This is a genomic window from Nostoc foliaceum FACHB-393 (genome assembly GCF_014698505.1).
Classification (GTDB): Bacteria; Cyanobacteriota; Cyanobacteriia; order Cyanobacteriales; family Nostocaceae; genus Nostoc; species Nostoc foliaceum_A.
Genome location: NZ_JACJTD010000045.1, coordinates 1 through 56,041, shown reverse-complemented (window position 1 = coordinate 56,041; position 56,041 = coordinate 1). Strand labels below are relative to the sequence as shown.

59 protein-coding genes, 2 pseudogenes and 2 CRISPR repeat arrays are annotated in these 56,041 nt (G+C 40.2%); of the genes and pseudogenes, 33 read left to right on the top strand and 28 right to left on the bottom strand.

What is annotated here, in order from left to right:
* From H6G92_RS27585 to H6G92_RS27555, 7 genes are all read left to right on the top strand, one after another.
* Positions 1-212 (top strand): hypothetical protein (locus tag H6G92_RS27585; RefSeq protein WP_242059334.1); only part of this gene is annotated, 212 nt, incomplete at its 5' end.
* An 11-nt stretch (positions 213-223) separates the two neighbouring features.
* Positions 224-424 carry a hypothetical protein gene (locus H6G92_RS27580; protein WP_190898459.1) on the top strand — a complete coding sequence of 67 codons (201 nt, stop codon included), beginning with the start codon at positions 224-226 and terminating at the stop codon, positions 422-424.
* Positions 421-744 (top strand): hypothetical protein, encoded by a 324-nt coding sequence (locus tag H6G92_RS27575; RefSeq protein ID WP_190898453.1) that lies wholly within the window; start codon positions 421-423, stop codon positions 742-744. Before H6G92_RS27580 ends, H6G92_RS27575 begins: the two co-directional genes overlap by 4 nt.
* 11 nt (positions 745-755) lie before the next feature.
* Positions 756-995: a hypothetical protein gene (locus tag H6G92_RS27570; protein WP_190898446.1), complete on the top strand. Its 240-nt coding sequence runs from the start codon at positions 756-758 to the stop codon at positions 993-995.
* Entirely contained in the window at positions 979-1,134 is a 156-nt protein-coding gene (locus H6G92_RS27565; RefSeq protein WP_190898444.1) for a hypothetical protein, read from the top strand. The genes H6G92_RS27570 and H6G92_RS27565 overlap by 17 nt, the downstream gene beginning before the upstream one ends.
* Positions 1,131-1,505 carry a hypothetical protein gene (locus tag H6G92_RS27560; protein WP_190898442.1) on the top strand — a complete coding sequence of 125 codons (375 nt, stop codon included), beginning with the start codon at positions 1,131-1,133 and terminating at the stop codon, positions 1,503-1,505. Before H6G92_RS27565 ends, H6G92_RS27560 begins: the two co-directional genes overlap by 4 nt.
* A 14-nt stretch (positions 1,506-1,519) precedes the next feature.
* Positions 1,520-1,795 (top strand): hypothetical protein, encoded by a 276-nt coding sequence (locus H6G92_RS27555; protein ID WP_190898439.1) that lies wholly within the window; start codon positions 1,520-1,522, stop codon positions 1,793-1,795.
* 74 nt (positions 1,796-1,869) lie between these two features.
* On the opposite strand, the gene H6G92_RS27550 is transcribed toward H6G92_RS27555, so the two are convergent.
* Positions 1,870-2,061: a hypothetical protein gene (locus tag H6G92_RS27550; protein WP_242059333.1), complete on the bottom strand. Its 192-nt coding sequence runs from the start codon at positions 2,059-2,061 to the stop codon at positions 1,870-1,872.
* Positions 2,062-2,237: 176 nt separating this feature from the next.
* On the opposite strand from H6G92_RS27550, the gene H6G92_RS27545 reads away from it, so the two are divergent.
* The 13 genes from H6G92_RS27545 to H6G92_RS27485 all read left to right on the top strand — a co-directional run bounded on the left by H6G92_RS27545 (position 2,238) and on the right by H6G92_RS27485 (position 11,695).
* On the top strand, positions 2,238-2,495 hold the full coding sequence (locus H6G92_RS27545) for a hypothetical protein (protein WP_190898436.1): 258 nt from the start codon (positions 2,238-2,240) through the stop codon (positions 2,493-2,495).
* A 289-nt stretch (positions 2,496-2,784) separates the two neighbouring features.
* Positions 2,785-2,982 carry a hypothetical protein gene (locus H6G92_RS27540; RefSeq protein ID WP_094346014.1) on the top strand — a complete coding sequence of 66 codons (198 nt, stop codon included), beginning with the start codon at positions 2,785-2,787 and terminating at the stop codon, positions 2,980-2,982.
* Entirely contained in the window at positions 2,979-3,287 is a 309-nt protein-coding gene (locus H6G92_RS27535) for a hypothetical protein (RefSeq protein WP_190898431.1), read from the top strand. The genes H6G92_RS27540 and H6G92_RS27535 overlap by 4 nt, the downstream gene beginning before the upstream one ends.
* A 281-nt stretch (positions 3,288-3,568) precedes the next feature.
* Positions 3,569-3,991, top strand: a complete 423-nt coding sequence (locus H6G92_RS27530) for a hypothetical protein (protein WP_190898426.1) — start codon at positions 3,569-3,571, stop codon at positions 3,989-3,991.
* Between the two features lie 2 nt (positions 3,992-3,993).
* Positions 3,994-4,635: a hypothetical protein gene (locus tag H6G92_RS27525; protein WP_190898421.1), complete on the top strand. Its 642-nt coding sequence runs from the start codon at positions 3,994-3,996 to the stop codon at positions 4,633-4,635.
* On the top strand, positions 4,632-5,120 hold the full coding sequence (locus tag H6G92_RS27520) for a hypothetical protein (protein WP_190898415.1): 489 nt from the start codon (positions 4,632-4,634) through the stop codon (positions 5,118-5,120). The genes H6G92_RS27525 and H6G92_RS27520 overlap by 4 nt, the downstream gene beginning before the upstream one ends.
* Positions 5,117-5,791, top strand: a complete 675-nt coding sequence (locus H6G92_RS27515; RefSeq protein ID WP_190898411.1) for a hypothetical protein — start codon at positions 5,117-5,119, stop codon at positions 5,789-5,791. The genes H6G92_RS27520 and H6G92_RS27515 overlap by 4 nt, the downstream gene beginning before the upstream one ends.
* A gap of 90 nt (positions 5,792-5,881) precedes the next feature.
* Positions 5,882-7,384: a hypothetical protein gene (locus tag H6G92_RS27510; RefSeq protein ID WP_206758407.1), complete on the top strand. Its 1,503-nt coding sequence runs from the start codon at positions 5,882-5,884 to the stop codon at positions 7,382-7,384.
* A gap of 94 nt (positions 7,385-7,478) precedes the next feature.
* Positions 7,479-7,880 (top strand): hypothetical protein, encoded by a 402-nt coding sequence (locus tag H6G92_RS27505; RefSeq protein ID WP_190898403.1) that lies wholly within the window; start codon positions 7,479-7,481, stop codon positions 7,878-7,880.
* A 66-nt stretch (positions 7,881-7,946) separates the two neighbouring features.
* Positions 7,947-8,282, top strand: a complete 336-nt coding sequence (locus tag H6G92_RS27500; RefSeq protein ID WP_190898399.1) for a hypothetical protein — start codon at positions 7,947-7,949, stop codon at positions 8,280-8,282.
* Positions 8,283-8,345: 63 nt separating this feature from the next.
* Positions 8,346-8,537: a hypothetical protein gene (locus tag H6G92_RS27495; RefSeq protein WP_190898394.1), complete on the top strand. Its 192-nt coding sequence runs from the start codon at positions 8,346-8,348 to the stop codon at positions 8,535-8,537.
* A gap of 4 nt (positions 8,538-8,541) precedes the next feature.
* Entirely contained in the window at positions 8,542-9,387 is an 846-nt protein-coding gene (locus H6G92_RS27490; protein WP_190898391.1) for a BRO-N domain-containing protein, read from the top strand.
* Between the two features lie 301 nt (positions 9,388-9,688).
* Complete coding sequence (locus H6G92_RS27485; RefSeq protein WP_190898385.1) at positions 9,689-11,695, top strand: DEAD/DEAH box helicase; 2,007 nt, start codon at positions 9,689-9,691, stop codon at positions 11,693-11,695.
* A gap of 142 nt (positions 11,696-11,837) precedes the next feature.
* Here the strand turns inward: H6G92_RS27485 and H6G92_RS27480 are convergent, their stop codons facing one another.
* A complete protein-coding gene (locus tag H6G92_RS27480) occupies positions 11,838-12,476 on the bottom strand; it encodes a thiaminase II/PqqC family protein (protein ID WP_190898379.1) in 639 nt (212 codons plus the stop codon).
* Positions 12,477-13,112: 636 nt separating this feature from the next.
* Between H6G92_RS27480 and patX the strand changes: the two genes are divergently transcribed.
* Positions 13,113-13,343: a heterocyst-inhibiting protein PatX gene (gene patX / locus H6G92_RS41240; RefSeq protein ID WP_390625544.1), complete on the top strand. Its 231-nt coding sequence runs from the start codon at positions 13,113-13,115 to the stop codon at positions 13,341-13,343.
* Between the two features lie 142 nt (positions 13,344-13,485).
* Here the strand turns inward: patX and H6G92_RS27475 are convergent, their stop codons facing one another.
* Positions 13,486-13,737: a sigma-70 family RNA polymerase sigma factor gene (locus H6G92_RS27475; RefSeq protein WP_313890000.1), complete on the bottom strand. Its 252-nt coding sequence runs from the start codon at positions 13,735-13,737 to the stop codon at positions 13,486-13,488.
* 499 nt (positions 13,738-14,236) lie between these two features.
* Positions 14,237-15,502: an AIPR family protein gene (locus tag H6G92_RS27470; RefSeq protein ID WP_190898374.1), complete on the bottom strand. Its 1,266-nt coding sequence runs from the start codon at positions 15,500-15,502 to the stop codon at positions 14,237-14,239.
* Positions 15,503-16,012: 510 nt separating this feature from the next.
* On the opposite strand from H6G92_RS27470, the gene H6G92_RS27465 reads away from it, so the two are divergent.
* The 3 genes from H6G92_RS27465 (at position 16,013) to H6G92_RS27460 (ending at position 17,733) form a co-directional block, all read left to right on the top strand.
* Complete coding sequence (locus tag H6G92_RS27465) at positions 16,013-17,218, top strand: DUF4336 domain-containing protein (RefSeq protein ID WP_190898474.1); 1,206 nt, start codon at positions 16,013-16,015, stop codon at positions 17,216-17,218.
* Between the two features lie 117 nt (positions 17,219-17,335).
* A complete protein-coding gene (locus H6G92_RS40485; RefSeq protein ID WP_277926783.1) occupies positions 17,336-17,458 on the top strand; it encodes a hypothetical protein in 123 nt (40 codons plus the stop codon).
* 125 nt (positions 17,459-17,583) lie between these two features.
* Entirely contained in the window at positions 17,584-17,733 is a 150-nt protein-coding gene (locus tag H6G92_RS27460) for a hypothetical protein (RefSeq protein ID WP_190898368.1), read from the top strand.
* A gap of 245 nt (positions 17,734-17,978) precedes the next feature.
* On the opposite strand, the gene H6G92_RS38900 is transcribed toward H6G92_RS27460, so the two are convergent.
* The gene (locus tag H6G92_RS38900; RefSeq protein WP_199344996.1) at positions 17,979-18,206 is read right to left on the bottom strand and encodes a hypothetical protein; all 228 of its coding nucleotides are present in this window, start codon (positions 18,204-18,206) and stop codon (positions 17,979-17,981) included.
* 87 nt (positions 18,207-18,293) lie between these two features.
* On the opposite strand from H6G92_RS38900, the gene H6G92_RS27450 reads away from it, so the two are divergent.
* Positions 18,294-18,800 (top strand): DUF1993 domain-containing protein, encoded by a 507-nt coding sequence (locus tag H6G92_RS27450; RefSeq protein ID WP_190898364.1) that lies wholly within the window; start codon positions 18,294-18,296, stop codon positions 18,798-18,800.
* 180 nt (positions 18,801-18,980) lie between these two features.
* Positions 18,981-19,855 (top strand): IS630 family transposase gene (locus tag H6G92_RS27445; RefSeq protein WP_190898362.1). Its coding sequence is split into 2 segments (ribosomal slippage): positions 18,981-19,310 and positions 19,313-19,855, totalling 873 coding nucleotides; the frame shifts between segments, so codons are not numbered across the junction.
* 149 nt (positions 19,856-20,004) lie between these two features.
* On the opposite strand, the gene H6G92_RS38895 is transcribed toward H6G92_RS27445, so the two are convergent.
* Positions 20,005-20,265, bottom strand: coding sequence for a hypothetical protein (locus H6G92_RS38895; RefSeq protein ID WP_199344995.1), 261 nt, complete (start codon positions 20,263-20,265; stop codon positions 20,005-20,007).
* A 19-nt stretch (positions 20,266-20,284) separates the two neighbouring features.
* Positions 20,285-20,716 (bottom strand): hypothetical protein, encoded by a 432-nt coding sequence (locus H6G92_RS38890; protein ID WP_199344994.1) that lies wholly within the window; start codon positions 20,714-20,716, stop codon positions 20,285-20,287.
* A 47-nt stretch (positions 20,717-20,763) separates the two neighbouring features.
* Between H6G92_RS38890 and H6G92_RS27435 the strand changes: the two genes are divergently transcribed.
* Positions 20,764-21,009, top strand: coding sequence for a hypothetical protein (locus H6G92_RS27435; protein ID WP_242059332.1), 246 nt, complete (start codon positions 20,764-20,766; stop codon positions 21,007-21,009).
* Between the two features lie 48 nt (positions 21,010-21,057).
* On the opposite strand, the gene H6G92_RS27430 is transcribed toward H6G92_RS27435, so the two are convergent.
* The gene (locus H6G92_RS27430) at positions 21,058-21,573 is read right to left on the bottom strand and encodes a DUF1579 domain-containing protein (RefSeq protein ID WP_190898359.1); all 516 of its coding nucleotides are present in this window, start codon (positions 21,571-21,573) and stop codon (positions 21,058-21,060) included.
* A gap of 474 nt (positions 21,574-22,047) precedes the next feature.
* Between H6G92_RS27430 and H6G92_RS27425 the strand changes: the two genes are divergently transcribed.
* Together H6G92_RS27425 and H6G92_RS27420 are read left to right on the top strand one after the other, a co-directional pair.
* Complete coding sequence (locus H6G92_RS27425) at positions 22,048-22,896, top strand: CmcJ/NvfI family oxidoreductase (protein ID WP_190898354.1); 849 nt, start codon at positions 22,048-22,050, stop codon at positions 22,894-22,896.
* 318 nt (positions 22,897-23,214) lie between these two features.
* A complete protein-coding gene (locus tag H6G92_RS27420) occupies positions 23,215-24,264 on the top strand; it encodes a J domain-containing protein (RefSeq protein ID WP_190898351.1) in 1,050 nt (349 codons plus the stop codon).
* Positions 24,265-24,618: 354 nt separating this feature from the next.
* Here H6G92_RS27420 and H6G92_RS27415 read toward each other — a convergent pair whose 3' ends face one another.
* Positions 24,619-24,867 (bottom strand): hypothetical protein, encoded by a 249-nt coding sequence (locus tag H6G92_RS27415; RefSeq protein WP_114080948.1) that lies wholly within the window; start codon positions 24,865-24,867, stop codon positions 24,619-24,621.
* Positions 24,868-25,137: 270 nt separating this feature from the next.
* On the opposite strand from H6G92_RS27415, the gene H6G92_RS27410 reads away from it, so the two are divergent.
* Positions 25,138-25,353 (top strand): hypothetical protein, encoded by a 216-nt coding sequence (locus H6G92_RS27410; RefSeq protein ID WP_190898348.1) that lies wholly within the window; start codon positions 25,138-25,140, stop codon positions 25,351-25,353.
* On the opposite strand, the pseudogene H6G92_RS27405 reads toward H6G92_RS27410, so the two are convergent.
* A pseudogene (locus H6G92_RS27405) lies at positions 25,346-26,296 on the bottom strand (RNA polymerase sigma factor, RpoD/SigA family). The gene H6G92_RS27410 and the pseudogene H6G92_RS27405 overlap by 8 nt on opposite strands.
* 368 nt (positions 26,297-26,664) lie before the next feature.
* Between H6G92_RS27405 and H6G92_RS27400 the strand changes: the two are divergent.
* Positions 26,665-27,183, top strand: coding sequence for a hypothetical protein (locus tag H6G92_RS27400; RefSeq protein ID WP_190898346.1), 519 nt, complete (start codon positions 26,665-26,667; stop codon positions 27,181-27,183).
* A 292-nt stretch (positions 27,184-27,475) separates the two neighbouring features.
* Positions 27,476-29,453: pseudogene (locus tag H6G92_RS41235) on the top strand (strawberry notch-like NTP hydrolase domain-containing protein).
* Positions 29,454-29,644: 191 nt separating this feature from the next.
* On the opposite strand, the gene cas1 reads toward H6G92_RS41235, so the two are convergent.
* The 9 genes from cas1 to H6G92_RS27350 form a co-directional block, all read right to left on the bottom strand.
* The gene (gene cas1, locus H6G92_RS27390; RefSeq protein ID WP_190898344.1) at positions 29,645-30,697 is read right to left on the bottom strand and encodes a CRISPR-associated endonuclease Cas1; all 1,053 of its coding nucleotides are present in this window, start codon (positions 30,695-30,697) and stop codon (positions 29,645-29,647) included.
* 423 nt (positions 30,698-31,120) lie between these two features.
* Positions 31,121-31,408: a CRISPR-associated endonuclease Cas2 gene (gene cas2 / locus H6G92_RS27385; RefSeq protein ID WP_190898341.1), complete on the bottom strand. Its 288-nt coding sequence runs from the start codon at positions 31,406-31,408 to the stop codon at positions 31,121-31,123.
* 22 nt (positions 31,409-31,430) lie between these two features.
* Positions 31,431-32,435 (bottom strand): type I-D CRISPR-associated endonuclease Cas1d, encoded by a 1,005-nt coding sequence (cas1d, locus tag H6G92_RS27380; protein ID WP_190898337.1) that lies wholly within the window; start codon positions 32,433-32,435, stop codon positions 31,431-31,433.
* Between the two features lie 42 nt (positions 32,436-32,477).
* Positions 32,478-33,071 (bottom strand): CRISPR-associated protein Cas4, encoded by a 594-nt coding sequence (gene cas4, locus H6G92_RS27375; protein ID WP_190898336.1) that lies wholly within the window; start codon positions 33,069-33,071, stop codon positions 32,478-32,480.
* A gap of 43 nt (positions 33,072-33,114) precedes the next feature.
* Positions 33,115-33,933 (bottom strand): CRISPR-associated endoribonuclease Cas6, encoded by an 819-nt coding sequence (gene cas6 / locus H6G92_RS27370; RefSeq protein WP_190898335.1) that lies wholly within the window; start codon positions 33,931-33,933, stop codon positions 33,115-33,117.
* A 74-nt stretch (positions 33,934-34,007) separates the two neighbouring features.
* A complete protein-coding gene (gene cas3, locus H6G92_RS27365) occupies positions 34,008-36,284 on the bottom strand; it encodes a type I-D CRISPR-associated helicase Cas3' (RefSeq protein WP_190898334.1) in 2,277 nt (758 codons plus the stop codon).
* The gene (gene cas5d / locus H6G92_RS27360) at positions 36,277-37,035 is read right to left on the bottom strand and encodes a type I-D CRISPR-associated protein Cas5/Csc1 (RefSeq protein WP_190898333.1); all 759 of its coding nucleotides are present in this window, start codon (positions 37,033-37,035) and stop codon (positions 36,277-36,279) included. The genes cas3 and cas5d overlap by 8 nt, the downstream gene beginning before the upstream one ends.
* A gap of 3 nt (positions 37,036-37,038) precedes the next feature.
* Positions 37,039-38,076, bottom strand: a complete 1,038-nt coding sequence (cas7d, locus tag H6G92_RS27355; protein ID WP_190898332.1) for a type I-D CRISPR-associated protein Cas7/Csc2 — start codon at positions 38,074-38,076, stop codon at positions 37,039-37,041.
* A gap of 20 nt (positions 38,077-38,096) precedes the next feature.
* Complete coding sequence (locus tag H6G92_RS27350) at positions 38,097-40,790, bottom strand: CRISPR-associated protein Csc3 (RefSeq protein ID WP_190898331.1); 2,694 nt, start codon at positions 40,788-40,790, stop codon at positions 38,097-38,099.
* Between the two features lie 551 nt (positions 40,791-41,341).
* On the opposite strand from H6G92_RS27350, the gene H6G92_RS27345 reads away from it, so the two are divergent.
* Complete coding sequence (locus H6G92_RS27345) at positions 41,342-42,205, top strand: transcriptional regulator (protein ID WP_190898325.1); 864 nt, start codon at positions 41,342-41,344, stop codon at positions 42,203-42,205.
* Positions 42,206-42,218: 13 nt separating this feature from the next.
* Positions 42,219-44,940: a CRISPR direct-repeat array (repeat unit 37 nt; unit sequence GTTTCAATCCCTAATAGGGAGTAACTGAAATTGTAAC).
* A gap of 55 nt (positions 44,941-44,995) precedes the next feature.
* Here H6G92_RS27345 and H6G92_RS41390 read toward each other — a convergent pair.
* The 9 genes from H6G92_RS41390 to H6G92_RS27310 all read right to left on the bottom strand — a co-directional run.
* Complete coding sequence (locus tag H6G92_RS41390) at positions 44,996-45,835, bottom strand: hypothetical protein (RefSeq protein ID WP_449289985.1); 840 nt, start codon at positions 45,833-45,835, stop codon at positions 44,996-44,998.
* Between the two features lie 5 nt (positions 45,836-45,840).
* A complete protein-coding gene (locus H6G92_RS27340; RefSeq protein WP_190898320.1) occupies positions 45,841-46,635 on the bottom strand; it encodes a hypothetical protein in 795 nt (264 codons plus the stop codon).
* A 261-nt stretch (positions 46,636-46,896) separates the two neighbouring features.
* A CRISPR array of direct repeats spans positions 46,897-48,945; the repeat unit is 37 nt; unit sequence GTTTCAATCCCTAATAGGGAGTAACTGAAATTGTAAC.
* Between the two features lie 407 nt (positions 48,946-49,352).
* A complete protein-coding gene (locus H6G92_RS39735) occupies positions 49,353-49,772 on the bottom strand; it encodes a hypothetical protein (RefSeq protein WP_242059329.1) in 420 nt (139 codons plus the stop codon).
* A 193-nt stretch (positions 49,773-49,965) separates the two neighbouring features.
* Positions 49,966-50,973, bottom strand: a complete 1,008-nt coding sequence (locus tag H6G92_RS27330) for a patatin-like phospholipase family protein (RefSeq protein ID WP_190898316.1) — start codon at positions 50,971-50,973, stop codon at positions 49,966-49,968.
* Entirely contained in the window at positions 50,970-51,884 is a 915-nt protein-coding gene (locus tag H6G92_RS27325; RefSeq protein WP_199344993.1) for a diguanylate cyclase regulator RdcB family protein, read from the bottom strand. Before H6G92_RS27325 ends, H6G92_RS27330 begins: the two co-directional genes overlap by 4 nt.
* A 164-nt stretch (positions 51,885-52,048) precedes the next feature.
* Positions 52,049-52,552 carry a hypothetical protein gene (locus H6G92_RS38885; protein ID WP_199344992.1) on the bottom strand — a complete coding sequence of 168 codons (504 nt, stop codon included), beginning with the start codon at positions 52,550-52,552 and terminating at the stop codon, positions 52,049-52,051.
* A gap of 107 nt (positions 52,553-52,659) precedes the next feature.
* Positions 52,660-54,423, bottom strand: a complete 1,764-nt coding sequence (locus tag H6G92_RS27320; protein ID WP_199344991.1) for a dynamin family protein — start codon at positions 54,421-54,423, stop codon at positions 52,660-52,662.
* A 157-nt stretch (positions 54,424-54,580) separates the two neighbouring features.
* On the bottom strand, positions 54,581-55,018 hold the full coding sequence (locus tag H6G92_RS27315) for a hypothetical protein (RefSeq protein WP_190898480.1): 438 nt from the start codon (positions 55,016-55,018) through the stop codon (positions 54,581-54,583).
* Between the two features lie 298 nt (positions 55,019-55,316).
* Positions 55,317-56,041, bottom strand: a 725-nt coding sequence (locus tag H6G92_RS27310; RefSeq protein ID WP_206758848.1) for a hypothetical protein, incomplete at its 5' end; no start/stop codon positions are given.

Sequence of the window (56,041 nt, the reverse complement as noted above, 5' to 3'; positions counted from 1 at the left end):
TAATCAGCAAAGGATTAAAAATGGCTAATCTTCCACCAATTAATTCAGTTGTAAAAGTCATTAAAGCCCTGACAGAAAAAGATCCAAGGTTAGGGCAAACAGGTACAGTAATCCAGTATTCAGTACATGGCATGGTTTGCGTTCATTTTCCAGACATGCCGCCTGGTCAAGGAATTTTTTTCAATGCACATCATTTACAAATCATAGAGTAATAGCCAAGATTATGCCGAGAAAATCCACTCATCCCACCCCTACTGATAAGTCCTCACTGTGCCTACAATATCTCAATCGTTGTGGTGGTAGCGCTCGATTGTGTCATATCAACTTCAGTCTGTCAGTTATTCAAACCTTAGTCAATCAAAGAAAGGTAAAGATTAGCAATACTGGTGCAGGGTTTTTTATTGAATTGGAAGATGCAAAATGAAAACACAGAAAGTAACTCATCAATCATATTTGCCTTCAAATAATAAGAGTAAGTTAGTTCTTCGTCGGACTCGAAAAAGATTTAACCCCAGGATTTTCGTTGATCGCATCATAGAAACAACTGCAATTCTATCCTTACTTTTTACCGGATTTGCGGGAGTAGGAGCAACAGGCTGCTGGGGAATGGAGATTGCTACGAGTTCTCATTACTGGCAACAGCAGAAAAATATTTGCCTGGGTGCAATTCTGGTAAGTTTTTCCGCTTTCTTGGGCAGTTCTCTAGTTGGAGCAAGTTTCAGTATTCACCGGGACAAATTTTAGGAGGAACAACGATGGAAATCAAATTAACCACATCAGAAATTCGGACTATTTTACAAGGATGTCAATATACATTGCAGCTTGTGGTAAGTAGTAAGGATTATCGCAGACTTCAGTCGTCCGAGTATTTTTCTACATCAAACAATGTAGTGCTAAATGATGCGTTTAATGTTTTGGGAGAAGTTGTAGACGCAATTGTTCAGGTGGAGCAATTTAATCAACAAGGAGAATCAAGTCATGGAGCAGGAAATTAAAAATGCAGTTGGCTTGGGCAGTCCTGAACTCGTGATAAAGTCGAAACTAAAACCAGAACCTGAACCAAAACCAACAGTAACGATTTACGACTTCTCTTCTTTGTTATCTAAAAACGAACCACCTAAAAGACAAAGATGAACACAAGGCAATTGATTCTTAAATCTGCCATTGTAGTTTTCGCATTTTCCACTATTCTGAGTGGCTGTGTTATGGTTTTCGGGCAAAAGAAAACCAATCACTTCAACATCACAATACCTGCAAGCGCAGCGAGGCTGGCTTTGTGTTTCAGCTTGATGGGAACTGGATTAACCATGTTTATCGGCAGTCGGATTGAGACAGCGCAATTTGAAGAATCATTAAAACCCAGACCTGTGCCTCTTCCGTGCCGAGGTTGCAAGCATTTCCACGGGGTTGTCTACAACGGTGTGTTTCTCAATTGCGCTGTTCATCCCAAAGGCTGCTTCGGTGATAAATGTCCTGATTGGCAAAGCTTTCGACTATCTAAATAAGTAGGAGCAAGAAAATGACATTCACTTTGGATAATCGCTCTCGAAACAAAGAATCGTCCTTAACTCAAGCATTACGGCAGATACAGCAGTTAAACTCCAAGATTGTTGTGTTAGAGCAGCAGCATCAAGATTATGTGCGATCGCAACAAAATCTGATTAGTGCCATTGCCGAAATCTGTGTTTCTCCAATGCAGGAAATACAGGCGCTGCGGATTCTGATCTGTCGGGGAGAAGCAGCTTGTCGGCAGTACTTGCGTTCAGTGCTAGTCAAACAGAGGAAGGATTCTTGAAGAGGCAAGGGAGAAGAAGAATTAGTCAAACATAATTCTGTTTTCTCCCTTCCTTTTCCTCCCTTGTTCCCTCATCACTCGACCAGATTTTCTTCAGAAGGAATCAAACCCAATTGATGACGGGCAAGAGTTCCCTGAACGTGAAGCGCAAATCCTTTTTCCCAAAACAGTCGATGCATTTCTGACTCATTCCATCCTTCCATTGCTTGAATCCGTTTTGCTGCTTCATACAACGGCTCTGGAATAGAAACTGCGATTTGAATCATTTTTGGTGTAGTTTTCTTAGGCATTTTTTGATTAACAAGGAGACTTTTATATAACTATACCCCTATAGTTAGATGTTTTTATCAAAAAGTCTTACTAAAAGGATATCTTATCTATAGGGGTATAGATAGTATATTTGTACTACTCTAGAATCGCTTTGACGTTAAAGGTCGTCTATATGCCAGAAATCGAATCACTTCATGACTTTCTAGGGAAACATCCCATGTACCATCGGCAGTTAGCCGAGTTAATGGGAGTGAAAACCTGCACAGTAGATAGATGGAGTAATCAAACTAGACGAGTAACTGAACGCACTTTAAAAGAACTCAATCGGTTACACCATTTGCTTAGTCAAAACCCACAACTTAGAGAAAAATACGTTAAATCAGTGAACAGTAAACAGTTATCAGTTATCAGTTATCAGTTATCACAGTAACAGTTAAGGGATTTGACCCACTAACTGTTACCTACCACTTTTTAGAAGTAGGGGACTTTAACCCAAGGATAAAAAAAGCATTCTTTACTGATAACTCATAACTGTTAAAACTTTGTCTAAAATATCTTAGCCATGAAGCTTGCACTCAGTCAAATATCAAAAATATTCATTAAAAACTGTACTTTGTCCAGTTCTTTTGTGCGATCTTAAAAAGAACTGGACAAAGTACAGTTCAAACTATTGCCCGTTATAGTACGGGTTTTTTATTATGTGAATATCAAATGTATCAATGCTGTATTTGGCAACAAACACCGTTTTAGAAGGGCGAACAATAAAAAGCGATCCTTCTAAAACAAAGATCGCACAAACTAAAATTACTTACTCAGATTATATGGCAAACAACGGGTTTGACGCACTCAAAGAAGCGTTACAAGGAAGCGATCAGTTTAACTTGCATCAGTTAGATAACGGAGGACTGGTTTCATGATTGACCTTGTAATTGCAGGACTAGTGGGAGCAGCACTTGCTCACTCCAAAAAACAGACTTTTGAAGGGAAAATGGAGAGTTTACATCAGGATTTACAAGTAGGGAAAATCTCTATGCCCAAAGCACAATCACGCTATAAGTCACTGATTGACCAAGAAATTGACAAGGTAAAAGCTAGTGGTATTCCAATATCCCCAGAACTAAAATCAGCATTCCAAAATGGACTTGATTACAAGAAGTTAGCGGGCAAAGTTGACCCTGATACCTACAATGCTCTCCATCAAGCTTATTGGTATGGTGAATAGTAAATAGAGTGATGAATCTTATTTCTTACCAGGAAAGACTGCTTTTTTACTAACATTAATTATTTAGATACCTGCAACGTTGCAACATTGCTCATTTATGTTGCAGGTATCAAAACCTCAATTTTTGGCAAAATGTTGCACTAACTCTTGCAACATTTTGCAGCAACTCTTGCAACATTTTGCTCTGGTTATTCTGATGAACAACAAAAATCAAGTCTCAAATAGACCAAAAACAGTAGTTTTTTTAGTTTTTGATGATGGAGTAAAAAGTAGGTGCAACCGTGTTGCAGTCACCGACAAAAATGTTGCAGAAGGCAGGTGCAACAATGTCGCGGACTGATTTACCTGAGATTTTGCAATACATCAAACAAGATTCTAAAATCCGCGATGCTTTTTTGGATAATTTACTATCAAGAGAACAATGGGCGAATTTTTTAGGATTTCATCGCACAACTCTTTGGAGGTGGGAGGAAAAAATTATCAACGAAATTCCACCACTCCGATTCAGTTATTATGAAAACTGCCGAGGAGTCCGAAGTAATTATTTAGATGCTTACCAAAGGTTTTTATTAGCAATTATTTATTTATTGAAAGGGGAAGAAGTCGAAAAAGGTATTAAGAACAATACTCAAGTTAAAGAATTTCTCAAAATGAATTTCATGCATTTACGTCGCAAAGATTTTGAACAATGGAAGGAGAATTAGTAATGTTTACCAGAAAACAAGTAATCGAATATTTCAGCGATCGCTACAGCGATGTGCAAGTGATAGAAGCATTGCGAATCATGCGTGACCACGGGGCAGACGTTGACCCTGAAGGCGATGAGTTTAGCCCAGATATCACAGAAGAGTTGGAGAAAGTGTTTGAACTGGCTGGTGCAGCAATTAATAGTCAAAAGCACTTGCCAGCATCAGAACAAGAAGCATCAGCGATTCAACAAGCAACCAACATGGCGGCTAATATTATTCCGAACGTCAATCATCAGATGATGGCAGGGATGATTCGGGTGGTAATGAGTAGTGCGGTAGCCCAAGCCAATGCAATAGCAACATTAGAGGCGAAGGTGTTTCAAAGGGCGTTAGATCATAGCAGGGGTGCTGTAGCTAATTCTTTCCTTGAGCAAACACAGTACAGCACTGAATACTTGCGTTCGCTTTCTGATAACGATAAGCAAATCAATAAGCTGCTTGCTGGTTATGGTGTGGAAACAGTAGACGTTGATGCCTTTTTGAGCGAAGTAAAATCTCTTGCCCCTCAAGTCAAATCTGATGTACAGAATTTCAAGTCTTTAGCTCCTGCGGATACCAGTTTTAGTATTGATGCTTTTTTAGAGGAGATGGGCGAGTGAACAACACCAGGATTTGGAGAAAACACAAAACATCGATTGTGTTTGGCGCGTTAATTGGGGTATCTCTGCTTTATTCCTCTGGTGATATTCAAAGGAATATGGGAGCAGTATCAGACATTAAGCAATCCATTGCTGAAAACTCTAAGCAACAAACAATCCTGGAGCAACAACTTGAGTTTGAGAAGGAACAAGCGACTATTGCTGATTCCAGGTATGAATCTGGATGTCTGCCAATTGTGGCCACAGTCTACCCTCATAAATACGTGACGATTGTCCAAGGAAAGGTTATCAAAGACCGGATCACACTGAACCCTTTGCCGAAAGGAACTGTAGTCTGTGATGCCAACGGTAATACTGGTGTGATTGCTGATAGGGGAGAAGTGGAGGCGATCGCTTTTACCGGAAACAGAGATTTAGTTGCCACTAGGCTTAAACGCTTTCGTGGTGGTACATACAGCCAGCCAATAGATGAAGGAGCAAAATGAATTTCACGATGCCCAAAAATCAGAATGGACAAGCAAAAACTAACTCCTGGCTACGGCTTTTATATTGGGGGTTAGTAGTAGCTGGCATCTGGTTCGCCTATTTGAACATTCAGCCTTATGAAAGAGCAGTATCTTTTTTAGGAGCTAAAGCCACCAGTAGCGCATTTATCTCTCTGGTCGCTTCAATCCCTCTGCTCAACGGAATTGCAGCAATATTTTCAAAGAGTCTTTCTTGGATACTCGGAGCAATACTTTGGAGCGTAATTCAAATTATTGAAATACTGCCCCTGATTCTCTATAACAATGAAAAGTTTATAGAGAAGATTGTTACCGAGGCTGATGGGCGTTCCCGCTATCAAGAGAAAGATACTGATGATCCCACTCTCATAATGCTCAAACGCACATACAATCATCTTCCAATCTCTGTTGTCAGCAACTTAGAGGTGTTGAAAATCTTTACTTACACCGTTGATTTCATGATTTGCCTTACTGTTTATTCACCTGTGGCTAGCGGTAAAATCTCAGACTTAATATTTATTTTGGCGACAGGGCAGTGGGGGAAATTAGACTACGGTAATTTGGCATTGGCGCTAGTTACGTTGTTTGCAATTGAAGTAATAGTTTCTTTAATCATTTGGGTTGGTAAATTGTCTTACGCCATTATTCCCTAGCGAGCAATAAGTTAAGTCCGGGAGCGTAGTCTTCACCCGGATTTCTCCCTTTCTCGCTTAAATACCAGATTTTTATAAAAAAATATGAATATGACACGTTTTGATATTAATAAGACCCAAAGAACCCCGGAGCAATGGAGCGCGATCGCTTTTAAGTCCACTACCGAAAACAACGTTCAATGGAATATTGCTCTTGGGTTGATTGTGGCAGCAGTTGCAGCTTCGGCCACCTCGCCACTGACTGGAGCGCTGATTGCCGGATGGACACTATATAGTAGTTTTAAAAAAGCTAAAGAAATTCAACGCAATCAAGCAGCGATTAGAGAATATGGCTGCATTGCTCATATTTTGTCCGGTGATGACTTTAGGGCATATATACAGCAAGTAGGTAAGGATGATATAGAGCGAGAGTTGCATTTTGCTAGCAGTCAAGAATACGCTTTTTCAAACGCAGCAATCGATTATATTGAGGATGCATCACAATCTAGTCAATCATTAAATCAACCATTCTTCTCACTAACTTCTTCTAATTCCCTGCAACAATCCACATTTCTCTCACAACAATCTAATTCGCATTCTACTGAACTTGCAGCTACTAATACATCATCTTCAATTCACAATCCCACACACGTTATAGATATAGTTCGAGAAATTGCTTCACCTATTCGGAATTGCATTATTTTTGGGATTGGTGGAAGCGGAAAAGGAATGCTGGTTGCTAATGCTTTACGTCGAATCAAAGCCGAAAAGCCAAACCGCAAAATCTTTTATATTGACCCCAAAAATGAACCATCTGAATATGGTTACACAGAGGGCGTGGTTGACGTTGTTCGGCGTAAAAAATGCAAAAATGAATCCCCAGAAAATATTTGTAAATGGATGGATGAAGTACTTGATGGAACCAAGGAAGAAATAGGTTACATCGAATGGGCTAATAATCAAGAGGAATCTTTATTAGTTATTGACGAAGGTTCCACCCTTGGAGATGCGGCTAAAAAATGTCGAAACGAGCGCATTGGCACATTGATTTTACATATTTCTTCACTTGGTGGTTCTAGCAAGGAGAATGTTTGGCTACTTGCTCAATCTCCTTATGTTGGGCCACTAGGATTAAATTTATCAGCTACTAGCCAAATTACGGCAGTTGCCATCATTTCAGACAAGAATACTAATGTTTTAAAACAGTGGAAAAAGTCACCGATTCTCGAAATGATTGATTTAGAGAGAATAAACACTTTAATTAAAGCCTCTCCATGTAACCGCGCTGTGTTCTTTGGGGGGAATTCTACATGGAGCGCAATGCCAGAATTGCCTAATTACTCTGCTCTTGATCGGGACAACGATAAACCAACAGGAGATTCATTGTCAACTCAACAACGGCAGCAGTTGAGAACAGCTACAGCTACACAAAGAAGTCCTTCTCAACAGATGATTGATAAATTGGAGCGGACACGGCATTCTACTTTAGAAGATTTTATCGTCAAAGAATTGGGGCAAAATGACCGTGCTGATGAATTAAAAACAGCAATTGTTACACTTATCCGCCAAACTGACCATCAAGGATTAATTTACAAATTTAAAATTGATGTTTGATTGATGTTAGTTGCAACCTGACTCTTAAGAAAGGGAGATTTTGTTCACCTCTGTCTCGAATCTGACTAATTATTGAACTAATTCGACTCACATAATGCGTAAATCTTTAAGTAAATTTGAATACGCTAGTAACTGGTCAATAACTTGCCGTCGTGTAAGAAAGCTGCAACCACTCTGCACTAATAATCCCTGGCACGGACGCGCCACTGTTGTACATCACATCAAATACAAACGCTCTTTATTGCGCCGCTTTTTGGGAATGTTTTTACTGCATTTCCCTAGTGCAAGCGTATCTGGTTACGAAATTTCTGGCTGGGATTGTGTAGGGGTATGCTCCCGTTGCCATGAAAATTACTATGGCAGAAGTAGCAGCCGCATCTCAGTTCACTACCATCAAGTCTGGTTACAAAAAGGTGGACTCAACAACCACCAGACTTGGATTAAGGCTACATCTTTACGAATTAAGTTTTGCTTTCTTGCGTTAAGCCGTATTTGACATTTCCTCTTTCATCATTATTCACAATTTTTTTTAACGGATGATTCTCTTAATTTTTTTGGTGTCATGAGCGAAAAATTAACCACAGCATTGCAAAAACTAGCTATCAGTCCAGTTAAGCAAGACAGATTGGCTATCGAACGCCTAGAAAAACAGTACGGCGCTTCTTTACTAGAAATTATTAATCAGATGGAAAACTATGCCATCGTTCACCAATCTATTGAAGACGAAAGAGCTAAACCCAGAAATCAGTTGATTATCGTTTGCTGCTATGGCTGTCTTTGGGGTGCAGTTATCGGAATTGCGACGTTGTTTATTAAGCCCGGTGTGACTGTGGCGGCGATTGGGTTAGGTTTTACGGCTGGGGTGTCTGGAAAATTACTGGTTCAAAAAGGGGAATAAGTTGAAGTAGCTGAAGATTGGTTTTAATTGTTTAGCTGGTATTTTCGATTTATAGGAGTAAATATGTCTTGGTCGAAATCTATCTCTCTTGATGTTGCTAATAAAGTTTTTGACGTAATTGGAGTTTCTTTTGAACAAAACAAATTAGAGGGCGGTTACATCGCTAAACATGAGAGTAAGACTTTGAGAAGGCCAACATTGACCGCTTGCTGTATAGCTGTTTTGAGTGATTGGGTAACAATTAAGGAGAATTGAATTTATGTCGGATTTATCAGTTTTTGTGTTTGAGTCTCAACAAGTCCGATTCGTTGGTACACCAGAGAAACCAGAATGGGTCGCTGCCGATGTCTGTGCAATTCTTGAAATTAAGAATCCAAGTGATGCGTTAGGTTCTTTCGATGAAGACGAGAGGGGTCTAGCTAATGTCTATACCCCTGGTGATGACAACCCTCAAGGACAAGAAATGCTTACAGTGACTGAAGCTGGACTTTACCGATTGATTTTCAAATCCCGTAAACCAGTCGCTAAACGTTTCCAGCGCTGGGTTTTTCACGAAGTGCTTCCCTCACTGCGGCGTACTGGGAAGTACGAAATGCCCAAGCCAAACCAACAACAAAATATTAAACCCACGCTTGATGAACTCGTTAGCTTTGGGCAAAAGATTCTGTCTGGCACAAGGCTTAGTGCAGAACTTCAAACCATCACCATCCTTCGAGGTGTACAAGTGCTGCGTCCCGAAATAGCTCCGATGGCACAGGAGTTGGTCGGAGCAATCCAGGAAATCGTTGCGACTCCCGACCGACATTTGTCTCCAACTGCAATCGGTGAATTATATGCCGAACGCAACGGACTGCCCAAACCCGTAAAGCCACAAATAGTTAACCGTGTTTTGGAATCTGCTGGCTTGCAAACCAAGGAGGTCCAAATTAACACTGACACCAATGGTAAACAAAGTCACAAAAATATCTGGCATCTAACCGAAAAAGGTAAGCTGTGGGGAACGGTGACACGAGATAAAGCTCGGACTCACGACAAGATTGTGGAACACGTTCGCTGGTTGCCAGATGTTCTTGAGGTGATTGATTTGAGTGTAGAGGAGAATTGAAAGTATTTGATGAGAACGATTGATAATCGCCTTTGCTTAATAAAGGCGATCGCACAATTTGTATTTTGGATGGACAGGGAAAACAAAAAATACACGAGTTACCGCATTAGTTTTTATGAAAAGTTCAACTTATAGCTTCAGTTCGTTATAATTTACTCTTTATGAAGTAAAATCGCATCAACTCAACCCAAAACATCTTTACTACTTTTAGAATTGAGATTGTCGGTATCTTAACTTGAAGAGCTTGTGGCATAATGAGCAATATTCCCATGGGAGAAAAATCATTGTTGAGGTAGATTAAATGCCTGTTACCTACGAACTTAGAGATTATCAACATCAGTGGATAAAAGATATTTGGAATTCTTGGGAGAATGGTAATAGGCGAGTGCTTGCACAACTCCCGACAGCCGCCGGGAAAACGGTGTGTTTTGCACATATTTCACATAAATTCTTTGACCAAGGAAAGCAAGTTTTAGTCATTGCTCATCGGATTGAGTTGATATCTCAAGCTGCCGAAAAGCTAGAGCAAATTATCGGTGAACCCGTTGGAATTATCAAAGCAGGTGTTCTGGCTAATCCGGAACGAAGAATCCAAGTTGCTAGCGTTCAAACGTTGAGCAGACGAGAGGTATTACAGTTGCCAATGAACATTGGACTTTTGATATTAGATGAAGCGCATCATGCAACTGCTTTATCTTATCGACGACTAATTGAACATTATGAAAGCGCCCAGATATTAGGTGTAACTGCCACTCCTCAGAGAATTGACGGTCAAGGTTTTGTTGATTTATTTGATGATTTGGTTATTGGCATTGACACGGCTTACTTAATTCAGTCCGGGTATTTAAGTAACTTTCGATTATTTGCAACGAATCAAACTATTTCTACTCTTGGAGTTGCAAAATCTCGTGGGGATTTCAGAGCCAAAGAGCTAGCGGTTGCCGTCACTAGTCAGATTGGGGTTAGTGAAATCCTTGAGAATTACTTTAAATATGCACGAAATCTTCGTACAGTTATTTTCGCCTGTAGCTTAGAACATTCTCGTGCCCTGGCTGCGGAATTTTCTCGTAATTATATTAGTGCCGAACATTTGGATGGGAAAACTCCCCCACAAGAGAGATTAGAAATATTGCAGCGTTTTCGCAATGGCACTACCCAAGTAATTACTAATTATGAAATCTTAACCGAGGGCTTTGATTGTCCTAATATTGAGTGTGTCTACTGTGTCCGTCCAACTGAAAGCTCTACTCTTTGGCTGCAAATGCTGGGGCGGGTTCTAAGAACTTACACTTTAAAACCAACGGCGGTAATTATTGATATTACGGATAATTGGAAAAAACATGGGCTTCCTGATGAACCACGCAAATGGAGTTTATTGCCTAAAACTATATCAGAAATACAAAATAAAGGTTTAATTCAATGTGAGCATTGCACCCATATTTTTAAACCGCGAACTGATGAATTAGCTAATTTTAATGCTGAAGTTGACGAGGATGGAGTGGTGATTCAACATCACCAAGCTATTTGTCCAAGCTGTGGTGAAACGATTGATTTTACAACTATTGAAAATCCTGCAAAGCCAACTTTTAGCAGAATCCGACTTAGACAGGGTTTTAGCCTTGAGCTTACAGAAATTGACCTTTCTGTTTCTACTTACAGATTAGACTTAGTTACTGATACCCTAAAAAAGCAAGGTTTACGGGGTGCAAGTCCCACTAAAATTTATAGCGCCATTTTCATCGCTTTTATTGAAAATATTACTAAATTTACTCTTGGAGATTGGCGCGAAATCGTTAAAATGGTTGAGCCATCCCAATTAGCAATTACCAAAAAAGCATGGGAACTGTACAAGGAAGCTTTTGAGCGACATAAGAACCGCATCTTGGCTATGTCTTTTGTCGAACAGAAAAAGCTTAAACAACAAGGCAGTAGCAATGTGGCGACTAATGTAACGACAATAGAAGCCCTTGGGCAGTTAGAGAATAGTATATTCTGGGAACCAAAACCACAGGAAAAGTCATCTAAGTTCAAAAAGAATTTAGGCGATAATTATTTTAAAATGAAGTACAAATCACAATGGAAACAATCTTTAACTTACTGTTCAATGCTAACAGGTGATTTTTTAAACATAAATGCTGGACTATTCCATGTGGAAACTAAGGATGTATATGTAAATATCTGTATTGAGGTTAGAGAACTTCCTGGGCTGAAATCCAAACTAACAGAGATTTGTGATCCCGCAGAGATTGAATATGCCTTTACTCAAGGGTTTGGCAAGCTTGCTAAGATCATGTTTCGGTTAAGTTGATTTCCAATGTTGGATCATAATTGAATGGCACGCTTAAAAAGCGCTAACCCTTGATATTACTGCTTTTTGGGTGTGGAGTTGCAGGTTCGACTGTAGGAAATTAAGAAGAATTTGCGGGCGTTTCACACTCGTCCGTTGAAAACTATTTTGATTCATGCTGTGCTGTGTGAAAAGCCATCTGCCAGAAATTATGTTCAAATTTTGCCACCATTAAAAAAGATTCTTCAGCTTGTTTTTGAATATCTTCCTGTGCCGTTTCTAAAACCTCATCAGCTTGCTGTGACAAAAGTTTTACATATTTTGTAAAATCAGTATTTCCCCATCTTTGTGCAAATTCATCGTAAGGTGCAGGCATCTTACCTGGTAGTTGCCAACCTTGATTATAGGCTAATTCAATAGCCCAAAATGCAGTTGCTTGCACAGGATAAGGCTTGTCTGCAAGACTATGCATATATTCACAGTATTCTCTACAGGTTGGTTGTTTTTTTATATTAAGATCCAGTTGTCGTTGGGTAGCTTTTTCTTGAAACCAGTTGAGTTCGTCTTTAAGAGCTGCCAGTCCTCCAAGTATCACATCAAAATGTTCTGGAGGTGCGCTGGCTAATACTCGCCCTACCATCCGCGTAAATTCCACAACAAACAGATAATCTTGCATCAACCATGTATTGAATTGCTGGGGTTGAATTATACCTAATTGACACTGTTCTAGAAAGGGATGCACAGTTGCTTCTTGCCAATCTTGAGCATGATTTTGTAAAAGAAGTTTGCAAGTAATAGTCATTTTGGCTCAATAGGTATTTCGGGGAGATGGAATGGAGACGAACAGATTGCTAAGATCCTAACGATTCTACCTCCTACTGAGGTGACATCTAGCACGATTCATACAGACTACTCGGAGGATTTCGGTTTCGAGTTTGACGAACAAGTTTTTAGACCAGCAGCCTGCATCGTCGGTTGCTCTAAGGGGGATCCAAGAAATAAAATGCCCAGCCGTATCAATAATATTTTTGGCACAACCGAAATATCTAGGCGCTTTCGCCTTGAGGGCGAAAGCTAGGCTCATAGCATTTTATTACTGGTAAGGGCCCAACTATCACAGGGTTGAGTACGGCGGCAATTTGTTAGGCTGTGGCATATATCCATGTTGGATGGGATGGTGAGAATTGTCCAGAGTTTATCAATCCCTAGTAACTGCCCAAATCGGTCATTTATTTGTGCCAAAAGTCATGGTCGAATTCATGACTTTTTTCATTAGTTTTTTTGTCAAAGATTTATATAATAGTCGTATTCAAACCAATTTATATTGCGATATCAAACCCAAAATTAAGACAGTTTTGCCATTATATTTATATATATTTACCGGATAAATTAAAAATATTAAGTATTAGTTAATAGAGATAAAATACAGCTATTAACTATGCCTTTTACACCTTATATTTTGGTCTGGACTTTCCTATTTAGGTTACTAAGTCTGAATGACCAAATACAGATAAATAAATTATCACAGACCCTGTATCCTACTTATAAAACACAACAGTTATTTTCAGAGATTACCAAATCTAATACTCCCAGTACCCCTGTACCTTATAGAGGCGGTGGACGTAGATATTTAATTGAACCTTTCAAAAATATTGAGCCTCTTGTTTAATCTGACTTTTCACAGGATCTGAAAAAATCAAAAGGTGTGGGGTGTAGTAAGACTTTCTATCTTTCCCTACACCCAAACTTGTAACCCTACCCCCAGCCTTTTTTCGCTAATTAGTCCTTCAAATATCATCAATAAGTATTTCTCAGGAAACTAAATACTGTTGAATTTCAGTTTTTTGACGACGTAAAACAGTGATTGCTTGCTGCTGAATTTGGCGAACTCGTTCTCTACTGACATTCAATTTCTCTCCAATCTGAGCTAAAGTTAGTTCTTGATCGTTCTCTAACCCAAAACGCAAAATTAATACTTCACGTTGCGTCGGTTTGAGTGATTCTAATAAACTATTTATGTCTTGGCGTAAAAGTTCTTTGGTGATATGTTCGTCTGGAGATATGCCCTCATCTGGTAAAAGTTGGCTAAGTTGCGATAAATAAATTCAACCTAGAACACAATCATCTATAACGGTATCCAGTGAGCGCTTACTATACCTCCATTCCGAATGGCACGAAGATTTATGTGAAACCTCTTTGCTGACTATCTTTTTGGGGGTAGGGTTGCAGCTTCGTGTGTTCTAGACAATTAAATGCGAGTGCGTCAAGGAGTTCAACATCTTCTTAATTCCCCACACCCGAACTTAGCAACTCCACACCCTTTCATCCAGGAATACCAGGGATTTACGCTTTTCTTCGTGCCATTCCCCTATACCCGCATTTCTCACAAGCTTCAGGCGTTTGATAGAGCAGAGGGGCGGAGGGGCAGAGGGGCAGAGGGGAAAGAACTTAGTATTTGAACTCTCCCCTGCTCCCCTGCTCCCCTGCTCCCCTGCACAAGCGCAGGCTTTGAGAGGTGTGGTGAGAAATCCGGGTATACCTCATGCCCTATTCGGTAAAAAACTATTTGGGAACAGTAGTCGCGTTGAGTTCATCCCTTTTCCCTTTTCCCCTCTTGCTACTACCTTGTGTCACTTTCGATTCCTCTTCTTTCTTACTAGAGTTGACCATTTGCATCAAGTGCTGATTTAGATAACTTTGCGCCGAGATATAAAGACTTTCCCAAATCTCTTGATTGCGGCTGATTTTTGTACCTACTGTATTTCCTGCCGTTTTCTCCGATACCAAGTATTTACGGAAATAGTTATTCCACAGGTGTTGGAGGAAATGTTCGGCAAATTCGTTAAACGGCAGAATCCATTTATAGTCCTTGTCCAAAAATACCCGATAGGACGCAATTATCGGTAGTGCAAGGTCAGTTGGCGCACCAAACCCGAATGAATACTTGCTGTCCGGCAACAATGTAGTTTTACGTATATCTATTGATGCCAAATCGTTAGCACCCTTTCTTCTGGGGTTGCTGATATAGTCTTGGATTATTTCGTAGAGTCTTTGCTCTATCCACAAAGCATGAGTCAAGAGAGGCAATAAAGCGGTTAATCTTTCCCTTTCTGCGTCTGTGATGTTACTTGGAAGACTCATCCCTGCTGGGTGCTTGGTTCGTTTATTGCCGTCGGGGTTGTATTTATTTCTGTCGAGGCAGTAAAGGAGCTTCAGCAAATGGGTAACATTACACTGGGCATTTCTGGGAGCGCCGCTTTGGTTTTGGTAATAGGCGATGCGGAATTTTCTATCTTCTGCTCTTTCTAACTGAGCTAAGTACTGCTTAATGAATTTGTAATCACCCCTAGCGTTTACTTTGGAGCGAGAATCTACTGGCGTTGTGGTGTTTGAAGCTAGGGCTATATCTTTGGCTGATTCTTCTGTCAGTCCGATGTGAATCGTAACTTTTACTCTGGCTTCGGTTAAATTGTAGTTGTAATTTTTCGCTTGCTCAAAAGCTAAAACTGTATGCCCCCCGTTGATAATGCCATCACTACCTCCCTCGTTAGCTTCTAAGACTTCTAGCTCTAGTTCAGTTTTGTTTTTGACAGGTTTAGCAATATTAGCTGACAGAACGATTCCACTATGACGCGAGAAGAATTTTACAGGTTCGGTCGTTAGTGAGTCGAAGATTTGTCTGTAGGTCGCGCTTTTGCGGTTCGGTTCGCGGATGTTGGGTTCTAGGGGAAGGTCTGTTGGGAAGCTGTCTACATGAGCAGTGGCGATGATGCAATTGGGGTTGGCTTGAAAATAGTTATCTATCTTGATGTTCCAAGTCTTGGGCATAGTTTATTTCTTAATGGAAGTAAATTATATGTTAACCGTGCTGTATTCCTAATAGCTCAGGGTAAAAGTAGCGTTTGATGAGTTGACCCACCTAAATAAATGCACAATTCTGGCAAAAATATCGTCATTTTGAGGCATCTTAATAGTAGAGTTGCCGGAGAATAGTGACTAAAATCCCTGAAAGGCTTAAGGAATCTGGGTTTCAATAATTTTGGTCAGAAATTACTAAAAAGTCTACCACAAACAGATTTCAAGGATTTTTCAGCTGATTACCTAACAAGTCTAGTTTGTACTCCTGTTGAGCTTCTTGGATTCGTAAAAGATTGTTAAACTAGCATGATTAGGAATGAATTCAAGAAGCTCGAAAACCATTTATCAATTAAATTAACTTAACGCGTGCTTCCGTTAAAAACTCACATAGTATTAGAAATTGGAAAGAAGCAAAAAGTGAATGGGACGACGATGAACTCACTTGGATCTAAGTCGAGGCTAGAACTGCTTGATCAAGGGATGTATCCTTTGACCCAGCCAAAAGACTGGTCATGGCCATTCTGGGCTGCTGTGCCACTCTACCCCTACGGCAGGCGGCGGACGCTTCGCAAGGAAATAGTTGAGGACACTATCTGGACATTCGATCAGCTTCACGGCATTCTCTACACCATCGTGCCAATTCGCATGACTATCGTCAAGCTCGCTGCTGGAGGGCTTCTGGTCTATGCGCCCGTTGCTCCAACAACTGAGTGTGTCCGCTTGGTTAATGAGTTGGTAGCAAAGCACGGTGAAGTTAAGTACATCCTACTGCCAACTAGTTCTGGTCTGGAGCATAAAGTCTTCGTTGGTCCCTTTTCCAGACGTTTCCCTCAAGCACAAGTCTTTGTTGCCCCGCACCAGTGGAGTTTCCCGTTCAACTTGCCCCTTAGTTGGCTAGGCTTTCCCCAAAAGCGAACTCAAGAACTTCCAGACGACTCAAGCCTTGCTCCTTTCGCTTATGAGTTTGACTATGCAATATTGGACATCAACCTGGGACGAGGTTCTTTTGTAGAAGTTGCAGTGTTTCACAAGCAGACGCGCGCTCTGCTTGTAACTGATTCTATAGTTTCTGTTCCAGTTGACCCGCCGGAAATCGTTCAATTAGATCCTTATCCATTATTGTTTCATGCAAGAGACAATGCCTTGGAGGTAATTGAGGACAATGAAGACAATCGGCGTAAAGGATGGCAACGCATTTCATTGTTTGCACTTTACTTGCGTCCTAGTGCGCTGGAAGTTACTTCAATTGGGCAGATGTTTCGTGATGCTCTTAAAGCACCACAGCGAACCTTAAAAACCTACTTTGGTTTATTTCCTTTTCGCTGGCAAGAAACTTGGAAGCAGGCATTCGATGCTCTACGAGGTCAGGGGAGGCCATTTGTCGCACCGATTCTGCAAATCCTTATTTTTCCACAAGCACCAAGACAAGTCCTCAACTGGGCTGATACAGTTGCAAGTTGGGATTTTCAGCAGATTATCCCCTGTCACTTTGACTCGCTAATTTTTGCAAATCCGCGTCAATTTCGGCAAGCTTTTGCTTTTCTTGAAAAAAATCCCTCTGTAAGTAATGACTTTTCTTCTAGCAAAAGCCAGCCTCTATTGGAGGAAGACTTAAGATTTATTAAGGAACTGGAAGCGAGTCTAGTTAAGCGCGGTATCGCAACTCCAGCTCAAGAGAAGGTGTAATCAATATATTACATCCGTGGCAACTTAAGATACACTCAGTAAACCAAAAAGTTCTGCGATGCTTGCGGTGTTCTCGAAGAATCGCTCAAGCCCAGAAATGGGCAATATATTAAAGAATTGCTCAGTACCCTGACTATTGATGAGCGTTGCGGCGTGATGCTGAAGTTTGAAGACGCTTGCCCTGACAAATTTGCTCAACTAGTGGCAGATGCGCCCGATTGGGTGGAGTGGATGGCGTGAATCATCTGTTGATTGCCGTGTTTGGCAGACATTAAATCTTTTGTTACTCAACGGTCAATACGGTGTAAACCCTGTAACCCACGCTGGAGTTTGTAGGATCTTGACCTGAGAAGTTTGCTCAACTGGTGACAGATGCGCCGCAATGGACTGAATGGATGGATGGCGTGATTTATTGGGAACAGATCGCGATCGCTAAAAGGTCAGTTCCTCCCAAGCAAAAAGAACTAACTTTTATTCAGCATCCAGAGATTATTAACTATGGGGGCTGTCTTTGAGCCTCACCAAAATTCTAGTCGCACACCAACGTCAGATAGCATATCGAGAACTCGTAGCGGTACGCAGTGTAAACATTCATTCAGGCATTTTCTACCACGGTTCCTTGGTGATACACAATCTTCCAACCCTGCGGTGTCTGTCGCCAAATAGTTGAGCGTCGGGTAATCCGAGTACCCTGAATCAGAGTATAGGTTACAAGGTAGTTTTCGGCGGCAATCTCAAGGCAATGGAAGTCACAAGTCTGCTATGTGTCTTCCTCTGGGTTGGCATAACGCTTCTCCATCTCATCCAACACATACTCCCGGCTGTAACGCCCACCCGACGCACCTACTTCCCAAAATGTGCCTTCCGTCATCTGCTCAAAGTCGGCACGTGTCGTCCCCAACTCTGGACGATGAAAAATCGGTTCCCGTTGTATAAGTTCGTTCAAAACATTTAGTATCTTTGGATCTGTGACTAAATTAGGTTCCATATTCTTTGACACAATATCACAGTCAATACCCCCTAATATTAGATGGGGCGGCTCAAAGTCCTTTGAACTTTTTCTGGAGAAATCTCAATGACCATTTCAATGTACCAAGCTTTAATACCCGTGTCTATTCGCGCACTGAATAACCTTATAAACATTCTTGAAAAAGGTGCTGCTTATGCTGAAACTAAAAAAATAGATCCTTCTGTGTTGATTAATAGTCGTCTATCCCCAGATATGTTTCCATTATCAAAACAAGTGCAAATTGCCTCTGATATAGTAAATAGAGGTGCCGCACGGTTAGCAGGAATAGAACCACCTAAATTCGAGGACAATGAAACTACATTTCCTCAACTTATTGACCGCATTCAAAAAACTATTTCTCATTTAAATACTTTTAAACCTGAGCAAATTGACGGTTCAGAAGAGAGAGAAATTACACTACAAATGCGTGACAACACTCTCTCTTTTCAAGGAATGCCATTTCTCCTATATTTTGTTTTACCAAACCTTTATTTCCATGTCACAACAGCCTATGACATTCTTAGGCACTGCGGTGTAGAACTTGGCAAAGGAGACTTTCTTGGTCAGCCTTAATCGGAGCAATATCTAACGTCATTATTGCTATTCGGTATTGCATGAAATTCTCTACTCTCTTTGAGGGCGTTTGAAAAGTATGTTTTGTATAGCAACCGCCAAGGTGGTTAGGACAAACAGTATAATCTTTAATGAAAGTAAGCTTAGATACTGATTATATATTCAGTATAAGAACAGATTATGGCAAAACCGTACAGTTACGACTTACGTCAAAAGGTAATTCAGGCAATTGAGTTAGACGGAATGAAGAAGAGTGAAGCGGCTCAAGTTTTTCAAATCAGTCGAAATACAATCAACCTTTGGCTTCAACGAAAAGCCAGTACGGGAGATTACAAAGTGTTACCAAGTCAACCACCAGGAAATGGTCATAAAATTACTGACTGGGAAAAATTTGAGAAATTTGTCGAGGTTAATGGGGATAAAACTCAAGTAGAAATGGCTGAACTATGGCCGGAAAAAATTAGCAGTCGCACAATATCAAGAGCCTTAAATAAAATTGGGTTTACTCGTAAAAAAAAACTTATGGTTATCAAGAGCGAGATGAAATTAAACGACAAGAATTTAGAGAAGAGATAGCATTGTATAAACCAGAGAAAATAGTTTATATAGATGAAGCTGGAATGGATAATAGAGAAGATTATGGCTATGGGTGGAATGCCAAGGGTGAGCGTTTTCATGCACTCAAAAGTGGCAGGAGGAAAGGCCGAGTTAATATGATTGCCGCATATTGTAATGGGAATTTATTTGCTCCATTTACTATTGAGGGAGCTTGCAACAGAACTGTATTTGAGACTTGGCTAAAAACTTGTTTAATACCAACGCTAAAATCAGGACAAATAGTAATTGCAGATAATGCTACATTTCATCGCGGTGGACATATTAAAGAATTAATTGAAGCAGCAGGCTGTCAATTAAAATATTTGCCATCCTATTCACCCGATCTTAACAAGATTGAGCGCTGCTGGTCATGGTTAAAAAGTCGAATTCGTAAACAGCTAATTCAATTTGACTGTCTTCGCAGTGCTATGGAAGATGTTCTTGGTACAGCGTCCTAACCAGCTTGGCGGCTGCTATATCAGAAGTAGCGTAGCCAAGCCAGAGCAACGAAAAATTAGGATTCTTCCTTTTACTTTGTAACGCTCAAAATAGCGAATCATACCTATCTTCAGCTTTTCAAACATCCTCTTAAAGATGGAGGAAGCGTCTACACTTGACATTGATTAAAAGGTTCTCGAATAAAATAGAGTGCATCGCGTTTTTGAACTTCCATACCGCCTCTATTCCAACTAACCCAACGAGTTATAAATTTTTTCCCCTGCTCGCGATGTTCAATAGCAACAGTAAAGTTATTACGGAGTTCCCGATAACATCCATCCAAATTCGTTAAGGTCAAATCCAGTACTGGGATATTAAATTTATTCTCCCCTTTATTGACAACAAAAAATCCTTCACTGCCTCGCTCCATTAGCAATACAGTCAGACTATCAATGCCTGTTAAAATATTTTCCTTGATTTCCTCGTTGATGCATAATCTGGCGGAATTTTACACCATGTTTGATAAAAGAAGAATCTCTATTATCCCAGTTCAGTATTAAAGGAGTACCACTTTCTCTCGCTAGGACATAGGCTGTTGCCAAAAAAGAATCAGAAGGATCGCTATAGGGGTTAATAGCATTGGAATTAATCTCGCGGATAGTATCGTGGTTTCTGCCAAAGGTAACGCCATGCAAATCGTTTATGCCTGTAGGAATTCGCAGCGAACGCAAATCCCCACCGAAGCTAAAGGCATTTTTAATTGAATTGTAGAGAGCAAAATCTGTGACAGCAGCAATCCAGTTATAATCTTCTGCACTGGTGTCTCTATCTGTAATTACCTCAACATAATTCCATGTTTTTCCCTGACTTTCTTGCTCCACATAGCTAATGTATTGGCAGTATTGGTGGTTCCTTAGATAATGCTGCTTTGCGAACAGTTCGCCAGGTTATCGGGTTTGCAGTCGGCACTAGCACCGTCGATAAATTCATTGTATATAGTCCCAAGACCGGATCTCCTGTTCCCATTGAAGGAGGTTTATCTGCTTGTGCTGAAGCTGGCTTCGGCATCAGCAATACAAGATTTAATGCTTTTATCCAGGAGTTGCGTTCAGTTAATCCCAAACCAGGGACTTTCTACAATCTAGAACTTACCGCAACCTGCAAGCCGAGATAAGAATGTTGTTTGCACTCAAGCGCAGTAGGATGGGCTTAGTACCTTCTGCTACTGCTTCCGTCGAGAGTTTACGGTCATAAACTGATGCCACTGCCCGTCATCGCCCAGTACATGAGATGTCATCACCCGATGATTATCACTCTTGAACTCGATTACATCTCTGTACTTTGCCATCTTCTCATCGCCCGTCATCGAGGGCCCGTCAGAATTGAGCGTTAGTATGTTTTTAGCCGCGTCCAATTCACCGTCGTACAACCATAGATAAGTCATCATTGACCCAACCCAGGTGCCTACATAGCGTTGCTTGTGCGAGTCATATCCGAGCGTTATTATCATTGTTGCCGCACCACCACAGGGCATTTCGCCCTGTCCTTCAGCTACAACCCAGAGTCCACCGATTGATCGCACACTTTCCGTTCCTGTTGCTCTTTCAGGCGGCTGATCTGGACTCATCATTGCCTCTGTTTCATAAGTCCACTCACCGACGAGTTTCTGTAGCCACTGATGTTCCTTTTGTGGCTCAGTATTCATTGTTGCCTCCTGTTGTGTTTTGGCTGTCTCCATTGCTTTAGCTCCTTTTGATGAATCATTGAAAAATTGAGGAATGCGATTAGCGCGAATTGCAACACCGTCAGCAAAGCCACCCCAAGGGGCTAGAAACGGCGTAAAATGATGGAAATTACTGACTTATAGTACATAAATACTATCACAAATTGGCTAATCGAGGTTTATGACTGGCAGATTGACGAAAACGTTCTACTGTCGAATCACGACACCGTTGGCGTTGCTGATGGTGAGCCTTACTGGAATGGGTCTGAAGGGGCAGTGGCAAGTTTGGGTTAAGTTTAGGAGCGCGTGTATGTCTATGGTGTGCGATTGTTAATGAGTGTTTAACACTAACCAATTAATTGGGGATTCCAAGCATTCAAAACAACAGAATTCACTGTTAAAATACGACCAGTCCGCTCACTCAAACGGGACAAACAGCTTATAATTACTCAAATTTAAGTATTTAACTATATTGAAAAAGGATGTTTTATGAGCCTAAACAGTAGTTTTTTGCTCAACCTGCCGCACGTTGAGACAGAACTAACTTATTTTACGCCAATGGCAGAAAAACCTGTTATCTATGCCTATGAACGACCACCAGGGATTCCACCATCCAACCGAAAGTTCGAGACACACTTAATGCCAGTCCATAACATACGGGCGGTTTCACAAGACATATCCTTAGATCGAGAAGGCTTTAAACAAGTTGTACAACAAAGCAATGTCCGCAATTTTTATGACGAAGATGAGATTCTTCGTGTCTATTATCCTGAAGCCGAGCAGCTTTTGAAAGAGGTAACAGGTGCCCAAAAGGTGGTGATATTCGATTACACTCTCCGTAACGCTCAACGCTTACAGAACGGTGAAAGCGGGATCAGTGAGCCTATTAAGTATGTACATAACGACTTTACTGCCATTTCTGGCTATACTCGCGCACGCAAAGAGTTGACAGCACGGGGGGTAGATAACATTGATCAATTACTACAGCAAAGGTTTGCTTTGATTAACATTTGGCGAGCGATCGCCCCAGTTTATAAGTCACCATTAGCTGTGTGCAACGCTCAAAGTATCGCACCAACAGACTTAGTAGCTACTGACATAGTGTACCGCGATTACGTTGGTGAAACCTACTTAATAACTTATAACCCAACACATCAATGGTTCTACTTCCCCCAAATGCAACCCTCGGAGGCACTATTGTTTAAGTGCTTTGACTGTGCCATTGACGGACGGGCGAGGTTTGTTGCTCATACTGGGTTTGATGACCCAATAAGCCCACCAGATGCCCCAGCTAGAGAAAGTATTGAATTGCGGACGTTGGTTTTCTATCCTACATAAGAATGACGGCTGCTATCCTCAACTACGGATGCACTATTATCTGAGGCTGGGGCGAGGATATTTTGCTAATCGTGACGTTAAACGACCTCTCACCAATGGTTGAGGCTCTTGAGAATTCGATTTGTCAACCAGACTTTAACAAGGGGCAGGTTTATCACTGCTTCACTTACTTATGAATCACACTCAGGCGCTTTGATGAAAAAAACTATTAAAAACTTCATTTAAGTCCGCAGTGTATAATCCTTGAGGTGTCTTTTTTCGCATTCCCTAAGTAATGCAACAGTTATATTTTAAACTTTAAACTTACATACGTGTTTCATGCCTCGAAAAACTACAGTTCCATCGCAATCAATTAAAGTAACTCCGCTGGCTCTGTCTCAATTACATATCCGCTTAGAGTTTCTAGAAAAAGAACATCAATCACTACTCAAACAGATCAAGAGAAAGCGCACAGAACTGAAGAACTTTGTTGAACAGATGCGTTCTTTTGGCACAGAATTTCTCAATAAAGCTACTCCCGGTTTCCGAAAAATGGCTGAGTTAGACCAGGAAATCCATGCTCTGTTTGAGGAGATTTTTACTACTAGAAAGTTCGGTAAACAAACCCTCAAAAATATACAAGCAGTTTACCGTAACCTACAGGTAACTGGAGCCATCAGTCTAAAACCCAACAGCCAACAGTTAGATACAGAGTTAGACGAATCGTTTGACAATGAAGATTCGCAATCAGATTTTTCAAAGGAAACTAGTGAAGACCAGCATCAATATTGGCAAGGACAACAGTCTGTAGACTCTGCCTCTTTTGTCAGAACAGATGACCAAAGAAAAATTCGTCAAACATTTCTGAAATTAGCTGAAATCTTTCACCCTGATAAAGCCAGAGACAGTGAAACACAGAAGTCTCACACAGAAATCATGAAAGAAATCAATAAAGCCTACCAAGAGGGGGATTTAGCAAGACTTCTTGAAATTGAACGAAGTCAACAACCCTTAGAAATTATTGACAGTAATAACGAGGATGATTTAACCCGTAAATGCCGAACTCTAGAACAGCACAATCAAATTCTCCTGGCTCAATATGAAAAATTGAAGCAGGAATTGCGTTTGACAAAAAATACTCCAGAAGGGACGATGGTTTGCGATTCTCGAAAAGCTGCTAAAAAAGGCATTGACGCTATGACTGCAATAGTAGAAACAATGGAATCTCAAATTAACGTCGTTTCTGAGATTCGGGATTTTGTTAAGAATTTTAGAGAACAGAAAATCACTATTAAAGAATTTCTTGCTGGACCAACACCTCTGCACTCCTTAGATGAAGAAACTATAGAAGATATTTTGGAGCAGATGTTGTCAGAATTAATGAGATAGTATTTGACTATTAACAACTTTTGGCTTTATTTGTCGCTCATCTGAGCAAATTAAAAGGATTTTACAGAACCTATGTCAATACTGCTCGGGTAAAGCATTTTTAACTCGGCATTGGGTTTGGGGAAAAGGTTAAAGGTTTTTTCTTTCCCCTTCCCCTTTTCCCCAAAACCCGACAAGTATTGGAACCTATGCCAAAAAAAACACATTAATCTTAATCAGGGAAGTTTTCTTAATCCCACAGATAAATCGGAGGAAAAAACATGTCTAATGTGAATTCATTAGAGTTACTTTTTACCAGTTTGAGTTAGCTTGGGCGAATGAGCGCACTGCTTCATTCACCCTTGAGACAAAAAATCATCCTGCTATGTCTTTACCACTCTTGTAAGTCATAGCTCTAGGTTTCCTCTTGCCTATAGGGACTACTGATTTCTTGGGTGCTTGTGGCGGACGGCATTTCTCACAGTAAAGCGGTCGGACACCAAAAGTTTCTCTTTGGGTCGGTTGCTCACACTGCTTACATACGAAGTTGAAAACGCGAGTGTGAATTTCCCGCTTATGCGCTCTGACGGTGTACTCTCGGACATCGATTGTTTTGCTGGGCATCGGTTCTTTCTTCGGTGTTCTATTTATAAGGATAGTTTCTAGTATCAATATATTCATGCATCATTTGATTGAAACAGTGACAAAAACAAGTAGCAAGTCGGAAGTAAGATAAAAAACTTCAGTTGTAGAATACAAGCCCCCTTCAAAAAAAGAATTATGTCAATACATGTAGTACCAGACATAAAGTGTTCTTGTTTCAAGCCCACGACAACAGTTGTCGGTACACTTGCGATTTGCGACTTGTAACTTGCCACTTGGTCTGACAATCTGATGGTTTTTCGCCAGGGATTAAGCAGAGGCGATGCCACCCAAAGTGCGGGTACGCCATCGCCACCGACTCATGACGCATACGCGATCGCACTCCTGACAGAGGCAATTGGAGGCATCTTTAACAGCAGTGGCGATTTGTTTCCAGCCTTTGGAGTAGCGAGTTCGATTTATATAAATGAAACTAAAGTCCAACAACCCTTAGCTAATCTTAATTAAGAAGATAATCTTTAATCTTGTTTTGATGAGAGCGCAAAATTTTCAAACCTTGATGTTCAGTTTTACGAATTGTTTCCAGACTTTGATTTAGGCGTTTTGCAACTTGACTCAAAGTCAGTTCCTGATTATCTTCCAATCCAAAACGTAGAGTCAATACTTCTCGTTGCCTTGGATTGAGCAATGCCAGCAACTTGCTTAAGTCCTGGTGTAGAAGCTCAAGACTTATTTGCTCATCTAGGGAAATACCATCCATCGGTAAAATGTCAGCTAGTTCAGTTTCGCGCTCATCTCCGACTCGCATTTATAGCGAGACTGGAGTGCGAGAAACGTGAAGGTATTCCCGTATTTGATTGGGCAATACATTTAAGGATTCGGCAATTTCTGCTACAACCGGAGGACGACCCAGAGATTGAGACAGTTGCTGCTGTACTCTCCTGATTTTATTTAATTTCTCGTTGATATGGATTGGCAGACGGATAGTGCGAGATTTTTCTCCAATCGCGCGTGTAATTGACTGCTTAATCCACCAGTAAACGTAGGTTGATAGTTTATAGCCTCGGTTGGGATCAAACTTTTCGATTCCCTTTTGTAAACCTAGTGCCCCTTCTTGGAGCAAATCGAGAAAATCTAAATTGTGATTCTGGTACTTTTTAGCGATCACTACCACCAGACGTAGGTTAGCTGTCACCATTTTGTCTTTAGCTTTTTGACCTTGTTGAATGATTGATTGTACTTCAGCTTCGGTTTGCCCAAGCGAGGTAGCTAATTCTCTTGTGGTTGGTTCTCGGTTTAATTGAAGTGCAAGGCTTGAGCGCTGTTCTTCAATCGCCATCATCTGCTGCACAAGCCTAGCATTTGTAATTTCTTGCTCAGGAGTTAGCAGAGGGTAGCGTCCGATTTCTTTGAGGTAGGAGCAAACTAAGTCGGTAGTTAGGCTGGGCATACTTTCAATTAATTGTGACGACTACTTTTTTTTCGTTTGAATAGAATGTTTTATCTCAAGAATTAGCTTACAAATCAAATCTTGATCATAGGCTTAAGCCAATGTTTATCTTTGTCAAATAAGGTTATAAACATAATACTTGAAATCTTTAAATAGGTAAATACTAAAAGCTGCTTTATTTTATAACTAAGCTTTAAAGTAGTGGAGAAATTTGGCTGAGTTAAATCAGAGAGATGCTACGCTAAATTTAGAGTGAAGTCCTCTCTTCAAGAGATGATATGTTCAAATTCGCTTCATATTTGAACAAAGCTTAAAAACGCTTTGCGTAAATCAATTGAAAATTACAAATACTTAGTTGAGGAATAATCATGGATATGCAATCTCTACTCACCTTGGCAATCGTAGTCATCTTTTGGGCATTTGTTAGTCTCGTTATGTTCCAGTTCATTAACGGACTATTTGTATCGGCTGCTTACGCTAGTAATGTGGTTTCAGTTAGTAATGGAAATATAGCCGCTTCTACAATCACCTCAGTATCCGAAGTAATCACACCACAACCTCGGACTTTTGAAAAATTGCCAGATCCTTGGACGTTAGAGGATGAAGTTGTTCATAGTACAAGTAATGAAGGGGAAAGGTTAAAGGGAAAAGGGGAAAGGGAAAGAGAAAATTCCATCCTTTCCCCTTTTCCCCTTCCCCTTTACCCTACTTCTGTAAGAAGTACATTGAGATTACTGCCTCCAGTTAAAGAAATTTCGCCACAACCAAAACGTACTAACCGTTCAAATAAAACTAATAATACTGCCAACAAGTCACCGAAAACTAAAAAGGCTGATGTAAATTCTTCAGGCAAGCGCAAGCCAGGCAGACCACGTAAAGTTGGCTAATTCGCTTTTTAACCCTCGGCTGATCACCGAAGAATAAATGTTTGAAACTTTAAAAGCTCAAATGAGGCAAGTAATTGCCTCATTTATTAATAAGAGAAAGGCTTCGCCATAGCAAGAGTGAAAAAATAATATTGTGAGTGATGCAATGGTACAGCAACTTTTCACTCAAGGTTTTTTATTCGATTTGCAAACAGTAATCGATTATGGGCAGTCAGTTATTAATGTTGCCCAAGAGCTTGCAAAAGTTTTAATAGATAATCGCCCTCTCTCTACAAAAACTGTTTCTTCCCAGATGAATCGCTACTTTTTAGGCACTGCCGCGTCTGGTGCATGGCAATGGAAAGATGCTTACGAAGCTGTGGAAGTAGCGCAAATATTATATCTGCGTCAAAAAGGTTACAAGCCTTTATTAGAGTCGCCGCTAACAGTATTATTGGAATTGGAGAAGTTAGTAGCCCTCTGCCCGACGCATACTCACCGTAGTGAAGAGTCAGTACAGCTTCAGCAATTCTCCACCCCTCTGCCGCTTGCTTATCTGGTAGCCAAAGCAGCATTTATAAAGGCTGATGATTTGATTCTGGAGCCAAGTGCCGGAACTGGTTTGTTAGCACAAATGGCTAAACTTAGGGGTGCAAGTCTGATGCTCAACGAGCTTGCACCCGATAGATCGAAGATTCTGCGACGGCTATTCCCTGGCACTCCACTATTCTCAGTAAACGCGGAACAAATTAACGACTATCTGGTTGGCAAGACTCAGCCCTCAGTTGTGCTGATGAATCCGCCTTTTTCCGCATCTCCCAAAATCAACAGTCGCAATCCCGACGCAACTCCTAGGCATATCAACTCGGCATTGCAAAGGCTATGCGATCGCGGACGGCTGGTGACAATCTCCGCCAACTGGTTCTCACCAAACAATCACACTTGGCGAGATACCTTTATCAAAATGCAGTATAAGGCAACAGTAGTGCTTTCGGTCGGTATCAACGGCAAAGTCTACAGCAAACACGGAACTCACATTGATACCCGCTTAACGGTCATCGACAAAACTCCGGCGACTGATGCAACAGACATCGCTTGTATTAACGATACTGTTGAACTTGACGAACTTGCAACGCTGATTGAGCAACTGCCACCGCGACCAGTTTGGGAAGCAACTACGTCAAATGCTCAAGTTTATGTTTCAAAAGGGGTTCGTTTAAGTCCCGTTAAGCCAAAATCTCAATCAGCATCAGTTACTCAAACATTATCCCAATTTCTTAATATCGTTCCTCTAGATTATGAGGTTATTGACTGGGCTGCTACTGAGGGCTTAAAGGATACCCTGTACGAAACATACCGCCCTCAAAGATTAAGAATCAAGGATGCTCTACCCCATCCGTCCTTGCTTTGCGAAAGTGCAGCACTAGCCTTAGTCTCTCCCCCGGCTCCCACATACAAACCTCACTTACCTCAGCACATCATCACCCAAGGATTGCTATCTGAAGCACAATTAGAAAGCGTGATCTACGCTGGTCTTGCCCACTCTGAGTTTCTATCAGGTTCTTACTTGGTAGACGATTCTTGGGATAATGTGACTGTCGCGGCAACTGGCGAAGATTATGCTGTGCGATTTCGTCGTGGCTGGTTCTTGGGCGACGGGTGCGGGTAAAGGTAGACAAGTCGCTGGGATTCTTTTGGACAATTGGTGTCAGGGGCGCTCTAAAGCTATCTGGATTTCCAAAAGTTCTGCCTTAATTGAAGATGCCCGTAGAGACTGGTGTTCTTTAGGAGGTGATGCAAAGGACATTATCGACCTGGGCAACATCAAACTTGGCGATCCCATCCCTTTCACCCAAGATATTCTGTTCTGCACGTACTCAACTCTACGTTCTCAAAAGAACGGCAAAAGTCGGCTTAAGCAAATCGTTGAGTGGGCAGGCAAGGACTTTGAGGGAGCGATCGCTTTCGACGAATGCCACAGTATGGGCAATGCTATGGCACAAGAGGGCAAACTGGGCATGGTTGCAGCATCTCAGCAAGGCATTGTTGGGCTGCGGTTGCAAAATGCACTGCCCTCAGCACGGGTTGTCTACGTTTCTGCGACTGGAGCGACGAAGGTTTCTAACCTATCTTATGCAAATCGTCTGGGGCTTTGGCAGACCGGCGACTTTCCGTTTACCTCCCGTGAGGATTTTGTGGAATCCATTGAGGGCGGTGGTATCGCTGCGATGGAAGTGGTCGCCAGGGATCTCAAGGCTTTGGGGCTGTATCTGGCGCGGAGCCTTTCTTAAATTTTTTGTGATCTGTACAGTATTAGTTAATATCAGGATAAAGAATAGCTTGAATAATCCCACTGACAATTATTATAGGAAACCAATATATCAACGAAATACAAATAGTTGAAAATGTACTTCTGTTAATAGCATATTTACCATAAGTTTTATATTGATAATAGCGACTAAAAGCAAAAACTTGACTAAAATTATTTTAAGTCAGGAGAGTAATACTCTTGAATTTGTCCTTGTAAATACAAGATTAATTGTTTTGCTTGGATGTAGAACAGGTCTTCATAAGTACATTTAATTTTGATCTCAGGGTAGCTGATTTCCGTAGCCATCTTGACTTGGTAAGCACGGGTAATTGCTTGGGCTGCAACGAGCGGCAGTGTGTTTTCATCCCAGCATTTATTAAAATCCTTCGATGTTATATAGCCACGATTCAAAACAGTCTTTACGCAGGCGATCGCTAAGATTTGGAATTCTGTAGTTAGATCGGCAATCAGTCCCTTCGTTTGGTGATGGGTTCGATGCCAGTAACCAAGGTTAGGGTTTAGCCCTGATGAGAAAATAGCATTTTTGATTGATTCTTCCAAAAGCTTCTCGCTAAAGTCAAGCATCCGGCAAACAGGGGAATTATCATGCCGCGAAGTAAACTTCCAATCTGGGTTTATACACTGGGGAAGCATACGATAAAAGATCAGCATTCCTTGGCCAATTAACCCTTGCAATGAGGTAATAGAATCGTGGTTTGTAATGCAATTACTAAGATGTAAAATATCCTTAGAAGCTTGACTAATTTCTACAGCACCATCACGTCCAGAGCGTTGTAAAAACCGCCGGAGGCGACGGAGACGACCCCAGGTTGCACCTTGCATAACCTCAACTCTCATCGCGTCAGTCATCAGAGCTTGGGACTGCATGATATCTGCCCTGATTTTGTAATCTGGTTCAATCCTTCCCAAGAATTCGCCAGATTGAGAAAATAAAATTACTGGAATACGCCATCGCAGAATTTTTGTTAGCGCTGATGATTTAATTTCTGCTTCTGTTGCGATAATGGCACGAATATCCGTCAATTTAAATATACTTTCTTGTCTACCTACAATTATTTGTAGTACTGATGTATCTGGATCTATCAGTTGAACTATTGCCCCCGGATCTAAATATAAAGTCGTCCCAGATTGCTTTATTATTTCTACCAGTTTTGGACTTGGCTTTGGCACGTTTGTATAAGCTCGATATTTAGTTGTCGCCATTATTAATCTCCCAGAATCTGCCACTATCAACTTTAACATTGAGTTTCAATCCCTAATAGGGAGTTAATGAAATTTCAACCAAGAATTGAACCCAGGCAGGAATGCAAGAACAGGTTTCAATCCCTAATAGGGAGTTAATGAAATTTCAACTTAGATTCATTAGTAGAGACAGTGCCAGATTTTAGTTTCAATCCCTAATAGGGAGTTAATGAAATTTCAACTGAGACTGCTTAAAATGTAGTCTGTATTTGGTTTTCAAGGTCCAATAGCGCAGATGAGATAATCATAACATAGAAAATTAACGTTAATCTTAAGCGAAATAGAGTCTGTATAAGGTGCGCGGATATTTGAACAGCTATTTTCGCAAAAACTCTTGTACCAGTTGAACTGGAAGCACCCTTTCACCAATCTTGTTTTCAACATCTACCCATCCGCGCATTCAGCAAAGAAAACAGTGTCATCACGAATTTTTTCTCCGCCAATACGTTCAACTTTACCTACACAGCAAGCACATAAAGAGTAAAAGAGTATACTATCGCTTTCAGGCTTGATTAACTTGTTCAAGCGTGATCGCAACCTTGCATATTGAGTATCAGTCAGATAGCATTCAAACACACTATACTGTACCCACTGTCCATAGGACTTGAGGATTTTGTGAATTTTGGTGCGGCGTTTATCTTCAGAAATATCATAGGATACAATCACATTCATCGCTACTTCTTTTCTCCAGTTTCTACTTCAAAACCAATGGTGGATATTTTTCGGTTTCACCCATCAAGTATTTCGCTAATAATCGAGCCTGTAGTTCGAATGCTTCTTGATAACTACATTTGCGCCCTAATACAGGATGCTTAAACTCGGATTGTTTCTTTTGCGCGTATTGCTGCAAAAATCTTTTTCGCCCTTCTGGGGTTAAAGAAACTGCTCCACTCAAAGGTTCTGTGAGGAAATCTGCTTTTGTCAACAACTGTTTATTCAATGTAGACAATACTACTGCGTCTACTACTAAGGGGCGAAATTCCTCCATTAAGTCTAGAGCCAAAGATGGCCTACCATAGCGCTCACAGTGCAAATATCCTAAATATGGATCAAATCCTGCAATGTTGACTGCACCTTGAATGTCATGCCGCAATAATGAATAGCCAAAGCTGAGTAAAGAATTGACTGGATCGGTTGGAGGACGGCGGACACGGTTATTAAAACTAAATTCTGTAGCTCGAATTAATTGGTCAAAGCAACCGAAATATGCAGCACTCCCAGCACCTTCTAACCCACGCAGTGAATTAATATTTTTAGTAGTCTCGATTGGGGCGATCGCTTGTTCTAAACGTGTTACATTCACAGATAAATCCAAGCCTGGGGTTTCTCGTTGGCGACGAATGAGGAAATTACGGTAGTTTTTCAGCTTCCCACGTACAAACCCTTGTACTACATGAACGGCTTGGGCTGACTCACCTATTGCTTGCCATTGAGCTTTACGCACAAAGAGATTTTTGGTAACTTCTGGTTCTATCCTGCCCAAATAACGACCAGTTGTTGTCAGAAATGTAACGGGTATATGCCTTTCTAGGAGTTCAAATACGACGGCTGGCGAAACAGTTGCTCGTCCTAAAACTACAACACCATCCACCTTGATTAATGGGACATCCAAAATCGTCTTTTTATCAAATCTGACGTGGAGCCGTTCATCGACTTTACCAATAAAAGCATCTTCTTGAGTGACATATACTGTACCCATAATTTCCTCCCAAATTAGTTTTTATTGCTGAAAAACTTAGAATCAGCTATCTTCTTGATAGCGCCCTACTTTTTCTACAGCCTGTGGTAGACAGTGAGAATATAAACTACATCCATCACACCGTTTGGATTTGATAGCTTTAGGTATTGCATCTGTAACTAACAGTGTTTGCACAGCTTCAATAGTAGCGATCGCACTTTGACGCAATTGTTCTGAAATCTCGACTAGTTGACGTTGGTGGGAGTGTGCATAATAGATGTAACCATTACTGATGAATTTACCTGTCATTTCTTCTAAACACAAGGCTTGAGCGCAAACTTGTAATTCATCGTTATCCCATTCGCCTTTGCGCCCTCGTTTATACTCGATTGGATACAATTCACCGTTTTCTAATTCAATTAAATCTGATTTGCCGATGAGGTTGTATTTATTAGATTTCAACCAAATCGCCCTTATTTGGCGAGTTTCTTCGCGGTTTCCTTCACCAACTGTATGAACTCGATCGTGTAAACTTGTACCTTCAATTGTGTATTGATTTTCAATAAATTCTCCTGCACAAAACATTCGCCAGCAGCGATGTGGACAGTAAGCATATTGATTTAAAGCAGCAATAGGAATGTAATCACTTTCATTCATATCTTTGATTAACTAGCTATTTCACAATCCAAAATCAAAAATTTTATACTCGGCGTACCATCCCCATCCCCATCGTTGTTTTACGCCCCAATCCTGCATACAAGGCAAAATTGGCTAAGGTATTAATTTGCTTAATTGCCAAGGTTTCAACATCTCCCAAAATTCGATAGCTAATGTTGCCAACACAACCTATAAACTTACTTTCATAGTTGCTTATAACCTCAGTATTAATATCAAAAGCACTTGCATAAATTGATTCAATGGGAATACCAGAAATTTCTCTATCACTATATTTTTTCCAGCGACTAAGGAGGCTGTTAAAAACAGATTCTTTCACGGGGAGAACGTTATCATATCCACCTTGACGAAATGATACAGGTGTAGCAATGGTAAAATTGAGGGTGCAATCGCTATCTGATGCTTTCTCATACAATTGTGTATAGCTGCAAGCATTAGCCCAAGGTTGGATTGATTGGGGCGTGCCTTCAATACTGGTAATATGCAAATTTGCAGAACCCAAATGCCAAGGGCGATTGGGGTTAAGATTCAGCCATAGTGGAGTCAGCTTGCTAAATAAGGTGTCATCAAGCAAGGAGATACGCCACCAGCAGGGAGTACCAGCCGGAATTGGTTTTTGATGACTAATTTGCAAGATATGTTGAGATTGTTTGTGTTGTCGTTGTATTTGCAATGGTGAGAGAGTAAAGGCTTTATCTGCCTTAGAGGTGTGCAGATAGTCTCCCAAAGATTTATCGACAAAACTGACAAGGTTCAGAAATAAGGCGTGGAGATGTCTACCAGTCAAAAAATCGGGATAAATCGGAGATTGGGGAATGAGGTTAAGGACAAGGCTGTGAGGCATACTTTATTTTCTTAATCTAGACTAAGCATTTTCGTACCATTGATACAAGAACTTTATTACTTGGAAGTCTATTATCATGCAATAAAAACTTCATCATCTGGGAGACGTAACTGTTTAAACTTCATTGCCATTGTTAAGATTCCTGACAATCCTGCTAAAAACTCATATTGTCTTTCACCATCATCGCAAACAATATTTATGGGATAGGAAATAATTCCTTGTTTACGTAATTGGAAAATAGCAGCAGCATTAGCTCTGGGACAAATAATTACTCCTGGTAACAAGTGTTTTGATAATGCCTGTAATTCAGGCGTTGGTCGTACTGCTTCTCCAATACTACGGATAACTTTACAATTTTTAAAAGCTGTTAGTTTATTTAGCTGCGTATTAACAAACTCTTGTCGGCTACCAATATAACGCATTCTAAAGCTTAGTTTATAGGTTTCGGTAGCACGACTTTTGATTTCGATAAAGTCACCATTTTGAGCAAATTCGTAATAACGTAATAGATGAAAAGGTTCTAACTGTGTTTCTTCAGATTCATCTGCAACTAAATTATGCGGGTCACGAATTGGCAAATTTTCAAAGAGACTATAACGAAAGCTAAATAATGGTGCATAGCTTGTACTAAAAACCTCAGCAAATTCTTTTAGTTCAGCTAATATTTCATGTTTTTTAAACACATCCTCGTATGCTTCTAAGGTTATGCGTCCAGCTTGTAAATCATCCGACTCTTCAGGAGACTTTACCTTGATATAGGTTTTGACGAAAGCCTGACCGCCTTTGATATATTTCCAATCTTTTTTTAATTTTTCTAAAGACTCTTTAGCAATGTTTTCAGCACCTCGTAAAACTTTGATTCTATAACGATAGTCTTCCCAAGTGTGATTTCCTCCCAATACAGATTGTAGAGTCTCAAATAATTTAGGAATTAATTCAGCACCTGAAAGATTTTGCAAAGCTTCTTCAAATTCCGATAAAGGACGTGCGATTTCTAGAGATGCTTCTGAACGCCAGTAAGCTGTTAAAAAAGGCTTATCCAAACAAGGAAGTGTATCAAGTACCTCTTTTAGCGCTGTACGTCCCCCAGTAGTATCTAGAGAAGTTAAACCTTCTTCCCAAGCGTTAGCAGGTAAGTAAGCAATAGCTTCTGATTGAATATTAGTTTCAGATTTACCCAAAACACGCCCTACTCTACCAATTCTCTGCCAAAATGCGGCGCGATCGCGTGCTGAAAAAATCAACCAATCTAAATTTTGCCGTTTCGGTTCAGAATGTCTTTGAAAGTTAAATCCTACATCTACAGTGCTAGTGGCCAAAATAATTTGACACTGCATAGCCCTTTGTCTATCTTTTTTGGGTGCAGGGCCAGTTATACGCCCAATATAATCACCAATTCCTTGCTGTCGAAGTAAATCTGATAGACGATTAATATTATCAAGAGAGTCAAGAATTACAGCACCATTTTTATCAGGTCTTTCTCGAAAACGTTGGACAACTTCTGCTGCTAACTCTGCTAACCATTCTTCCTTACTATCTGGTTTTGGTCTTAATTCCAGATTAACTGCTGTTTGTGATGGTAAAAAATTAGTATTACCTGCTTCTCCATCAATTCTTGCTATTTTCACACTAGCCTGTTTTAAATTCTGCAATGCTAATTCACAAGCTGGTTCTGGTGTAGCTGTCAGCAATACTACCTTGCGTCCGTTCTCAAAAAAGCGAAAAACGTGAGAATAAGCGAGATAAAACAGCATTCCTACTAGCTGTTTAGCATCGTAGAGGTGAAATTCATCAAAAATGACTGTCGAAAATTTGGTGTAAAAACCACTAGCAATATTACCTCTATCTAGCGGATTATATGCAAAGTAAGTTGCATAATAGAAAATATCAGGATTTGTTACCAATAGAATTGGTCTATTTGCCCCAACATCACTAAAAACTGTAGCAGGATTCTGCAATACACTATACAGCTTTTCCCCTGAACGCCTGCCAACTTTATCGTCAGGCCAGCTTTTAATGTCTTTAGCAGAAGCTGATTTGACTACATGACGTAAGTTAGCATCACTCACAAACTTTTTTGCTGCTTCTGTTTGCTGTTCAATTAAAGCATTAGTTTGAGCAATATAAACAGCACTTTTATTTGGTTGATGTTTTAATACTGTTAGTCCTGCGTTGGTTTTACCTGTGCCAGTTGGTGCTAAATCAAGGATAATATCTGCATCCTTAGATTGTTCAAATACATCAACTTGATGCTGAAGTGCATTCCCCATAAAAGATAGTTCATCTGGCAAAGATGCACAAGCTGAAATACTGCGCGGTTCTAATCTGATAACTAATCTTTGATTACTCATTGTTACTTTCTCTACCACAAAAATGTAACCCTGCTGGTACAATCATTTCCCCAATTTGCCAAGCAGCACCCTGAAAACGAAGATTTTTAATGATAGGTGCAGGAGGAATAGAAATTAAATCGAACGCTAAAGCCTCTATTTGCTGTGGTAAATCAGCAGCATTTAGATAATGTTGACTTTGATATTCACCTTCTGGTAGTAGAGTCACAGGAAATTCATTCACCACATTCACCTTGACTTTACTCATGAATTTACCAAGGCGAATATAATTTGGTAATTGGTAATTTCCAAATACCAAAGTTTGAAATTTGTTTCTGCGTTCAATCATCCGCAGTCTTCCAGTTTGCGGAAAATTACTTGGTCTAAATGAACTTGGTTTTTTCCCTTGGCGTTGTAATGGTAAATCTTCCCGCGCCGTGGCAACACGGTTATTAGTCATTGCATACCAGTAAGAATCAGAAAGAGCATTGAAACGTTCAAATCTGAATGTCACCCTACCTACTGGTGAAGCTGGTAAGATATAAAAATCTTGTGCGATTGGTTGTAAATCTTCTTTGTAGGTTGGTCGTCCTGTAGCCTGACCTTGGAGGCGATAGGGGGAATTTACTCTACCTAAAGCATAGGTAAGAGCATAATTCCCAATTACCCCCTCAGTATAATAGGTATCAGACAACTCCCTAGAGGCAAAAAAGACTGGTTCAAGACAGTATAATTCAACAAGTTTTGCCTGCTGAAAAGGAATTGTTGACATAATCTAAATCTCTACTTCAACTGGTGTATTCTTGCCTTTCGCCTTAGCCTTTTTCTTTTCAGGTGCAACCTGACGGAAGGATTCATAGGATTGCGTTAAACGCTTGAGAAAATTATCACGTTCAGCTTCTGACCAATTAGTTTCTACATCAGTCAGCAAATTGGCTAATTCTTCTTCAGATAGCTGCACAGAAACCCCTCTCTTATTTTTCCAATTAGTAATTACTTGTTTGCTTGCTGTAATTAATTGATTAATATTCAAAGGGTGTTCTAAAGGCTTATCTAAGACATCATAAGTAGCTTGTACAAGTTCCAGAGAACTAGGAAGTTCGGTAATACTACCAAATACACCTAATATTTCGTTTTCCATGCGTCCAACACGACTGGAAACCGCACCATAACGACTTGTGAAAAGAATGTTACCGATGATATAACGCAGTTCATCCGCAGTTACATCTTTTAGGGTGACGACATCCAGAAAATGCACACCTGGTTTGATGTATTCGCTTGTATTTAAAGCTGTTGATGCTTTCGTATCTTCATCTTTCTTTAACCGCATTGTGCCATTTTCGTAGATGGCATTTATAGTGCGATCGCCTACAACATCACTAGCAGGTAAAATACTAAAAGCATCTTCAGTCCAAATGCGACTTTTTTGAGCGCCACCCCCACCAGCCGCGAAGCCGTAGAGGAAACAATCTACACACATTTCACAAGGTGCATTAGTATTTAAAGAACAAAGAGAGCCATCTTTCGGGTTAGTGTATAAAAGCTCATGCGCTCTTAAATGTTCTCGTCCGTAGCGTCTTTCTGGTGCTACTTGTTTACGCTTGGTCATTACCAAGCGTTGAATTATAGTTTTTTGATTTTCACCCTCTAAACCAGCTTGGACAAATTCGCTACACATTGGTTCACCTGAACCTTCTGTGCGAAAGATGGTTTCAGAATGGGTTGTTCTTAAAACAACTAAAGTAATAAAACGTCCTTTGGGGAAGTTCTCATAACTTGTTGCTAGAACTGAAGAAAGTTTTGAAATGGACATGATGAAAAACTCCTAATTATTTAAACAGTTGTAGTTGTTTCGACAGAATTATCTTCAGATTGACTTTTAAGTTGTTTACGTGCTTCTTCAAGGAAGAATAAATAAGCAGCTTCTAAAGTTTTTTGGTCAGATAAAAACTTTTCAGGACGTGCTGAATAAACCTCCTCATATAGTTTTCGTAATAGCTCGTAATAACGCTTGACTTGTTCATACTTTGTCGCACCTACACCATGCTCACGGATACGGTCTAAGCGAGTATGATATTGCTGTACTAAAGCGGCAAAAATTACATCTAAACCTAAATAAGGCTTTTGAGAACGAATAGCAGCAATAAAGGCTGTAAATGGTTCTGCTTGAGCAGTTCGTTTAAAAGAACTTCCCCAAATTTTTCCCTCTGCTGCAACTTGAGCAGCTTCTCGAAGATATTTAGTTAAGAGTAAGTTTTCATCCGGCATAAAACTCTCCAGTAAAGTATTTAACGGCTCAGAAATGCGACTCCAAATAACACTTAAATTTGGTTCGTCTTGTTCTCGTAGAGTCCAACGTAGCAAGACATAATAAAGTTCAATTGGTCTGACACAAGCACGAGCCAAATCATACAAACAATCATCAGCTTTCTGAATACTTGCAACAGATGTTGCTAGTTTGCCAATGCAACGTAGTCGCTCAAGAATTTTTTCTGCATCTTGGCGTTGCTGATATTGTCCATTTCCCAATAAAGTTTGCAGTGCAGAAGGAATTCCCTCTATTCGTCCATAAACATCATTAAATAACTCCACCTCTAGATTGCTACTCAAGGTAAAAGGAAAGCCAATATCTAAAGACAAGGAAACTTCTAAAGCAAGTCTCAGTGACTTTAGTAAAGCTAAAGAATTATTAACATCTCCCCAAAGTAAAGGAATAATGACAGATGTATGAACAAAATCAGGACGTTTTGGCAATGCTAAACCAACTACTTTATTAGCTTTAAATTCAAGCTGGTTATCTTTATATAATTTCAATTCATCAATAGTGACAGTACCACCTTCAGCATTTGTCGCTGCAAGTTGTTCTAAAAGTTCACGCCAAATTCTTAACAGTTCTGGAGCAGAACCTTTAGGTAATGCTAAGTGCAAATAAAGCGGGTCTTGTTTTTTTACAGCAGGAAAGTTCGCCCCGACTGCCATTAATTGGTAGGCTAAAGCTGCGATTGAATCTGCTTGTCTTTTCGGTTCAGCACTGATACCACCCGGTAAGCGATTAGAAAAAGCTTGTACTTTTGTACCAGGAGGCATATTATCTGAAATTAGCTCATCTATATCAGTAGAAGTAGAACCTAAAGAGCATCTTTGTCTGGGATTTGCTTCTACATAAGCATTTAAATCATCGACTCCATTTAACCGAATAGCAAAAGGTAAATTCACCATTCGGCTAACGGCTGCAATCATTTCTTCAGATACTTCTATTTCTTCAGATATTTGTGTACTTTCTTTTCTTAGTTGGAAAGATTCTTGTAGAGCTTCTTTAATACCCTCAATTCCTTTAACAGCAGCTTTAGCAGCAAATAAAGGCCGCCCATATTGGCCATTAAATGGCTCAATTGCAGTACGCTGAAGTTCAGATATACCCGTGTGATGAGCGATTTTATCCCAAACTTCTTTAGGGCTTAATCCGGCTTCTCTATAACTAAGGTAAGCTGCCTTTAAACCTTCAGATATGGCAAATTCTTCTGCATTACTTACAGGTAATAACTGAAGTTCAGCCGCTTTTATTAGTGCGTCTGCACCAGCCGCTTCACCCCACTTAGTTACATCTTTAGCAATCTTGTCTGATTTGTATCCAGCTTTTTTTCTTTCTAAAAGAGCCTCAACATTTACCAAAACTTCCTCAATATTTTGTTGGATAGCTTGATAAGTAACTTTAATACCATCCTTCGTAGGTCTGACAAGTTTTTCGATATTATTCCCAAAAACTTGGTCAATTTTACTTTGCCAAACAGCAGCTATTTCTTTTGTCAAATCTACCTTTGCTAAAGCTTCCCCTTCAAAGAGTTCGCCATCAGGGAAAATTGCTAAAGGATTTAATCCATACTTTTGCAGAACCTCTTCGCAAGCACCCAGCAACAGGGCTGTAAGATAGCCTTTATCTTCAGAGATGCGTATTCTAAAAAGGTTACAGCTTCGTCCAAAAGCAACGGTTAATTCTTTTTCCAGTTTACGAAAACGTTGTGCATCTGGAATTCCTAAATCAAATAAGTCCGCAGATGTAAGCATCGCCGCCCAACGTTCAATATTTGGGTCTTCTGGTAAAAATCTTGCTCCATCGCTGACATTATGACCTGAATGGCGCTCAATTAGCTTTCTGACTAACTCCAAATCATCTTCTGAGACAACAAAGCTAAGTACACCAGCCTTTCCAAGTTGTTCTCGTAAAAATTCCTGATTTCTAGCTAAGGTTTTTACTTTTCGTTCTTGAGAATCTAATTTATTGAGGTCATGTACAGCAGTTGCAGCTAGTAGCAAAGGTCTTTTATCTTCTGGTACTTCCGCGATTCGGCTAACTGTCAGAATAAACTGACACGCAGAATCAAGGTGTTCTGCAAGGGTCGTACCCTTTCTTACGCCGTACTGATGATGATGTGCATGATTTTCGTAAAGCTGGGGGCGAATTTCCGTGAAATAAATCTCCTCCAAGGTTTTGGGAGGAGCATTTAAAAGCCGACTGCGCTTAATCATATTGAAAGATATAGATTTAATACCAAACTCAGTCTCACTAAGTGGTCAACAATCACCATAGTCTGTCTTAATTTCTTGTGCCATTAGTACGAGTTTTTATTGAATGAATTTTCAAGCCCTATTTTCAGGTGGGCGAATTCTGACTCTATCTAATTCAGCAGTTACAATCGCACCAGAGAATAATTCGTTTCCGTAAAGCTGAAGTACCCACAAATAAACTATTGATTGTTCTGTGGTTGAGAGATTAACTAAGCGCAAGATACCATCAAAAAAATGCTCGCCGAGATTTTTGAGATGTATACTAAAGAACCCTTGAGAATACACTCTAATCCCTAGCAGGGATTGAAATTGTAGAAAAGATGTGATCAAGACGTTAACATAACTTCATGAATCCCTATCAGGGGTTGTAAGCCAGAGCTATACTCTGGCTTTTTCGTATCTGCCTAGTGGGTAACATTGTGTTTTTGGTATTGAAATTATTGATTAACTTGATATACATATAAAATAACTTTAAATACCATTTATGTCAATAGTGTAATTACAATTGGGCAATGTCGAGAAAAAAAGAAACGATTACACTGTCAATTCCTCCAGGAACTAAGGAACAGCTAGAAGCGATCGCACGCCGCATGAATATCTCGTGGGGCAAAGAACCCAGTATTTCGGGGTTAATAGTGGCGATTGCCCAACAATCTGTAGAGGTCGGAAAACCCTTCATACTTGACTCAAACCAAGTTAATGCTTTACAGCAAGCAATAAAAGCCCTGAGTGATGCAGGTCAGATAGGGCAAGCTCAAACTATACTTACACTTTTGTTAGAGCGAGGAAATTTGGATGCAGCAATTCGCCAATCTTTACTCAAGCAAGCAAGCAAACTCGTACAAGCATGGCGAAGTCAAATAGATGAATATAGGCAAAATAAACAGCCTTTTTACCTGCTTTATGAAAATTCTCAAGGGCAAGAACTACAGTACACGGTACGTTATGCAGAACCACGCTTCTTTGATAAACGCTTTTATTTAATGATTTGGTGTGAAGAAACCGAGGATGTAGAAAATTTGATTCCTGATTTGCCAGAACTTTGGCACAACCGCAATTTAATTTTTGATAAAATCCGCTCAATTGTACCTGCAAGCGGTGAATGGCGAGATGGGCTGGATCACATAAAAGTGTATTTACACTTTCGAGGCTGGATGGTAAAGTCCTATCAACGCAGGGAAGATGACTTAGAGGACGAAACAATTGGGGATGTACGCCAAGTGGTGCGACGTGTTGTCAACGACTTTTGGCTGATTCGAGAAGTTGCACGCTACTGGGAGGATTGCGTGATTGTGTCTCCTGAGAGTCTACGCGATCGCTTAAAACAAAAACTCTTTACCTTATGCCAGTTGTATGATGTCAATACCAAGAGTTAAACTTCTACATTATGTTTTAATCCCTGATAACGAATGAGTGAAATTGTAACTTCAATGCAGTAACTGAAATTGTAACGTGGTGTCCGCCACAGGGACTACACCAGTCCGCCTGTTTCAATCCCTAATAGGGAGTAACTGAAATTGTAACGCAGGGTTTAACCTGCCATTGAAGTATTCACAAAGTTTCAATCCCTAATAGGGAGTAACTGAAATTGTAACCATGCAGTAGTGTAAATGCACTTTCGGCAAGCTGCAAGTTTCAATCCCTAATAGGGAGTAACTGAAATTGTAACGTATTGATCACTGGATACTGAGAATCAAGGGCAAGGTTTCAATCCCTAATAGGGAGTAACTGAAATTGTAACTTAGTAATGTAGGGCGATCGGCTGGGCAGTCTGCGTTTCAATCCCTAATAGGGAGTAACTGAAATTGTAACGCCATCTGGCTAATTGCTACCAGTGCAAGCTTTTGTTTCAATCCCTAATAGGGAGTAACTGAAATTGTAACTGGAATAGCGATCAGAATAGTCTAGGGTAAAGTTGTTTCAATCCCTAATAGGGAGTAACTGAAATTGTAACTTGTCGTTGTTACCGATCATCTTCAAACCATCGATGTTTCAATCCCTAATAGGGAGTAACTGAAATTGTAACCTTACCGCACACTCTACAACTCATGCGGTCGTTCTGTTTCAATCCCTAATAGGGAGTAACTGAAATTGTAACTTTGGTTACGAATCCTAAGATTTGAAAGAAAGAATGTTTCAATCCCTAATAGGGAGTAACTGAAATTGTAACTTAGCAGGTAAAAGCATTGTAGAATTTCCTGGTTTGTTTCAATCCCTAATAGGGAGTAACTGAAATTGTAACCTTCAAGGTGTAGCTTACAAGTAGTACATAATGGTTTCAATCCCTAATAGGGAGTAACTGAAATTGTAACGATTTAATCCAGATGGGGTGAAATATTTGTTGGATGTTTCAATCCCTAATAGGGAGTAACTGAAATTGTAACTGGTATGGGATAAAGTAGTCTCTGGTAACTTCCTGTTTCAATCCCTAATAGGGAGTAACTGAAATTGTAACCTTGCAGATAGAGAAGGGCGATCGCTGTCCAATATGTTTCAATCCCTAATAGGGAGTAACTGAAATTGTAACGTCCGCAACTCAAAAATCCAGCACACGATAATAGTGTTTCAATCCCTAATAGGGAGTAACTGAAATTGTAACTATCGCTTACCCACTCGATATTAAATAGTTGGGGCTTCTCGTTTCAATCCCTAATAGGGAGTAACTGAAATTGTAACTTAGAGCGTAACAGGCTAGCCGCCTCAACAGGCTGTTTCAATCCCTAATAGGGAGTAACTGAAATTGTAACTTTCCTCTGCCATTTCTTCAACTACATTTTTTAAGTTTCAATCCCTAATAGGGAGTAACTGAAATTGTAACTTTGAAACTTTCTATTTCCGAAACTTCCACCAATTGTTTCAATCCCTAATAGGGAGTAACTGAAATTGTAACAGGTTTAGCGCAAGCAAAAAACAGCGACTCTTCTGTTTCAATCCCTAATAGGGAGTAACTGAAATTGTAACATGCAACCACAACACAAAAGGTGTACATTAGGCTTGTGTTTCAATCCCTAATAGGGAGTAACTGAAATTGTAACCAGGGGTGCAGTATGGTAGCTACTAAAGAATGCGTTTCAATCCCTAATAGGGAGTAACTGAAATTGTAACGCCTCGCTTATATGCGAGATACGCTTACCATTACGTTTCAATCCCTAATAGGGAGTAACTGAAATTGTAACGTACTGAGCTTTGCTCTGCTTATTCTGATAAATCTCGTTTCAATCCCTAATAGGGAGTAACTGAAATTGTAACTTGGACTTGAAGCTGCTAAATACGGAGCTATCGTTTCAATCCCTAATAGGGAGTAACTGAAATTGTAACTCAATTAGCGATCGCCCCCGATTGCCAGTATAGGTTTCAATCCCTAATAGGGAGTAACTGAAATTGTAACCGAAACCTCTCAAAAGCGCAGAACCGGAAACGGTGGTTTCAATCCCTAATAGGGAGTAACTGAAATTGTAACTCCCGCATGTCAGGCCCGGCAATAGATGGGCTGTTTCAATCCCTAATAGGGAGTAACTGAAATTGTAACCCGAACTGCATCTAGAAACAAGGGATGCAAAATCACTGTTTCAATCCCTAATAGGGAGTAACTGAAATTGTAACATGTTTCAGCCATGAAAGGAGCTAATTTATCATGTTTCAATCCCTAATAGGGAGTAACTGAAATTGTAACCGTACATGGTTGAATCCTGATTGTTCTCTTTTGCTAATTTATCATGTTTCAATCCCTAATAGGGAGTAACTGAAATTGTAACATGACTACTCTGTTTGGAATTCTTAGTATGTTTGTGTTTCAATCCCTAATAGGGAGTAACTGAAATTGTAACGCTAGGGAGAGATTAGGAATTAGCAGAGACACATTAGTTTCAATCCCTAATAGGGAGTAACTGAAATTGTAACCTCTAAGTGGTTCCCACCTCGTGAATCACTAGTTTCAATCCCTAATAGGGAGTAACTGAAATTGTAACTTCCACCGTGGGAGGAGACGATACAAAAGCTACAAGTTTCAATCCCTAATAGGGAGTAACTGAAATTGTAACTATTAGAAACGGGGGAAAACCTTTCATATCAGTAGTTTCAATCCCTAATAGGGAGTAACTGAAATTGTAACCACTAGCTAAGTGATTTACGTACTATCGGAGTGGTGTTTCAATCCCTAATAGGCCCTAGCTATCTAATTGGTATTCAAGAGCTTGAGACTCAAGCACAGTAAGAAGTTCCGTATGTTGATCGACCAAAGCTTGTATTGTGCGAACTGAATGACGATGAAGGCGATGTTTTTGTTGACGGGGTGCTTCACCCATTGCTAATCTGCGACGTTGAGTGTTGTATTCTGCTACAGGTACTTCCCGAATTTGTGCCAGTAACATTTCTTCACTTTCGGCTAGGAATAGAACTTGATATTGCCCAAAATCACGTAATTCGGCAGTTGATTTGCGCCCACTAATCCGCCTTTGATGACGACGTAAATTGCTGAACATAGCTTCCATTTTCAGGTTATCTGGCGGCAAGCCAGGGATATCATAGCAGTGCAATAAGTTAGTACCGTATTTATCCCATAGTCGTTGTAACTTTTTCAGTAGAGCAAACTGTGCCGGATTTTGTTTAGGGTCAGGTACAAACTGCTGTAATAATTCTTCCATCTCGCATCGAACTTTAAGGCTTGTCAAAGATAAGTTGCTAGTATCTGTAGTATTAGTCACATTGTCTTTGATGGGGTGGGAGTATTTCGGGTAATGCAAACAATCAGCAATTCGTCGTAACCATTGGTGCGCCTGTTGCAAATCCAACGCTACCGAAAGATTGTTGCTTAAAGCTTGATCAATCCATACTGACAAGAGAGACAAATAATCTGTATCAATTTCTCGACATGGTAAATTACGTAGTATCTGTCCAATAGTTTCTAATTGCTGGTAGCCGCTTAAACCGCCCCAGCGAAAAGGTTTGCGACTGGTGCGATTGACACAATCTCGAATCGCAGCCCGAATCTGGGATTCGATTGCCATTAACTCTATGTCTCGTGACAAATAGGGGATTCCTGAAAAAAGGGGAGACTATCTTGCTGCTGTTCGGAGCCTGGGTCTTGGGGTCTTTCTGAGAACTCAGGGACTTTTGGCATTCCATCTAAGTCTGCCTTTAATTGTTGTCGTAGTTTTGTATCTAATGGCAACACCGCTTCACTCAGATTACTGAGAAAGTGTGCCTGACAACGTTGATGGGGTGCATCTGGCCAACTTAAATTCATTGCCGCGATGATTGCTGATTCCCCATCTGACAATGTTGCCAGCACTTTGTACGTTAACTTTTGATATGGTTGCAGCCACTCAATTAGCTGTTGTCCTTGTGCTTGTGGCAATTGAATTGCACTGACTGGTGTACCACTTAATACTTCATATAATACGTATAACAGAGTCCCGTGTCCTTCCGGCTGTAAGGCATCAATTGCCCAAATTAAACCACCATGTTCAGCGGCTGTAGCAGCTAATTTCGAGTGCGTATGTGCCATCGTTCCACCCAATAGTGCCAGAAATTGACGATATAGCTTACCTACATTGCTTTCGTTAATTTCAACACCACGGTGGTTTAATAAGCGTCGAATTTCTGCCAACTGTTGATGCTCATGTTCATGCTGCCAACCTATAAATGCCAGCACGTCTAGCCCGTATGTACTGTAAGGTAAGCTGTATTTTAATACGCCAGTAGCATAGTAATGTTTACCAAAATGTGTACAACTGGAATTGGTACATTCTTTACTCTTGCCTGCCACAAATACTACACCATCCATTGTTTGAATCGTTTTACGCATGTGTCTTGGTCTGCGTAGCGCTAATTCTGCCCCACAATGCACGCACTCGATGAGTGAACATTCTAATACTATTCGTTTGATATTACTGAATTTTCGTTCTGGGCGATGGCGAGGCAACTTTACTATCACTAATTTTTTACTGCTGCTAGGTGCTTTCCTCAGCTTACCTGCTTTGTATACCAATTAGATAGCTAGGGCCTAATAGGGAGTAACTGAAATTGTAACCTTGATACTATTAGCACCACCAGTAATATTAAGTCGGTTTCAATCCCTAATAGGGAGTAACTGAAATTGTAACTTCCTGTTTCTCAGGGTTCCAAACTACATAAGCTGTTTCAATCCCTAATAGGGAGTAACTGAAATTGTAACCTATTCTTTGGTCATCGATGCTTCTATCTGGTTTGTTTCAATCCCTAATAGGGAGTAACTGAAATTGTAACACCCCAGTTTGCTGCGATCGCAATGATTGCTCTGGTTTCAATCCCTAATAGGGAGTAACTGAAATTGTAACTATTTTAGGTGAATCAGTGCAGCTACCAGATGAACGTTTCAATCCCTAATAGGGAGTAACTGAAATTGTAACCCTACTCCTACTCCTGAAGTTGACGGGGAGATTCCTGGTTTCAATCCCTAATAGGGAGTAACTGAAATTGTAACAGCCCGTGATTGTAGATACTCGTACATTTCTTTATCGTTTCAATCCCTAATAGGGAGTAACTGAAATTGTAACTAATCCCTTTAGTGCTTTAAACCCTTGGTAAAGTGTTTCAATCCCTAATAGGGAGTAACTGAAATTGTAACTTGCATACGCAAAAAGTGTGCATTGCACATCCGTTGGTTTCAATCCCTAATAGGGAGTAACTGAAATTGTAACAACGTCTGTTGATGCGGTCAAAGTATGCCAAAAGTTTCAATCCCTAATAGGGAGTAACTGAAATTGTAACTTTTTTAGGAACAAATCACAAACTAGGACAATCGTTTCAATCCCTAATAGGGAGTAACTGAAATTGTAACTTTGGAGGCTCCGCGCCATGTTAGAAAAGTCCGTTTCAATCCCTAATAGGGAGTAACTGAAATTGTAACTCGGGAGGTGTTGAAGGCAGCACTTCCATTAAGTTTCAATCCCTAATAGGGAGTAACTGAAATTGTAACGTAACTTTCCTCTGCCATTTCTTCAACTACATTTTTTAACTTCCATTAAGTTTCAATCCCTAATAGGGAGTAACTGAAATTGTAACCCGCCGCTTCCCTCAGTGGCAGGAGCAAGCGAAATGTTTCAATCCCTAATAGGGAGTAACTGAAATTGTAACCTCGTGCTGGCTACAAAACCATATAATGCGTCGGTGTTTCAATCCCTAATAGGGAGTAACTGAAATTGTAACTTTGCATCTGCGATCAGCAAGCTAGAAGCAAATGTTGGGTTTCAATCCCTAATAGGGAGTAACTGAAATTGTAACCAAAATAGGAATTATGACTCAGGAAGAAATCGTTTCAATCCCTAATAGGGAGTAACTGAAATTGTAACGTTTTTTTATCTAGTCATGATTTCCAAGAGATCAGTTTCAATCCCTAATAGGGAGTAACTGAAATTGTAACCGGGGGTATCTTCATCTGATATCGCCGCTTTAGGTTTCAATCCCTAATAGGGAGTAACTGAAATTGTAACAGTCGATGGGTAAAAGGCATGGCTCCAGATTCAGCTGTTTCAATCCCTAATAGGGAGTAACTGAAATTGTAACTTAGCAGCGCGTCCCATTCCTCCCAAGATTTACGTTTCAATCCCTAATAGGGAGTAACTGAAATTGTAACGTCGCAATTGATTGTACCAACCTAAATCGTCTTTTTTGTTTCAATCCCTAATAGGGAGTAACTGAAATTGTAACGTGACAATGAAAAAAGCCAACTTGAAAAAGCAACTCGTTTCAATCCCTAATAGGGAGTAACTGAAATTGTAACCCACCACTCCCATCGGCCGCCGGAGCAAGTGAAATGGTTTCAATCCCTAATAGGGAGTAACTGAAATTGTAACGCAAACAGGGCACAAAGCACAGCTACAACTGCTGTTTCAATCCCTAATAGGGAGTAACTGAAATTGTAACCTTGCTGCTAATTATCTAAATGATACTAATCAGTTTCAATCCCTAATAGGGAGTAACTGAAATTGTAACGACTGGATTTAAAGCTATTTGCTGATTTTAATTTGTTTCAATCCCTAATAGGGAGTAACTGAAATTGTAACAAATACTTGAAGATTCTCAGAATTGTAAAGATTTGTTTCAATCCCTAATAGGGAGTAACTGAAATTGTAACGTCAAAAGCCCAAAAAGCTGTATTTATTAGGTTTTCAAGGTTCCGATGCGCGGATAGGTTAATCATAGCATGGAGAATTTAGATTGAATAGTAAGGGAATAGCTAAAACCCAGTCTGTGTAAGGTGCGCGGGTGCTTAAGTAACTATTTTGGCTAAAACTCTTGCACTAAGCACATTTGAAACCCCTATTCCCATTTTTGGTTTTGAACACCTACCTACCCGCGCATTCCGCAAGGGAAATAATCTTGTTGTGTTCACCAGTGAGCCAATTAACTTTTCATATCATAATAATATAAAAATAGATATAGCTTCTGATTCCGAAGTTACGCTACTCTCAAAATCGATTACTGTACTAGAAGTCCCTAGTGATTAAAGGGCTTTTCCTGAAAGGGTTGCCGTAGGCATCGCTACTCATCCCATTTCACCAGCATCCCATCCACAATCGCAATCTTCCACTGCGGAAACTTAACCAGCAATTTCTTAATCATTATCACCAGTGCTGGGTCAGCATTCCAACACTCTTGCAAAAAATCAAACCCCGGATTTTGCCCCGAATTCGCCGCAACCTTGAGTTTCTGCATCCGTTCCGGTCGCATATTTGACCTCGCTACAATCGCCTCATGCGACCACTTTTCAGCACTGGTGACAGGCGCGGCGGAACTTTCACCCTCATCAACTGCTTTGACTTCTCCACCTGAAACTTGGTTTTCTTCCGGCAAGAAAGCAGATTCACCCTGTTCTACTTGCAGGGCGAACGCACGGTATTTCTGAAACCCCTGCTGGATAAGGATATTGACGAAAAAATAGGTTAAATTAAAAAACGCCAAAACCCTTGCTATTAAAGGATTCTTATACTTTAGATGCGTTTGCCCTGGTTCTACTTGCCTCTGTGTTTGATTAGCGATCGCTGAATTTAAAGATTTCTCATTTTGTGCAACAGGCGCGGCGGAAAATGTGTCTTCATAGGGGGAGATCGCCCCTTAGTCGGGTTTCGGATGAAATAACTTACCTAAAATATTTTCATAGCGGTGGGTCATTCAGGAGACGCTGTGTAGAATTAACCAACGAGTTATGAGACTCACGTTGATCTTTCACAGTTCTAAAAACCTCCATAATTGGAATTAAGCAGCGTTCAGCATCTTCGTAACCACGCTTTTTTAATTCGGCGATGCGTTCTGAACTAAAATCCAGGTAGCTATCAATTTTACCAATTATTGGAGTGTCAGACTTTTCAATTCTCTGTTCAGGTCTAATTTCAATTACAGTTTGTTCGGGAAAGTTATGGCGATTCCAAGCAGCGCCATTTTTTAAGTGAATTACAATGACGTTTTTGCAACCACGTTTTGCCAAAGCTCTCAAAGGTACGTTATCAGCTAAACCGCCATCTATATAGGACTGTCCGTTAACTTCCTGACTAGGAAATGCTAGAGGAAGGGCAGCACTAGCTAGAAGCAATTTGTAGACTGTTTCATCATCAGTACAGTCCTGAATACAAAGCCAGTGAGCATCCGTGCCAGTGCGAGCGCGTATCAAATCAACTAACCAGTCGTAACCCAAAGCTGGTATTTTTAAAGAGGGAAAGACTGTTACCCATAACTCAATACCACGCTGCAATTCACCAGGGTTAACAGCTTCTCGTAAAAGTTGCTCGATGGGAGCAGGGTCAAAAATGGCACTTGAATTTTGCATTAAACCCTCTGTTATAAGAAAATCAAGCAACCATCCCCGCAGTGTAGGTGTAAAGGCTTGAGTAGCGTAGCTAAAAGTACGGAGAACAGCACCTGTATTTGTGCGTAAAATTTCTGCTTTACTTAGTTGTTCCCAAAGTTGATTCAGACGTTGAACAGCGTAAGGGAAAGGACGATACGCTGAGAGAACAGCACCATTAAGAGCGCCAATGCTAGTTCCGGCAATAATTTGGGGTTCAAGTCCTAATTCGGCAATATATTGAAGAGCGCCTACTTGGTATGCTCCTTTAGCACCACCACCTGTAAGTACAAGTCCAAGTTGGGGGTTAGCTGGTTTCATTGCATCATCGCCATACAATCATTTGCAGTTTCTTCCACCACATAGGTGATAAATTCCCGTACGTCGGTGGTGCGGGAAATAGTGCCAATTTGGGCGCGACATAGTGCTAGTGCGCTTTGTGCTGGTTTAGCCGGTCTAGCTTCTGTTGGTAGCGTCGCTAGTTCCAAAGTTGTACCAATAACAAACAAATATGGTGTATTAACCAGACGCTGCTGTGGAACGGAGCGAATTTCCAGTAAAGCGGCTGTTAACTCTTGGTCATTTTTTGTCATTCTCATACAGGATTGATCTAATAAATCACTAAGACCAAAGAAACTATCAGGAAGTTGTTTACTTGTGGCAATAATTTTATTCACCAAAAGCTGACGATAACGTTCTGTATCTCCAGTTTCTAGTTCATACATCATTACAGAACTACTAAATACTTCCCGTGCTAGTAAAGCAACTTGTACAGCCCAAGGAAAATTTGTATAAGTTTGACCAGCAGCCCAAGCAGTGAAAATATGATCTAAATCTTCATTTGCTGCAATTCGCACTTCTAAACGATGTACCTGGGCCTCAAGATTATTAAATCTTGTAGTAACTTTTTGAGCTAACTCGTCTAGTTGATCGCTGAGTTGAACTATTGCGTATTCTTGTCTTTGCAAACTTTGTTTATGCTTACGAATAGCATCACGCGCTTCTAGCAATGAGTTTTGAGTGACTTTCAAAGCAACTTGACTAATGCGAAGTGAATCACTAACTTCTAAAATCCAGCTAGAAAGAGCTTCTTGCCCTGAAACTAAGTTCCCATTTAATAGGAGTTTTCGTTTACTATTGCTGCCATCTAGTTTATCCCATAGTTCTCCAAACCAACTTCGATTTTTATGATATCGGATGATATCTTTGCTGACTTGAATACCATTTATCAAGTCAATTATAGCTTTATCACCAACACCAGGAACTCGACGCTGAAGTTCTTCAAGGGTGCGAGTAGAAGGGCTAATAATATGAATATTTTTATCTGTTGCATTGGAATTTTAGCTATTCTAATATAATGACTATTTTTTTGACTAAAAATTTATTCCTTTTTGATTTAGTTATTTATATGTTTTAAATATTCTAAATACCCGTTAACTTTATTTATCTTTTGACTAGTTTGAGTTTCTAACGAGTGAAGGTTATTGACTAATTTTTCTTTCTCATCAGTTTGAATTTTTTGGTCTGTCTGTGCCTGTATTAAAGTATTACAGTAATTAGTCAAATAGCTATCAAGCTCTGCAAAAAAATTATCAACTCGTTGCTTAAAGTCTTCATCTAAGTATTGATTGATTCCCCCTTTAATATTTTCAATACTATCCTCAATTAATTTATTTGATTTATCAATTATTTCTTGAAGCGAAATTGTGTAATAGTCCTCTTTTTTGTCTGGACGTTTTACATTTATAGTTTCTTTTTTCTTAACCAACCCAAACCAATGGAAGAAGTCTCTCTTTTCAATTATTTTTGTTTCGTAACCTTGAGCTATCCATTTAGTATGCTGATTAACGTTTACTTTCGTGTTCCCTATACTTTTACTATCTAAATTTGGTGTTGGCAAAGACAAATTGACATGAAAGCTTTCGTTTAATCTTTGACGCGCACGCTCAATAATTGGCTGAGTTTCAGTACCTAAAGAATTTGTGATATCTTGACGTGCTTGTTCAATTATTTTTTTGCTTGTTTACGAACACTTTCGATCAAAGGCTGTATAACATTAGACTTTGCAGATGCGATTGCTTGTTCTCCAAAATCTTGTGCTGCGGCTGAACTTTGGAATTCAATTATACTACTACTTGTTTTAGGCATTTCAATTTTATTAAACTTTTTAGAAACCCATTTAAAAAAATTTTGGCTTGCCAAACCTCCTTTTTTTATAAAATCTGCGCGTTGATATTCTTCTTCAGTAAAATATGCTTCTAAATTTTGTTTAGCTTCTTGTTTAATAGTTTCAAGAATTCTCTCAAGCTGTTTATAGAGATTAGCCTTAATTTTATCTATTTCTTGCAAACGATTACGACATTCTTCTAAGGATTGCAAGTCTCTTTCTAATGCACTGACTTCTTGTTTTAATTTTACTTCATCTTCGTTAATGGCACTGCTACGAAGTTGTACATCATTATTCAATTCTTCAAGATAAGCACGAGTAATCCTGAGTGCAGATTCTATGCTTCTAGGTGCAGCTTCTGCCATAAGTGCATTAATAGCACCAATTAGAAACTGGTCAAAACCTGACTTTTTCCACAACCTTTCAGCTTTGCGTTGTAAATCTTCTGCCGTTGCTTCTTCAAGTTCTTCTTCCCAATCAATACCGAACACTTCTTGAGCAAGCAAGCGCACTGTTTTTAGCTCAGTCACCTTAATACCGCAACCCTGATGCAATTCTGTTAAAAAGGTAGCAGAGGTAAATGCTTGTCTAGCTGATATTTCAAATACTCTATTAATATCGCCGGAACCACCTATATTAAACTCCGCAGCTACGAACTGCTGCACTTGTTCAGGACTCATATCACCATCTCGTCGTTGATCAACTTTGTTAATCAACACGTATAAATTATCTTTGCCTCTTAGTTCGATAACTTTATCAACATCTTTTTTGACTTTTTCGGCAGCCTCAGTTTTAAGTTGGGTAAAGTCTAGAACCATTAATACTATAGAGCTTTTGGTAAGCTGTTCTTCAACTACACCCTGAAGACGCAAATTTTCTCCTGCCTCGTTTGGCCCAGGAGTATCAACAATTACTAATTTACCTAGATTTTCTGATTGCTGATTAGTTTGAGATGAACGCCAAAATTGAGTGTGTATTCTGGGAACATCCATTAAGTATTGCAACGGATCTGCTTGTGGCTCTAAAAGACTGCACACTCTGACAATATCGTTCAAACTAGTTAAGGTATGAATAATCTTCTCCCTTCCTTCACTTTTGCCGGGAATTGTCAGTCCGACTGCTTGCTGAATTTGCTTTGGGATTTTTGCTAAATGAGGATACTGAGCAAGTTTTTCTTGCGCTTGTTCAATCCCCATCTGATCAATTCTCTGGCGTAAGGCTAATAGTGTTTCTTGAAAAACTGTCAAAATTTGGGGATTTAGATATAAAACTGGCTGAGTTAAGTTCCTATCAAAAATAATCTCAGTCGGAAGCGTCGTCATCGCAGCGTTACGACTTGGCAAAATCTCTTGCCCGATGATGGCGTTAGTAATAGTAGATTTGCCAGCTTTCATTGGTGCAACAATTGCCATTCTCAACTCAAGATTTCTGACCTTATCTATTTCCTGATTGACTTGTTGCTCAAATTCTGCGTATTTTTTGCCAGCACTATCAGAAATAAGTGCTGTACTAGCGTGATTCATCAGTGAACTGACTTGCTCTAGGAGATCAATAACATCTTTCTGCAAGTCCTGTATATTCGGCTTCAGTACCTCAGAAATCATTTATTCTTACTCCGCATCTAGTAAAGTACACTTATGCCAAGTCTGCCTTAGTAGAAACATAAGAACCTCAGTAACAATACGGCTTAGTCTATTACTTATCTATTTCAACTAAACAATTTCTCCTCAACCCACATAATTCTCTGCTCCAAGAACTTAGCTAACACCCTAGCACCCCATCCACAATCCCCCACTGCGGACACTTCGCCAGCAATTTCTTGATCACAATCCTCAAAGCCGGATCGTCACTCCAGCACTCCTGCAAAAAGTCAGACCCCGGATTCTGCCCCGAATTCGCCGCAACTTTGAGTATCTGCATACGCTCCGGTCGCATATTTGACCGTGCAACTATCGCCTCATGCGACCATTTTTCAGGATTTGACACGGGCGCGGCAGAACCTTTACCCTCATGATCTGCTTTCATTTCTACACCTGAAACCGAGTTTTCAATCATCAACTCAGCAGAGGGGCAACTCGGTTCTATTTTCTGATCTGCGATGGCTACGCCTGCCGCAGGCATCGCTGAAGTTGAAGAAAATTCAATTTGGGCAGGCGGCGCGGCGGAATAAGTGCCAACTCTTAGAGACGCTGTGTTCAAGGGGCGACAAGCATGTTAAAGTGCTTGCTGTAAAATGATGCCAGCATTATTACGACGGTCTTGGTCAAATTACGAGATCGTTCTTTTTTACCACGAAATCGCTCTCCACAGATGGGTCTGCTACCCCCATACAGTTCATTCTCAATAAGCAACCAAATCTTTCAAAGGGTCTATACCTCTCAAACCTTTATCTGGCAGGGTTTAGAGGCGACTGTCGCCCTTTGAACTCTGCGGCTAAATAATTACCCCCATTTTATGACCAAACCCAGATGTGAATTTTGAAACTTTTGTAGAGTGCTTAATCTATCAGCTTTAATATATCTGTTAGTGCCGTTCCTGAGTAGTATTGAATATTGGGAGAATGATTAACCTTACCCGCAACAAAGCCAATTTTCATTCCAGATGTATAAGTGACTCCGGCACGGGTAGTTTGTTCAATGCGAATTTCATACTCAACAGGTTGCCCTGGTTGAAGCCAAGAATCAAAGCGATTGCCCAAATTAATCTCATAAGCATCGGCCCAGTGAGGATAGGTCTGATGTGGAACAAGTGGGTAAGATATCTCGCTCATTTTGGAGTTGTTCTGGGACAAAATAATTGTCAATTTAACCGCTTTTAACTCGCCTAGAAGCTTACCTTCATCTAAAAGAGTAAAATTGCGGGGATCGCTTCCGCGATCAGATCCTTTAAATTTAAAACGTCCTAAACGTTTAGGGTGAATACCTCCAGTAATCGCAATTTCGGTTTTGGTTGGCAAATTATTAAGTTTATATTCCAATGTGCCTGGAATATAAAATTGCAATTTTCCCAATTCAGTAATTTCAGCTTTGAGCGGAGGATCTCCTAAATCTTGTGGGCGTTTAACAGTTTGCCAAGACACTTTAAAAGAACTTTGGACGGTTTCTAATAAACGATAACTATCTCGGACATCCGAACCAGTGCCCAGTAGGCTCTGTAGCCCCATTTTTTTCGACAAATTTTTCTTGAGCAGCCCAATGCTTCGATCAACTAACAGGCTAACGC

Coding starts and splice junctions, on each gene's coding strand:
- H6G92_RS27400 (WP_190898346.1), top strand. CDS start 26,665: ATGGATATGCAATCTCTACTCACCTTGGCAATCGTAGTCATCTTTTGG.
- cas5d (WP_190898333.1), bottom strand. CDS start 37,035: ATGTCAACAATTCCTTTTCAGCAGGCAAAACTTGTTGAATTATACTGT.
- H6G92_RS27515 (WP_190898411.1), top strand. CDS start 5,117: ATGAATTTCACGATGCCCAAAAATCAGAATGGACAAGCAAAAACTAAC.
- H6G92_RS27500 (WP_190898399.1), top strand. CDS start 7,947: ATGAGCGAAAAATTAACCACAGCATTGCAAAAACTAGCTATCAGTCCA.
- H6G92_RS41390 (WP_449289985.1), bottom strand. CDS start 45,835: ATGGCAATCGAATCCCAGATTCGGGCTGCGATTCGAGATTGTGTCAAT.
- H6G92_RS27410 (WP_190898348.1), top strand. CDS start 25,138: ATGGTTTTTCGCCAGGGATTAAGCAGAGGCGATGCCACCCAAAGTGCG.
- H6G92_RS27545 (WP_190898436.1), top strand. CDS start 2,238: ATGCCAGAAATCGAATCACTTCATGACTTTCTAGGGAAACATCCCATG.
- H6G92_RS27330 (WP_190898316.1), bottom strand. CDS start 50,973: ATGAAACCAGCTAACCCCCAACTTGGACTTGTACTTACAGGTGGTGGT.
- H6G92_RS27525 (WP_190898421.1), top strand. CDS start 3,994: ATGTTTACCAGAAAACAAGTAATCGAATATTTCAGCGATCGCTACAGC.
- H6G92_RS27535 (WP_190898431.1), top strand. CDS start 2,979: ATGATTGACCTTGTAATTGCAGGACTAGTGGGAGCAGCACTTGCTCAC.
- H6G92_RS27465 (WP_190898474.1), top strand. CDS start 16,013: ATGTATCCTTTGACCCAGCCAAAAGACTGGTCATGGCCATTCTGGGCT.
- H6G92_RS27470 (WP_190898374.1), bottom strand. CDS start 15,502: ATGCCCAAGACTTGGAACATCAAGATAGATAACTATTTTCAAGCCAAC.
- H6G92_RS27575 (WP_190898453.1), top strand. CDS start 421: ATGAAAACACAGAAAGTAACTCATCAATCATATTTGCCTTCAAATAAT.
- H6G92_RS27415 (WP_114080948.1), bottom strand. CDS start 24,867: ATGCCCAGCAAAACAATCGATGTCCGAGAGTACACCGTCAGAGCGCAT.
- H6G92_RS27510 (WP_206758407.1), top strand. CDS start 5,882: ATGACACGTTTTGATATTAATAAGACCCAAAGAACCCCGGAGCAATGG.
- H6G92_RS38900 (WP_199344996.1), bottom strand. CDS start 18,206: ATGGAACCTAATTTAGTCACAGATCCAAAGATACTAAATGTTTTGAAC.
- cas1 (WP_190898344.1), bottom strand. CDS start 30,697: ATGGCGACAACTAAATATCGAGCTTATACAAACGTGCCAAAGCCAAGT.
- H6G92_RS27430 (WP_190898359.1), bottom strand. CDS start 21,573: ATGGAGACAGCCAAAACACAACAGGAGGCAACAATGAATACTGAGCCA.
- H6G92_RS27580 (WP_190898459.1), top strand. CDS start 224: ATGCCGAGAAAATCCACTCATCCCACCCCTACTGATAAGTCCTCACTG.
- patX (WP_390625544.1), top strand. CDS start 13,113: ATGCCTTTTACACCTTATATTTTGGTCTGGACTTTCCTATTTAGGTTA.
- H6G92_RS27340 (WP_190898320.1), bottom strand. CDS start 46,635: ATGCGTAAAACGATTCAAACAATGGATGGTGTAGTATTTGTGGCAGGC.
- H6G92_RS27495 (WP_190898394.1), top strand. CDS start 8,346: ATGTCTTGGTCGAAATCTATCTCTCTTGATGTTGCTAATAAAGTTTTT.
- H6G92_RS27450 (WP_190898364.1), top strand. CDS start 18,294: ATGACCATTTCAATGTACCAAGCTTTAATACCCGTGTCTATTCGCGCA.
- H6G92_RS27425 (WP_190898354.1), top strand. CDS start 22,048: ATGAGCCTAAACAGTAGTTTTTTGCTCAACCTGCCGCACGTTGAGACA.
- H6G92_RS38895 (WP_199344995.1), bottom strand. CDS start 20,265: ATGGAGCGAGGCAGTGAAGGATTTTTTGTTGTCAATAAAGGGGAGAAT.
- H6G92_RS27560 (WP_190898442.1), top strand. CDS start 1,131: ATGAACACAAGGCAATTGATTCTTAAATCTGCCATTGTAGTTTTCGCA.
- H6G92_RS27485 (WP_190898385.1), top strand. CDS start 9,689: ATGCCTGTTACCTACGAACTTAGAGATTATCAACATCAGTGGATAAAA.
- H6G92_RS27505 (WP_190898403.1), top strand. CDS start 7,479: ATGCGTAAATCTTTAAGTAAATTTGAATACGCTAGTAACTGGTCAATA.
- H6G92_RS27345 (WP_190898325.1), top strand. CDS start 41,342: ATGTCGAGAAAAAAAGAAACGATTACACTGTCAATTCCTCCAGGAACT.
- H6G92_RS27565 (WP_190898444.1), top strand. CDS start 979: ATGGAGCAGGAAATTAAAAATGCAGTTGGCTTGGGCAGTCCTGAACTC.
- H6G92_RS27555 (WP_190898439.1), top strand. CDS start 1,520: ATGACATTCACTTTGGATAATCGCTCTCGAAACAAAGAATCGTCCTTA.
- H6G92_RS27570 (WP_190898446.1), top strand. CDS start 756: ATGGAAATCAAATTAACCACATCAGAAATTCGGACTATTTTACAAGGA.
- H6G92_RS27540 (WP_094346014.1), top strand. CDS start 2,785: ATGCTGTATTTGGCAACAAACACCGTTTTAGAAGGGCGAACAATAAAA.
- H6G92_RS27550 (WP_242059333.1), bottom strand. CDS start 2,061: ATGATTCAAATCGCAGTTTCTATTCCAGAGCCGTTGTATGAAGCAGCA.
- H6G92_RS27350 (WP_190898331.1), bottom strand. CDS start 40,790: ATGATTAAGCGCAGTCGGCTTTTAAATGCTCCTCCCAAAACCTTGGAG.
- cas3 (WP_190898334.1), bottom strand. CDS start 36,284: ATGAGTAATCAAAGATTAGTTATCAGATTAGAACCGCGCAGTATTTCA.
- cas7d (WP_190898332.1), bottom strand. CDS start 38,076: ATGTCCATTTCAAAACTTTCTTCAGTTCTAGCAACAAGTTATGAGAAC.
- cas4 (WP_190898336.1), bottom strand. CDS start 33,071: ATGAATGAAAGTGATTACATTCCTATTGCTGCTTTAAATCAATATGCT.
- cas2 (WP_190898341.1), bottom strand. CDS start 31,408: ATGAATGTGATTGTATCCTATGATATTTCTGAAGATAAACGCCGCACC.
- cas1d (WP_190898337.1), bottom strand. CDS start 32,435: ATGGGTACAGTATATGTCACTCAAGAAGATGCTTTTATTGGTAAAGTC.
- H6G92_RS27490 (WP_190898391.1), top strand. CDS start 8,542: ATGTCGGATTTATCAGTTTTTGTGTTTGAGTCTCAACAAGTCCGATTC.
- H6G92_RS27420 (WP_190898351.1), top strand. CDS start 23,215: ATGCCTCGAAAAACTACAGTTCCATCGCAATCAATTAAAGTAACTCCG.
- cas6 (WP_190898335.1), bottom strand. CDS start 33,933: ATGCCTCACAGCCTTGTCCTTAACCTCATTCCCCAATCTCCGATTTAT.
- H6G92_RS27480 (WP_190898379.1), bottom strand. CDS start 12,476: ATGACTATTACTTGCAAACTTCTTTTACAAAATCATGCTCAAGATTGG.
- H6G92_RS27320 (WP_199344991.1), bottom strand. CDS start 54,423: ATGATTTCTGAGGTACTGAAGCCGAATATACAGGACTTGCAGAAAGAT.